45 protein-coding genes (1 of these 45 only partly in view) are annotated in these 57671 nt (G+C 64.5%); 15 read left to right on the top strand and 30 right to left on the bottom strand.

Annotation, left to right across the window (positions count from 1 at the left end; genetic code table 11):
- Positions 1 to 124: 124 nt before the first annotated feature.
- From E8F06_RS12400 to E8F06_RS12415, 4 genes are all read right to left on the bottom strand, one after another.
- A complete protein-coding gene (locus E8F06_RS12400; protein WP_280367590.1) occupies positions 125 to 1582 on the bottom strand; it encodes an efflux transporter outer membrane subunit in 1458 nt (485 codons plus the stop codon).
- Positions 1583 to 1620: 38 nt separating this feature from the next.
- Entirely contained in the window at positions 1621 to 4728 is a 3108-nt protein-coding gene (locus E8F06_RS12405; RefSeq protein WP_280367501.1) for a multidrug efflux RND transporter permease subunit, read from the bottom strand.
- A 223-nt stretch (positions 4729 to 4951) separates the two neighbouring features.
- The gene (locus E8F06_RS12410; RefSeq protein WP_280367503.1) at positions 4952 to 8044 is read right to left on the bottom strand and encodes an MdtB/MuxB family multidrug efflux RND transporter permease subunit; all 3093 of its coding nucleotides are present in this window, start codon (positions 8042 to 8044) and stop codon (positions 4952 to 4954) included.
- Entirely contained in the window at positions 8041 to 9309 is a 1269-nt protein-coding gene (locus tag E8F06_RS12415) for an MdtA/MuxA family multidrug efflux RND transporter periplasmic adaptor subunit (protein ID WP_280367505.1), read from the bottom strand. Before E8F06_RS12415 ends, E8F06_RS12410 begins: the two co-directional genes overlap by 4 nt.
- Positions 9310 to 9477: 168 nt before the next feature.
- On the opposite strand from E8F06_RS12415, the gene E8F06_RS12420 reads away from it, so the two are divergent.
- Together E8F06_RS12420 and E8F06_RS12425 are read left to right on the top strand one after the other, a co-directional pair.
- Positions 9478 to 10911, top strand: a complete 1434-nt coding sequence (locus E8F06_RS12420; protein WP_280367507.1) for a TldD/PmbA family protein — start codon at positions 9478 to 9480, stop codon at positions 10909 to 10911.
- The gene (locus E8F06_RS12425; protein WP_280367509.1) at positions 10911 to 12239 is read left to right on the top strand and encodes a TldD/PmbA family protein; all 1329 of its coding nucleotides are present in this window, start codon (positions 10911 to 10913) and stop codon (positions 12237 to 12239) included. The genes E8F06_RS12420 and E8F06_RS12425 overlap by 1 nt, the downstream gene beginning before the upstream one ends.
- Before the next feature lie 148 nt (positions 12240 to 12387).
- Here the strand turns inward: E8F06_RS12425 and tpx are convergent, their stop codons facing one another.
- The 3 genes from tpx to E8F06_RS12440 form a co-directional block, all read right to left on the bottom strand.
- Positions 12388 to 12885 carry a thiol peroxidase gene (gene tpx / locus E8F06_RS12430; RefSeq protein ID WP_280367511.1) on the bottom strand — a complete coding sequence of 166 codons (498 nt, stop codon included), beginning with the start codon at positions 12883 to 12885 and terminating at the stop codon, positions 12388 to 12390.
- A 115-nt stretch (positions 12886 to 13000) separates the two neighbouring features.
- The gene (gene lspA / locus E8F06_RS12435) at positions 13001 to 13489 is read right to left on the bottom strand and encodes a signal peptidase II (RefSeq protein ID WP_280367513.1); all 489 of its coding nucleotides are present in this window, start codon (positions 13487 to 13489) and stop codon (positions 13001 to 13003) included.
- Positions 13490 to 13780: 291 nt separating this feature from the next.
- The gene (locus tag E8F06_RS12440) at positions 13781 to 14278 is read right to left on the bottom strand and encodes a hypothetical protein (protein ID WP_280367592.1); all 498 of its coding nucleotides are present in this window, start codon (positions 14276 to 14278) and stop codon (positions 13781 to 13783) included.
- 246 nt (positions 14279 to 14524) lie between these two features.
- On the opposite strand from E8F06_RS12440, the gene E8F06_RS12445 reads away from it, so the two are divergent.
- From E8F06_RS12445 to E8F06_RS12465, 5 genes are all read left to right on the top strand, one after another.
- Positions 14525 to 15178, top strand: a complete 654-nt coding sequence (locus tag E8F06_RS12445; RefSeq protein WP_280367515.1) for a dihydrofolate reductase family protein — start codon at positions 14525 to 14527, stop codon at positions 15176 to 15178.
- Positions 15179 to 15477: 299 nt separating this feature from the next.
- Positions 15478 to 16122 (top strand): hypothetical protein, encoded by a 645-nt coding sequence (locus E8F06_RS12450; protein WP_280367517.1) that lies wholly within the window; start codon positions 15478 to 15480, stop codon positions 16120 to 16122.
- A 238-nt stretch (positions 16123 to 16360) separates the two neighbouring features.
- Positions 16361 to 16732 (top strand): cytochrome c5 family protein, encoded by a 372-nt coding sequence (locus tag E8F06_RS12455; RefSeq protein ID WP_280367520.1) that lies wholly within the window; start codon positions 16361 to 16363, stop codon positions 16730 to 16732.
- 99 nt (positions 16733 to 16831) lie between these two features.
- Positions 16832 to 18142, top strand: a complete 1311-nt coding sequence (locus tag E8F06_RS12460; RefSeq protein WP_280367594.1) for a D-arabinono-1,4-lactone oxidase — start codon at positions 16832 to 16834, stop codon at positions 18140 to 18142.
- A gap of 84 nt (positions 18143 to 18226) precedes the next feature.
- Positions 18227 to 19435: a DSD1 family PLP-dependent enzyme gene (locus E8F06_RS12465; protein ID WP_280367596.1), complete on the top strand. Its 1209-nt coding sequence runs from the start codon at positions 18227 to 18229 to the stop codon at positions 19433 to 19435.
- A gap of 142 nt (positions 19436 to 19577) precedes the next feature.
- On the opposite strand, the gene E8F06_RS12470 is transcribed toward E8F06_RS12465, so the two are convergent.
- Positions 19578 to 20528 carry a transporter gene (locus E8F06_RS12470; protein WP_280367521.1) on the bottom strand — a complete coding sequence of 317 codons (951 nt, stop codon included), beginning with the start codon at positions 20526 to 20528 and terminating at the stop codon, positions 19578 to 19580.
- A gap of 259 nt (positions 20529 to 20787) precedes the next feature.
- On the opposite strand from E8F06_RS12470, the gene E8F06_RS12475 reads away from it, so the two are divergent.
- On the top strand, positions 20788 to 21831 hold the full coding sequence (locus tag E8F06_RS12475) for an AraC family transcriptional regulator (RefSeq protein ID WP_280367523.1): 1044 nt from the start codon (positions 20788 to 20790) through the stop codon (positions 21829 to 21831).
- A 7-nt stretch (positions 21832 to 21838) separates the two neighbouring features.
- Here the strand turns inward: E8F06_RS12475 and E8F06_RS12480 are convergent, their stop codons facing one another.
- The gene (locus tag E8F06_RS12480; protein WP_280367525.1) at positions 21839 to 22270 is read right to left on the bottom strand and encodes a PaaI family thioesterase; all 432 of its coding nucleotides are present in this window, start codon (positions 22268 to 22270) and stop codon (positions 21839 to 21841) included.
- 104 nt (positions 22271 to 22374) lie between these two features.
- On the bottom strand, positions 22375 to 23595 hold the full coding sequence (locus E8F06_RS12485; RefSeq protein ID WP_280367527.1) for an acyl-CoA dehydrogenase family protein: 1221 nt from the start codon (positions 23593 to 23595) through the stop codon (positions 22375 to 22377).
- 184 nt (positions 23596 to 23779) lie between these two features.
- Between E8F06_RS12485 and E8F06_RS12490 the strand changes: the two genes are divergently transcribed.
- Complete coding sequence (locus E8F06_RS12490; protein WP_280367529.1) at positions 23780 to 24709, top strand: helix-turn-helix domain-containing protein; 930 nt, start codon at positions 23780 to 23782, stop codon at positions 24707 to 24709.
- Here the strand turns inward: E8F06_RS12490 and E8F06_RS12495 are convergent.
- The 11 genes from E8F06_RS12495 to E8F06_RS12545 all read right to left on the bottom strand — a co-directional run bounded on the left by E8F06_RS12495 (position 24706) and on the right by E8F06_RS12545 (position 36122).
- Positions 24706 to 25290 (bottom strand): hypothetical protein, encoded by a 585-nt coding sequence (locus E8F06_RS12495; protein WP_280367531.1) that lies wholly within the window; start codon positions 25288 to 25290, stop codon positions 24706 to 24708. The two genes, E8F06_RS12490 and E8F06_RS12495, sit on opposite strands and share 4 nt — an antisense overlap.
- 33 nt (positions 25291 to 25323) lie before the next feature.
- Positions 25324 to 25947, bottom strand: a complete 624-nt coding sequence (locus E8F06_RS12500; RefSeq protein ID WP_280367532.1) for a c-type cytochrome — start codon at positions 25945 to 25947, stop codon at positions 25324 to 25326.
- A gap of 4 nt (positions 25948 to 25951) precedes the next feature.
- Positions 25952 to 26401 carry a hypothetical protein gene (locus tag E8F06_RS12505; protein ID WP_280367534.1) on the bottom strand — a complete coding sequence of 150 codons (450 nt, stop codon included), beginning with the start codon at positions 26399 to 26401 and terminating at the stop codon, positions 25952 to 25954.
- A 3-nt stretch (positions 26402 to 26404) separates the two neighbouring features.
- Positions 26405 to 26929 carry a methylamine dehydrogenase light chain gene (locus tag E8F06_RS12510; RefSeq protein WP_280367536.1) on the bottom strand — a complete coding sequence of 175 codons (525 nt, stop codon included), beginning with the start codon at positions 26927 to 26929 and terminating at the stop codon, positions 26405 to 26407.
- Positions 26930 to 26931: 2 nt separating this feature from the next.
- Positions 26932 to 27561, bottom strand: coding sequence for a redoxin domain-containing protein (locus tag E8F06_RS12515; RefSeq protein ID WP_280367538.1), 630 nt, complete (start codon positions 27559 to 27561; stop codon positions 26932 to 26934).
- Complete coding sequence (locus E8F06_RS12520) at positions 27558 to 28127, bottom strand: MauE/DoxX family redox-associated membrane protein (protein ID WP_280367540.1); 570 nt, start codon at positions 28125 to 28127, stop codon at positions 27558 to 27560. The genes E8F06_RS12515 and E8F06_RS12520 overlap by 4 nt, the downstream gene beginning before the upstream one ends.
- Positions 28121 to 29341, bottom strand: a complete 1221-nt coding sequence (locus tag E8F06_RS12525; protein ID WP_280367543.1) for an amine dehydrogenase large subunit — start codon at positions 29339 to 29341, stop codon at positions 28121 to 28123. Before E8F06_RS12525 ends, E8F06_RS12520 begins: the two co-directional genes overlap by 7 nt.
- A 116-nt stretch (positions 29342 to 29457) precedes the next feature.
- Positions 29458 to 30423: a YCF48-related protein gene (locus E8F06_RS12530; protein WP_280367545.1), complete on the bottom strand. Its 966-nt coding sequence runs from the start codon at positions 30421 to 30423 to the stop codon at positions 29458 to 29460.
- A 15-nt stretch (positions 30424 to 30438) separates the two neighbouring features.
- The gene (locus tag E8F06_RS12535) at positions 30439 to 32799 is read right to left on the bottom strand and encodes an efflux RND transporter permease subunit (protein ID WP_280367548.1); all 2361 of its coding nucleotides are present in this window, start codon (positions 32797 to 32799) and stop codon (positions 30439 to 30441) included.
- 87 nt (positions 32800 to 32886) lie between these two features.
- Positions 32887 to 34740 (bottom strand): DUF1302 domain-containing protein, encoded by a 1854-nt coding sequence (locus tag E8F06_RS12540; protein WP_280367550.1) that lies wholly within the window; start codon positions 34738 to 34740, stop codon positions 32887 to 32889.
- A gap of 20 nt (positions 34741 to 34760) precedes the next feature.
- On the bottom strand, positions 34761 to 36122 hold the full coding sequence (locus E8F06_RS12545; RefSeq protein ID WP_280367552.1) for a DUF1329 domain-containing protein: 1362 nt from the start codon (positions 36120 to 36122) through the stop codon (positions 34761 to 34763).
- Between the two features lie 555 nt (positions 36123 to 36677).
- Between E8F06_RS12545 and E8F06_RS12550 the strand changes: the two genes are divergently transcribed.
- Both E8F06_RS12550 and E8F06_RS12555 read left to right on the top strand, forming a co-directional pair.
- The gene (locus E8F06_RS12550; protein WP_280367554.1) at positions 36678 to 37673 is read left to right on the top strand and encodes an AraC family transcriptional regulator; all 996 of its coding nucleotides are present in this window, start codon (positions 36678 to 36680) and stop codon (positions 37671 to 37673) included.
- A gap of 236 nt (positions 37674 to 37909) precedes the next feature.
- Positions 37910 to 39274, top strand: a complete 1365-nt coding sequence (locus tag E8F06_RS12555; protein ID WP_280367556.1) for an FAD-binding oxidoreductase — start codon at positions 37910 to 37912, stop codon at positions 39272 to 39274.
- Positions 39275 to 39815: 541 nt separating this feature from the next.
- Here the strand turns inward: E8F06_RS12555 and E8F06_RS12560 are convergent.
- Genes E8F06_RS12560 through E8F06_RS12570 form a run of 3 tightly spaced genes read right to left on the bottom strand, consistent with a single transcriptional unit; the run spans position 39816 to position 45892 of the window.
- The gene (locus tag E8F06_RS12560) at positions 39816 to 43463 is read right to left on the bottom strand and encodes a translocation/assembly module TamB domain-containing protein (RefSeq protein WP_280367558.1); all 3648 of its coding nucleotides are present in this window, start codon (positions 43461 to 43463) and stop codon (positions 39816 to 39818) included.
- Entirely contained in the window at positions 43460 to 45190 is a 1731-nt protein-coding gene (locus tag E8F06_RS12565; protein WP_280367560.1) for an autotransporter assembly complex family protein, read from the bottom strand. Before E8F06_RS12565 ends, E8F06_RS12560 begins: the two co-directional genes overlap by 4 nt.
- A 48-nt stretch (positions 45191 to 45238) precedes the next feature.
- Positions 45239 to 45892 carry a GNAT family N-acetyltransferase gene (locus tag E8F06_RS12570; protein WP_190827927.1) on the bottom strand — a complete coding sequence of 218 codons (654 nt, stop codon included), beginning with the start codon at positions 45890 to 45892 and terminating at the stop codon, positions 45239 to 45241.
- Between the two features lie 132 nt (positions 45893 to 46024).
- On the opposite strand from E8F06_RS12570, the gene xthA reads away from it, so the two are divergent.
- Positions 46025 to 46837 (top strand): exodeoxyribonuclease III, encoded by an 813-nt coding sequence (gene xthA / locus E8F06_RS12575; RefSeq protein ID WP_280367563.1) that lies wholly within the window; start codon positions 46025 to 46027, stop codon positions 46835 to 46837.
- Positions 46838 to 47020: 183 nt separating this feature from the next.
- Here the strand turns inward: xthA and E8F06_RS12580 are convergent, their stop codons facing one another.
- The gene (locus E8F06_RS12580) at positions 47021 to 47350 is read right to left on the bottom strand and encodes a YegP family protein (RefSeq protein ID WP_280367566.1); all 330 of its coding nucleotides are present in this window, start codon (positions 47348 to 47350) and stop codon (positions 47021 to 47023) included.
- Positions 47351 to 47600: 250 nt separating this feature from the next.
- On the opposite strand from E8F06_RS12580, the gene E8F06_RS12585 reads away from it, so the two are divergent.
- Positions 47601 to 48968: a phosphate ABC transporter substrate-binding/OmpA family protein gene (locus tag E8F06_RS12585; protein WP_280367568.1), complete on the top strand. Its 1368-nt coding sequence runs from the start codon at positions 47601 to 47603 to the stop codon at positions 48966 to 48968.
- 171 nt (positions 48969 to 49139) lie between these two features.
- Here the strand turns inward: E8F06_RS12585 and E8F06_RS12590 are convergent, their stop codons facing one another.
- The gene (locus tag E8F06_RS12590) at positions 49140 to 51365 is read right to left on the bottom strand and encodes a TonB-dependent siderophore receptor (protein WP_280367570.1); all 2226 of its coding nucleotides are present in this window, start codon (positions 51363 to 51365) and stop codon (positions 49140 to 49142) included.
- 347 nt (positions 51366 to 51712) lie between these two features.
- Here E8F06_RS12590 and E8F06_RS12595 point away from each other — a divergent pair, with 347 nt between their 5' ends.
- Complete coding sequence (locus E8F06_RS12595; protein ID WP_280367573.1) at positions 51713 to 52723, top strand: TerC family protein; 1011 nt, start codon at positions 51713 to 51715, stop codon at positions 52721 to 52723.
- Positions 52716 to 52892, top strand: a complete 177-nt coding sequence (locus tag E8F06_RS12600; protein ID WP_280367575.1) for a hypothetical protein — start codon at positions 52716 to 52718, stop codon at positions 52890 to 52892. Before E8F06_RS12595 ends, E8F06_RS12600 begins: the two co-directional genes overlap by 8 nt.
- Positions 52893 to 53479: 587 nt before the next feature.
- Here the strand turns inward: E8F06_RS12600 and E8F06_RS12605 are convergent.
- The 4 genes from E8F06_RS12605 to E8F06_RS12620 form a co-directional block, all read right to left on the bottom strand.
- A complete protein-coding gene (locus tag E8F06_RS12605; protein WP_280367577.1) occupies positions 53480 to 53638 on the bottom strand; it encodes a hypothetical protein in 159 nt (52 codons plus the stop codon).
- The gene (locus E8F06_RS12610; protein WP_280367578.1) at positions 53626 to 56130 is read right to left on the bottom strand and encodes a fimbria/pilus outer membrane usher protein; all 2505 of its coding nucleotides are present in this window, start codon (positions 56128 to 56130) and stop codon (positions 53626 to 53628) included. The genes E8F06_RS12605 and E8F06_RS12610 overlap by 13 nt, the downstream gene beginning before the upstream one ends.
- 15 nt (positions 56131 to 56145) lie before the next feature.
- A complete protein-coding gene (locus E8F06_RS12615) occupies positions 56146 to 56883 on the bottom strand; it encodes a fimbria/pilus periplasmic chaperone (protein WP_280367581.1) in 738 nt (245 codons plus the stop codon).
- Positions 56884 to 57576: 693 nt separating this feature from the next.
- Positions 57577 to 57671, bottom strand: the end of a protein-coding gene (locus E8F06_RS12620) for a type II toxin-antitoxin system RelE/ParE family toxin (RefSeq protein WP_280367583.1). The gene runs 181 nt beyond the window's last position; 95 of the gene's 276 nt are visible here — the last part of the coding sequence; its start codon lies beyond the right edge, outside the window; it ends in the stop codon at positions 57577 to 57579.

Here is a 57671-nt window from a genome sequence, read left to right on the forward strand (position 1 = left end):
AGCCCCGACTTCAGCCTGCCACTCGGAGCATTTCGATCGTCACAGGCAGAGCCGATGACTCATGACCACGCCCTAAGGACGTGGTTTCCCAAGTTCAAATGAATTCGCCCCCACAGAAAAGCGATTACGGAGTCTCTTCTGAATCCGAATCCACCTGTTCCAGCTGCCCCTGCTCCCAGCCCCCGCCCAGCGCTGCAATGAGCTGGACGCTGGTGGTCAGGCGAGTACCCATGAGGGTCAGGACGGTGCGTTCGTTGTTCAGCGCGGTGGCCTGGTTGGTGACCACGCTGTTGTAGTCCACCGTGCCGGCCTTGTACTGGTTGGTGATCAGGCGCAGGGCTTCGCGCGCCGCGTCCAGGGCTTCCTGCTGTACCCCACTCTCCTCCTCCAGCACGTCGAGCTGGACCATGTAGTCCTCGGTTTCGCGGAAGCTGTCCAGCACGGTCTGGCGGTAGGCGGCGACGGTCTGGTCGTAGCTGGCTTCGGCCTGGGCTACCTGGGAGCGGATCAGGCCACCGTCGAACAGGGTCATGGCGAATTCCGGCCCGATGGACCAGAAGCGGTTCGGCGTGGTGATCCAGTCGTGCAGGCTGCCGCTGCGGTAGCCGCCGGCGGCACTGAGGCTGAGGCTGGGGAAGTAGGCCGACTTGGCGACGCCTATCTGGGCGTTGGCGGACATCATGTCGCGTTCGGCCGAGGCCACATCCGGACGGCGTTCCAGCAGTTGCGACGGCAGCAGGGCCGGCACGCTCGGCAGTGCCGGGACGCTGTCCACCTCGGCCAGGCTGAACTCCGCCGGCGGCACGCCGACCAGTACGGCGATGGCGTTCTCCAGTTGCGCGCGCTGGAACTTGAGGTCGATGGCCTGGGCCTCGGTGCTCTTGAGCTGGGTGGTGGCCTGGGCCACGTCGGCGCGGGTGACGATCCCGGCCTTGTACTGGTTCTGGGTCAAGGTCAGGGCGCGCTGATAACCGGCGATGGTCGCTTCCAGCAGGCGCTTCTGGGCGTCCAGCACGCGCAGCTGCAGGTAGTTCTGCGCCAGCTCCGATTGCAGGCTGAGGCGCGCGGCAGCGAGGTCGGCGGCGCTGGCCTGCATGTTCGCAGTGTCGGACTCCAGTTGGCGGCGCAGCTTGCCCCACAGGTCGATTTCCCAGTTCACGCCAAGGCTGGCGTCATAGCTCTTGGACACGCCACCGCCGCCGGAGCTGGTGACCGTGGAGCCATCGGACAGGCGCACGGTGCTGTCGCCACCGCCCTGCCCCGAGCGGGTCTTGGCCACATTGCCGGTGACCGAGGGGAAGAACGAAGCGCGGGCGCCACGGGCCAATGCCTGGGCCTGGCGGTACTGGGCGACCGACTGGGCCAGGGTCTGGTTGGACTGTTCCAGGCGCAGTTGCAGGTCGTTGAGGGTGGCGTCGCCGTAAAGCTCCCACCAGCGGCCACGGTGCTCCAGGTCCGCCGGGGTGGCCAGGGTCCAGCCTTCGGCATGCTTGAACTGCGCGGGCACGCTCTGTTCCGGACGCTTGTAGTCCGGGCCGATGGCGCAGCCACCGAGCAACAGGCCGGCAAGCGCCAGGACCATCGCACGACGCAGGGGTTTCAGGGAATGAGCGGCGGTGTTCATAGCGGTGTTTCCAGAGCGGCGTCAGTGCGCACGCCACGCCAGCGATTGAAGCGATGGCGCAGACGGTCGAGGTAGAGGTAGACCACGGGGGTCGTGTAGAGGGTCAGCAACTGGCTCAGCACCAGGCCGCCAATGATGGCCACACCCAGCGGCTGGCGCATTTCCGCGCCTTCCGTGCCGCCGATCAGCAGCGGCACGGCGCCAAGGATGGCGGCGATGGTGGTCATCAGGATCGGCCGCAGGCGCAGCAGGCAGGCCTGGCGGATGGAATCCTCCGGACCCATGCCTTCCTGGCGTTCGAGTTGCAGGGCGAGGTCGATCATCATGATGGCGTTCTTCTTCACCACGCCGATCAGCAGGAACAGCCCCAACAGCGAGATCAGGCTGAACTCCCCGCCGGTGAGCAGGATCGCCAGCAGCGCGCCAACCCCCGCCGACGGCAACGTCGAGAGGATGGTCAGCGGATGGACATAGCTCTCGTAGAGGATGCCGAGCACCAGGTACACCAGCACCAGGGCGGCGAGGATCATCCACGGCTGGTTCTGCTGGGTGCTCTGGAAGGCGTCGGCACTGCCGCCCATGCGGGCGATCACCGAGCTGGGCAGGCCGATGGCGGCCACTGCCTTCTCGATGGCCACGGTGGCCTTGTCCAGGCTGACGCCGGGCGCCAGGTCGAAGGCGATGCTCTCCGAGGCGAACTGGCCTTCGTGGTTGACCCGGTCTTCCTCCAGACTGCGCTCGTAGCGGGCGAAGCTGGACAGCGGCACGCGCTGACCGTCGGCGGTGACCAGTTGGACCTGCTTGAGGGTTTCCGGGTCCTGGGCGTACTTCGGGTTGACCTCCATCACCACCTGGTACTGGTTCAGGGTGTCGTAGATGGTGGAGATCTGCCGCTGGCTGTAGGCGTTGTTCAGGGCGGTGGTGACCATGGACATGTCGATGCCCAGACGCTTGGCGGTGTCGCGGTCCACTTGCAGGGTGACCTGCTGGGCACCCTCGCCTTCGTTGGCATCGATGGCCGTGAGTTCCGGCAATGCCTTGAGCGCGGCGGTGACCTTCGGCCCCCAGGTGCGAAGGTCGGATAGCTCGCCGCTCTGCAGCACGTACTCGTACTGCGAGCTGCGCTGCTCGCGCCCGCCACCGAACTGCAGGTCCTGGTCGGCCATCAGCATCAATCGGCCGCCGGGCACCTTGGGCAGGTCGGCGCGCAGGCGTTCGATCACTTTCTGCGCCGATGCCTTGCGCTCGGCAATGGGCTTCAGGCGCACGATCATGAACGCGTTGTTGATGCCGCCGCTGCCACCGATGAAGCCGGCGACGCTTTCCACCGCCGGGTCCTTGAGGACGGCGCGGCGGAAGATTTCCATCTTCGGCTGCATCACGGTGAAGGACAGGCCGTCGTCGCCACGGATGAAGCCGATCAACTGGCCGGTGTCCTGCTGCGGCAGGAAGGTCTTGGGCACCAGCACGTAGAGGGCGATGTTGCAGCCGATGGTGAGCAACAGGCTGGCCAGGGTCAGGCGCGGATGGCGCAGGGCCACGCCCAAGGTCCGGTCGTAGACGCCGACCATGCGCGTATGCAAGGCCTCGCTCCAGCGTTGCAGGCGGCTGTCCTTGTCGGGCACGTGGGGTTTCAGCCAGCGCGCGCAGAGCATCGGCGTCAGGGTCAGGGACACCAGCAGCGAAACGAGGATGGCCACCGCCAGGGTCAACGAGAACTCGCGGAACAGCCGGTCGATGATGCCGCCCATGAACAGGATGGAGACGAACACCGCCACCAGCGAGAGGTTCATCGACAACAGGGTGAAACCGACTTCGCGGGTACCCTGCAGCGCCGCCTTGAACGGCGCCATGCCCTCGTTGATGTGCCGTGAGATGTTTTCCAGCACCACGATGGCGTCGTCCACCACCAGGCCGGCGGCAAGGATCAGCGCCATCAGCGACAGCACATTGAGCGAGAAGCCCATCAGGTACATCACGGCGAAGGTGCCCACCAGGGACACCGGCACCGCCAGCGCCGGGATCAGCGAGGCACGCAGGTTGCCCAGGAACAGGTAGACCACCAGTATCACCAGGCCGACGGCGATCAGCAGGGTGCGTTCGGCTTCGTGCAGGGTGGCGCGGATCACCGGCGAGCGGTCCATGGCCAGGTCCAGCTTGACGCTGGCCGGCAGCACCGCCTGCAGCGCGGGGAGCTGCTGCTTGATGCTTTCGATGGTCTCGATGATGTTGGCGCCGGCCTGGCGGTTGATCACCAGCAGCACCGCCGAGTCGTCGTTGAAGAAGCCACTGTTGTAGCGGTCTTCCACCGCGTCCCGGACCTTGGCCACGTCGCCCAGTCGCAGGGCGGCGCCGTCCTGGTAGCGGATGATCAGCGGCGCGTAGTCGGCGGCCTTCTCCAGTTGGTCGTTTGCGCCCACCTGCCAGTGGCGCTCGGCGTCTTCCACCGCGCCCTTGGGCCGGCGCTGGTTGGCAGCGGCAATGGTGCTGCGCACGTCGTCCAGGGCGATGCCGTACTGAGTCAGCAGTTGCGGTTCCAGCTCCACCCGCACGGCCGGCAGGGAGCTGCCGCCGATCTGTACCTCGCCCACGCCCTTAACCTGGGACAGGCTCTGGGCAAGGATGGTGGACGCCAGGTCGTAGAGCTCGCCTTTCTCCTTCACGTCGGAGGTCAGCGACAGGACCATGATCGGCGCCTGGGACGGGTTGACCTTCTTGTAGGTGGGCATGCTGCGCATACCGCTGGGCAGCAGGTTGCGCGAGGCGTTGATGGCCGCCTGCACGTCGCGGGCGGCGCCATTGATGTCCCGGTCCAGGTCGAACTGCACGATGATCCGCGTCGAGCCCTGGCTGGTGCGGCTGGTCATCTGGTTGATGCCGGCAATGGTGCCCAGCGAGCGTTCCAGCGGCGTGGTGACGCTGGACGCCATGATCTCCGGGCTGGCACCGGGCAGGCTGGCCTGCACGGTGATCACCGGGAAGTCCATCTGCGGCAGCGGCGATACTGGCAGCAGGCCGAAGCTGACGCTACCCAGCAGCAGGATCGCCAGGCTCAGCAGCATGGTGGCGACCGGGCGATGGATGAAGGGGGCGGAGAGGTTCATTTCCCTTCTCCCTCTGGGAGAAGGTGGCCCGAAGGGTCGGATGAGGGATGGCGGTCGTTGCTGGAGGCCGAGCGGGGCTTGGCTACCCTCACCCCAACCCCGCCCTGCGCCCCGGCCAGAACGCTGCGCGTACTGGCGCTCACAGGCACAGGAAGCAGTGCTTCCAAAAGCGTGCCTGATTCGCCCCAGAGGGAGAGGGGGCAGTTCGTGCCATGACCATTACTCATACCGCCACCCCCGCCGCGCTGCGGCCGGTGAAGCGGCGGGCCAGGCGGTCGAAGGCCAGGTAGATCACCGGGGTGGTGAACAGGGTCAGTACCTGGGAAAGCAGCAGGCCGCCGACCATCACCAGGCCCAGCGGCTGGCGCAGCTCGGCCCCGGAGCCGGTGGCGAGCATCAGCGGCACGGCGCCGAACAGGGCCGCCAGGGTGGTCATCAGGATCGGCCGGAAGCGCAGCAGCGCAGCCTGGTAGATGGCCGCCTCGGGTGACATGCCCTGGTGCCGCTCCGCCTCCAGGGCGAAGTCGATCATCATGATGGCGTTCTTCTTCACGATGCCGATCAACAGGATGATGCCGATGATGGCGATCAGGCCCAGGTCGTTGCCGGTCAGCAGCAACGCCAGCAAGGCACCGACGCCCGCCGAGGGCAGCGTGGAGAGGATGGTCACTGGATGGATGTAGCTCTCGTAGAGCACACCCAGCACGATGTACATGGTCACCACCGCCGCCAGGATCAGCAGCAGGGTGCTGGACAGGGATGCCTGGAAGGCCGCCGCCGCACCCTGGAAGCGGGTCTGGATGCCTTCGGGCATGCCGATGTCCTGCTGCACCCGCTCGATCACCGCCACCGCCTCGCCCAAGGCAACGCCCGGAGCCAGGTTGAAGGACAGGGTCACCGCCGGGAACTGGCCGATGTGGTTGATGGCCAGTTGGGTCTGGCGCTCCTCGACGTGCGCCAGGGCCGACAGCGGCACCTGCCCGCCGTCACGGTTGGCGACGTGGATCTGCTGCAGCGCCTGCGGGCCGATCGCCTGGCCGGCGGAGGACTCCAGCACCACGCGGTACTGGCTGGCCTGGGTGAAGATGGTGGAGATCTGCCGCTGGCCGAAGGCGTCGTAGAGCGCATCGGTGATGGCGGAGATTTCCACGCCCAGGCGCCCGGCCATGTCGCGGTCGATGTTCAGGTACACCTGCAGGCCCTTGTCCTGAAGGTCGCTGGCCACGTCCGAGAGTTCCGGCTGCTGGCGCAGGGCGTCCACCAGCTTGACCGTCCACTCGTTGAGCAGATCGGCGTCCGGGGACTCCAGGCTGAACTGGAACTGGGTGCGGCTGACCCGGTCCTCGATGGTCAGGTCCTGCACCGGCTGCAGGTAAAGGCGGATGTCGCTCTGTTTGTCCAGCTCGGGCTGCAGGCGCGCAATCACCTCACTGGCGGTTACCTCGCGCTCGCCGTGGGGCTTGAGGTTGATCAGCATGCGGCCGCTGTTGAGGGTGACGTTGTCGCCGTCCACACCGATGTAGGAGGTCAGGCTGGCCACGGCCGGGTCCTTGAGGATCAGCGCAGCAATCTTTTGCTGGCGTTCGCTCATCGAGCGGAAGGACACCGACTGCGGCGCTTCGGTAATACCCTGGATGACGCCGGTGTCCTGCACCGGGAAGAAGCCCTTGGGCACGGCCAGGTAGAGCACCACGGTGAGCACCAGGGTGCCGACAGCCACCAGCAGGGTCAGCCCCTGGTGCCGCAGGACCCACTGCAGACCGCGGCCGTAGCGCTCGATCATGCCGTCGATGAAATCGCCGCTGGCCTTGTAGAAGCCGCCCTCCTCCTCTTTCTTCTCCCGCTTGAGCAGGCGCGCGCACATCATCGGCGTCAGGGTCAGGGACACCACCAGCGAGATCAGGATGGCCACCGCGAGAGTGATGGCGAACTCGCGGAACAGCCGGCCCACCACGTCTGCCATGAAGAGCAGCGGGATCAGTACCGCGATCAGCGAGAAGGTCAGGGAAATCAGGGTGAAGCCGATCTGCTTCGCGCCCTTGAGCGCGGCGTTGAGCGGCGTTTCGCCCTCCTCCAGGTGGCGGGCGATGTTCTCCAGCATGACGATGGCGTCATCCACCACGAAGCCGGTGGCGATGGTCAGGGCCATCAGCGTCAGGTTGTTGATGGAGAAGCCGGCCAGGTACATCACCGCGAAGGTGCCCACCAGGGACAGCGGTACGGCGATGGAGGGGATGATGGTGGCGCTCATCCGGCGCAGGAACAGGAAGGTCACCATCACCACCAGGGCGATGGCGAGGAACAGTTCGTGCCGCACGTCGGTGATGGCGGCGCGGATAGTCTGGGTGCGGTCGGTGAGCACGACGACATCGATACCCGCCGGCAGGTTGGCGGTGATCGACGGCAGCAGCGCCTGGATGCGATCCACCACTTCGATCACGTTGGCGCCCGGCTGGCGCTGAATGTTCAGCAGCACCGCCTCGTTCTGGTTGGCCCAGGCAGCGAGGCGTTCGTTCTCGGCGCCGTCGACGATCTCCGCCACGTCCTTCAGTCGCAGAGCGGCGCCATTGTTGTAGGCGACGATGAGGTTGGCGTATTCCTCGGCGGACTTGAGCTGGTCGTTGGCGTCCAGCATGGACACGCGGGTGGGGCCGTCGAAGTTGCCCTTGGGCTGGTTGACGTTGGAGGCGCTGACCAGGCTGCGCACGTCCGACAGGTTCAGGCCATTGGCCGCCAGGGCTTCGGGATTGACGCGAATGCGCACCGCCTGGCGCTGGCCGCCGGCGATGCTGACCATGCCCACGCCGCTGATCTGCGCCAGTTTCTGCGCCATGCGGGTGTCCACCAGGCTATGCAACTTGGGCAGCGGCATGGTCTTCGAGCTGATGGCGAGGGTCAGTACCGGGGTATCGGCCGGGTTGACCTTGTTGTAGACCGGCGGCGCCGGCAGGTCGTTGGGCAACAGGTTGGTGGCCGCGTTGATGGCCGCCTGCACCTCCTGCTCGGCCACGTCCAGCTCCACTTCCAGGCTGAAGCGCAGGGTGATGACCGAAGCCCCGCCGGAGCTGGTGGAGGACATCTGGGTCAGCCCCGGCATCTGCCCGAACTGGCGCTCCAGCGGCGCGGTGACGGCGCTGGTCATCACGTCCGGGCTAGCGCCCGGATAAAGGGTGAGGACGCGGATGGTCGGGTAATCCACCTCCGGCAGCGCGGAAACCGGCAGCAGGCGGTAGGCGATCAGGCCGGCGAGGAGGATCGCCAGCATGCTCAGGGTGGTGGCGACCGGTCGCAGAATGAACAGGCGAGAGAGGTTCATACGCCGCCTTTCGCGTCCTGGCCTTCAGGCTTGGCGCCCTGCAGCTGTTCAGTGGGCTGGCTGGGGATTTCGTCGGCGTCGTGCACCACTTCCACGTCGCTGCCGTCGCGCAGGCGGTCGGTACCTTCCAGTACCACGCGCTCACCCGGTTGCAGGCCGCTCTTGACCACGGTGCGCTCGCCGTCGTCCGGGCCGGTTTCCAGCTTGCGAACCTTCACCTTCTTCTCGCCGTCCATCACGTAGGCGAAGGTGCCCTGGCTGCCGAACTGCACGGCGGCGGACGGAATCAACACGGCTTGCGGCAGCATCTCGGCACGCAGGCGGATGTTCACGAACTGGTTGGGGAAGAGCATCTCGTCATCGTTGGCGAAACGCGCCTTGAGCTTCAGGGTGCCGGTGGTGGTGTCGATCTGGTTGTCCAGGCTTTGCAGCACCCCTTCGGCTTGCAGGCGTTTGTCGTTGCGGTCCCAGGCCTCGACCGCCAGGGGCTGGCCGGCGCGGAAGCGGCTGACCACTTCAGGCAGCTGGCCTTCGGGCAGGGTGAAGGCAACGCTGATGGGCCGGGTCTGGGTGATCACCACCAGCGGCGTGGTGTCGCCGCTGCTCACCAGGTTGCCCAGGTCCACCTGGCGCAGGCCCAGGCGGCCGGCGATAGGTGCACGCACCTGCGTGAAGTCGAGGTTCAGCTTGGCTTCGGCCACCGCTGCCTCGTTGGTCTTGATGGTGCCGCGATACTGCGCCACCAGCGCTTCCTGGGTGTCCAGGGTCTGCTTGGCAATGCTGTCTTCGGCGTACAGGCCCTTGTAGCGGGCCAGGTCGATTTCGGCGTTCTTCAGCTGCGCGCGGTTCTGCGCCAGGGTCCCTTCGGCTTGTTGCAGGGCAACCTGATAAGGACGCGGATCGATCACCGCCAGCAAATCACCGGCCTTGACCTGTTGGCCCTCCTCGAACTGCAGCTTGACCAGCTCACCGTCGACGCGGCCGCGCACATTCACCGTGTTCAGCGCGGTAACGGTGCCCAGGGCCTTGAGATAGACCGGGAAATCGCCCTGAGTGATGGTGGCGACGCGCACCGGCACCGGTCCCGAGAAGGCGCCGAAGCCGGGACGCCCCGGCCCTCCCCGGCCTCCCTGATGATTGGACTTGGCGGCGGTTTCCGGCCAGAGCCACCAGATCAGGAGCACGAGCGCCAGCAAGGCGACGGCGATGACCAGCCAGTTACGGAAGGAACGGGAGTTCGGGGATTTCTCAGTGATCGGGGACATGATTCAGGTCGAGATAGGCGAGAGCGTGAACGATAAGCAGTTGAAAGCAGAAGGCAAAGTCAATTTACCGGCTATTTACCTAGGCCTGACGCAGCGAACTATCCTTAATGACCTGCAATCGCCCTGCTTTGTGGGCACAACTGATTTCACCGGACCAGGGAGAGCTCCGTGTTCGAACGTTTCAGGCAGCGCTTCGCCGCCCTTGCCACCCGCGCCGAGTTCCATTCCCTGCGCGTCGTCCGCCAGACCAGCGAGCAGGCCCTGCTGCGCCGGGGCGTCGCCGAGCCGCCGTCCCTCAGCCAGGACATGGGCGCAATGCTCAGCGTACGCCTGGCTGGCGTGGAGGCCTACGCGGCCACCGCCGACCTCAGCCAGGCCGGCCTGCAGCGGGCGCTGGACCAGGCCGAGACGCTGGCCCGGCAGATCGCCCGCTATGCCCTGGTCGACCAGAGCCGGCTGGAGCCGCCGCCTTTCAGCGCCCAGTACCGTTCGCCGGGGCTGGACCAGCCCTACCCCAGCCTTGCCGAGCGCTTCGAGTTGCTCGCCGAGGAGTCGGCGCACATTCCCGACGACCCACGCCTGGTCAACTGGAACCTCTATCTGGACGCCCAGCGCCATGAGCAGCTCTACCTCAACAGCGCCGGCGCCGAGCAATGGCAGGACCTGCGCTTCACCTATCCGGGCATCAGCGTCACCGCCTTCGACGGCAGCGACAGCCAGACCCGCAGCTTCGGCGGCTACGGCAGCGGCCAGCAGGGCGGCATGGAAGTCCTGCAGCGCCTGGGCTTTGCCGGAGCCGCAGCCAGGGTGGCGGACGAAGCCCTGCAATTGCTGCTGGCGCCCAATGCGCCCAGCGGCACCACCGACCTGCTGCTGATGCCGGACCAGATGATGCTGCAGATCCACGAATCCATCGGCCATCCGCTGGAGCTGGACCGCATCCTCGGCGACGAACGCAACTACGCCGGCACCAGCTTCATCGGCCTGGAGGACTTTGGCCGCTACCAGTACGGATCGACGCTGCTGAACATCAGCTTTGACCCCGGCGTGCCGGAAGAGTTGGCCAGCTACGACTTTGATGACGACGGCCAGCCGGCGCGCAAGGAAATGCTCATCAGCAACGGCCTGCTGCTGCGTCCCCTGGGCGGTGCGCTTTCCCAGCAGCGCAGCGGCCTGCCGGGCGTGGCCAACAGCCGCGCCAGCAACTGGAACCGTGCCCCCATCGACCGCATGGCCAACCTCAACCTTGAGCCGGGCGACCAGAGCCTGGCCCAGCTCATCGCCGGCATCGAGCACGGCGTGCTGATGAGCACCAACCGGTCCTGGTCCATCGACGACGCCCGCAACAAGTTCCAGTTCGGTTGCGAATGGGGCCGGATCATTGAAAATGGCGAGCTCGGGGGCGTTGTGAAGAACCCCAACTACCGAGGCGTATCCGCCCACTTCTGGCGAAGCCTTGCTGCCGTAGGTGATGCCAGTACCTTCGAGGTGCACGGCACGCCCTACTGCGGCAAGGGTGAGCCCAATCAGGTGGTGCGTGTGGGCCACGCCTCGCCCGCATGCGTCTTCAGACAAGTGGAAGTCTTTGGAGGAGCCCAGTGATGGCCGACGCAGAATCCCGCTTCACAGCCCTGGCCGAGAGCCTGCGCACCAACCTGCAGGCAGGTGAGGACTTCAGCCTCTGGTACAGCGCCGAGGAATCCGAATTCATCCGGTTCAACCGGGCCCAGGTGCGCCAGGCCGGTCATGTGATTCAGGCCATCGGACGTTTGCGCCTGATCCGCGACGACCGCAGCGCAGAAATCGCCATCACCCTGTCCGGCGACCTGGAAAGCGACCGCCAGCGCCTGGCCGAAGGTCTGGTGCAACTGCGCCTGGTGATCTGCCAGCTGCCGCCGGACCCGTACCTGCAAGTGGAACGCTCCGCCTGGCACCGCCGCACGGTGGACGACGCTGCCCTCCCCGACTGCACCAGCGTGCTGGCCGAGATCGACAAGGCGGCCAACGGCCTCGACCTCGTGGGCATCTACGCCGCAGGACCGCTGTACCGGGGCTTCGCCAACAGCTTCGGCGCCCTTGGCTGGCACGCGGCCCACTGCTTCAGCTTCGATTGGAGCCTGTTCCACGCCAACCACCAGGCGGTGAAGGCCGACTACGCCGGCGCGCGCTGGGACGCTGCCGATTTCGTCAGCCGCTTCACCAATGCCCGCCAGCAACTGGAACACCTGGGCAAGCCGGTGCGCCACCTGCAGCCCGGCGACTATCGTGCCTACCTGGCACCGGCCGCCCTGGACGAAGTGCTGGGCATGCTGTCCTGGACCGGCTTCTCGGCCCGCGCCCTGGCCAACAAGGAAAGCCCCCTGCAGCGCCTGCAGGACGGCAGCGCTTCTTTCAGTCCCCTGCTGAACCTGGACGAACAGGTGGCCGGCGCCCTCGCCCCGGCCTTCGGCCCCGAAGGCGCGCCGCGCAGCGACGTGGCCCTGGTGCGCGACGGCAAGCTGGCCGGGCAACTGGTCTATCCCCGCAGTGCTCGCGAGTACGGCCTGGAAGCCAACTGTGCGGATGCCAATGAAGCCACCCAGTCGTTGGTGATGGGCCCTGGCACCCTGCCGGCGGACAAGGCGCTGGAGCAACTGGACCACGGCCTCTATATCGGCAACCTCTGGTACCTGAACTGGTCCGACCTGCCCGCCGCGCGCATGACCGGCATGACCCGCTTCGCCACCTTCTGGGTGGAAGACGGCAAGATCCAGGCGCCGGTGGACACCATGCGCTTCGATGACAGCCTGTTCAGCCTGCTCGGCGACCAGCTGGAAGCCCTGACCCAGGAACGCCAGCTGCGGCTGTCCAGCAGCACCTACGGCGAACGCCAGACCTGGTCGGCGCTGCTGCCGGGGGCACTGGTCAGAAATTTGAAGCTGACCCTGTAAATCAGTCCGTAGGATGGGTTGAGGTACGAAACCCATCGATCAACAGCATGGGTATCGCTCCGCTCCACCCATCCTACGCAGCTACAAATCTGCTGGCTCATAAACAAAAAGGGAGGCCTCAGGCCTCCCTTCTTCATTCCCGCATCCCTTACAGGACGGCGATGGCAGCCGCGTAGTTCGGCTCGTCGGCGATCTCGCCAACCAGCTCGCTGTGCAGGACTTTGTCGTTCTCATCCAGCACCACGACGGCACGGGCGGCAACGCCGACCAGCGGGCCGTTGGCGATGGCAACGCCGTAGTCCTTGAGGAAGTTGGCGCCGCGCATGGTGGACAGGTTCACCACGTTCTCCAGGCCTTCAGCACCGCAGAAGCGCTTCTGGGCGAACGGCAGGTCGGCGGAGATGCACAGCACCACAGTGTTCGGCAGCTTGCTGGCTTCGACGTTGAACTTGCGCACGGAAGTGGCGCAGGTCGGGGTGTCGATGCTCGGGAAGATGTTCAGCACCTTGCGCTTGCCGCTCAGGCTGGCCAGGGTCACGTCGGCCAGGTCGCCGCCGACCAGGCTGAATGCCGGGGCCTGCTGGCCTTTCTGCGGCAGCTGGCCATCGACGTTGATCGGGTTGCCCTTCAGGGTTACTTGAGCCATTGCAATAGTCCTTGTTTGAGGTGGTGTTGTAGGAAAACGCTGAGTTAACCACGAGCCAGAAGGATTGTCCTGACTTTCGAGTCAGCCAGCGTCGGAAATCCGTCTGGATGCTAGCTCATTCGGGCGTTTCCTTGCTCTTCAAGGACCCCAGGACCACCATCACGGCGCCGACATTGATCGCGACATCGGCAATGTTGAAATTGGGAAAGCCTCGCCCCTGCCAATGGAGCAGAACGAAATCGATGACATGCCCGAAGGCGACTCGATCTATCAGATTGCCGGCAGCGCCGCCAAGCACCAGGGCCAGGCCGAGCACATGGACAAAGCGGTCATTGGACTGCCGGATGATCCACACCAGGATTGCCACGATGACGCCCAAGGCGATGGCGGCGAACAGGATGCGCTGCCAGCCACCTGCATCACCAAGCATTCCAAAGGCTGCACCTGTGTTGTAGGAGAGCTGCAGATCGAAGAAAGGAAGAACAGCTACCGCGCGACCGAACTCCAATGACGCATCGGCCATGTACTTCGTCAACTGATCGACGACGATCACGATCAGGGAAACCAACAGAAAACCCGACTTCGACCACACCCTGGAATCCAACTTGACATCTCCCTTCTCGCCCCGCTCCAGCAGGGCCTTTCCAAAAAATGAATCCTTCCTCAGCGCCTATCCGCCGGCAACCACGTAGAGCGCGAAACCGAGCCTGCGGGGCACTCAATCGCTGGCGTACACGGCGCTTCTCACCCGACTGACAAGCAGTCCTGCAGGTGCGAAATCCGCATCTGGGACGTCCGGTTCGACTGCATGAAATCGAGGCTACTCAGCGACCTGCTGCGATTATCAAGACGCAAAGACCGATAACAACTGGTCGTGGTCTCCCCCCTTCCTCTTTCAAACACGGGTGTTTGGGGTGCCGCGAGCGTTCTTCTTCTCCAGGATCATCGAGGCTTCGTTGTAGGCCTTCTGGAAAGCGTCGCTACCGACCCAGTTCACTGCCGTGTCTTCGTCTTCATCGTGGAAGATCCCGCGGTAGACAATCAGCAGCCCCATCATGAAGTCGATCGCCGACTCTTGCGATTCCTCCGCGACCACCAGCTCCAATACCGGGTATTGCAGGAATACCAAACACATCGCCAGTAGGCTGATGCCTTCGCCGACCTTCATCGCTTGGAACAGGTCATCAAAGTGTGCCGGGTCGAAACCGTGCTCTTCGATGTCTTTGAAATCGAAGGTGCTCAGGTCGATTTCGACATCATCGAATGGCTCGTTGACCAGCGGATTGGCTAGCAGCGGATGTACGACATTGGCCTTGGCTTTGCCCGAGCGGTTCTGTTTGGCCTTCGCTTTGGCACGCTGGGCACGTTTTTGCTGTTTATTTGGGGAAGCCATCGAGGCGAGTTCCTTGTTCGATGCAGCCATGTTCATGGCCCAGGGTAATCAGGCACGAATTGTATTCAGTCTTGGCCAGGTTCGTGAGCCAAGGGGGAGATTTTTCACGCTCTGCGCGTTTGCTTTCGACCACCAGTAGTCATTGAGCGTTGTTTCTGGCCGTTTTCTAAACTGGCATTGATGCGGATGTACTGCCTTCACCGGCGTCCGTTGATTACCTGCCAAGCGTCCAAACGGAGGCAAACGATGACACGGGTTCGCGTTGAGGGCTTCACCATTTCGCTCGACGGATACGGAGCAGGCCCGGAGCAAAGCATCGACAATCCGCTCGGCGTTGGCGGGACAGAGCTGCACCAATGGCTGGTCCCAACACGCACATTCCAGCGGGCGTTGTTCGGCAAGGACGACGGTACGACCGGAGTTGACGATGATTTCGCCGCCCGTGGCTTTCAAAATGTCGGGGCCTGGATTCTTGGGAGAAACATGTTCGGACCCATTCGTGGGAATTGGCCGGACACCAACTGGAAAGGCTGGTGGGGAGATAATCCGCCGTATCACGTTCCAGCCTTCATCTTGACCCACCATGCTCGTCCCCCTATCGAGATGGAAGGCGGCACGACGTTCCACTTCATAACAGGGGGCATTCGTGAGGCGCTCGACCGGGCGCGCGAGGCCGCTGCCGGAATGGACGTACGGATCGGCGGTGGGCCGGACACCATCCGGCAGTACCTTCGGGAAGGCCTCATTGATGAACTGCACATTGCGATCGCGCCGGTCCTCCTCGGCCGGGGAGAAGCGCTGTTCGAAGGCGTTGACTTGCGGGCCCTGGGATACGAATGCGTAGCCTCGGAGAAGGCCACGCATGTCGTCCTTCGGCGCCAAGGGGACACGGACGCCTAACCACTCGCTGAAGATCGACATCCCCGGTAATCGTGAGCGTCCAGCCACGTCACCTTCCGCGCCCCAGCATTCAGGGCGATGGTGTCCGCGTATTTCCAAGCGGACGCGGTCGTCCTTGACGTCGCGCCCTTCCCCGCTGGCGGTAAAACGAATACCGGAGATCGCTCGGCTAAGCTCAGGTGAACTGGGTCTGCTTCGAACGCATCGCGCAGATCAGTTGTGGGTTGCCCGTGATGTCCCTGTAACGGGCGCGTGGCAACCTCCCAACCATTCCAGATGCTTGTCGGATGGTGGTCGTCTTGCGCAGCCTGCAATCGCTCGAAGCATTCTTCCGGAAGGTCGCGGCCTGGCCCATTTCCTTTCCGCGAACGCTCTGGCGAGTGCTGCGCAACCCCATCGCCGTTTCGCTCTATACCCGGCAACAACTCGCGCAGCAGCCTGATCGGCGCTTCAGCGGCATGCTCAGCCCACCGCTGATGCTGATCCTTTCCATCGTCCTCGCCCATCTCCTCGGCTTTGCCATAGCGGATCGACCTTCGCCATGGATCTCCGGCGAGTGGCTGACGCTGCTGGTGCTCAGCCTCAGCTACGGCCTGTACGCGCTGATGCCCGCCATGGCCATGCTGCGGGTGCGGCGCGTCCGCGTCAGCCCCACGACCCTGCGTGAACCCTTCTACATCCAGTGCTACCTGGCCTCCCCTCTGTCCATCCTGCTGATCGCGGCCAACCTGCTGGCAGGTATCCAGGTAGTGCTGGCGATGGTTCTGACGATCCTCGCTTGCATCTGGTACGTGTTCTCGCAGATCGCCCTGCTGCGACGGTTGCTCTACTTGCCGCTGCTACCGGCCACCTTCATCGCCATTTCCAGGTTCATAGTCGCCACCCTGATCATCCTGGCCCTGATGGATCTGCTGCGGTCCACATCCCTTGCGCATATCGGTTAACCAACAGCAGTCCAGATCTCGGTGCACAAGCGAGTTCCTGATGATGGCTTGCCGGGGATATGGGCGACTTGCGCCGCCCCCATCGAATCAGCCAGTAGCCAATGCGCTGGCCTTATAAGCCCCCCTTGTTGGCCGCCAATACCCTCAGGCGCGGACAGCGCCTGCCTTAGTGTTTCCCTCTGCCTGTCACAACAAGAACCCGTGCCCCACTGGCGGCACGGCACAAGAGAGGAACGCCATGCAGAAACCCAGATCGAGGCCGCTCCGCATCGCTGCCTTGCTGGCCCTGGCCGGATTGCTCGCCGGCTGCGGTGAAGCCCCCGAATCCGCCACGCCACGCACCGCTACAACGCTGACGCCCGCTGACAAGGAGCTGGCGCAGGTCTACGACAACAGCTGCAAGATGTGCCACGCCAACCCGGCCTCCGGGGCACCGCAGACCGGTGATGTGGCGGCCTGGAGCCCACGCGTCGCCCAGGGGGTGGACAGCCTGCTGGATCACAGCATCAACGGCTACAACGGCATGCCGCCAATGGGCATGTGCATGCAGTGCTCGGAAGAGGAGTTCCTGGCGCTGATTTCCTTCATGTCCGGTCAGCCCGTCCACTAAGCACAAGGTCCCCCCATGGCTATACACCTCACCAGACGTCAGCTGCTGCAGCGGGCCGGCGTCGCCGGCGCGTTCACGGCACTTTCCAGTACCCCGGTGATGGCGCAGCTGGTTCGCGCGCCACGCCTGATTCCCTGGCGCAACTGGTCCGGCGGGCAGAGCTGCCTGCCGCAGGCGCGAGTGGCACCGAAGAGCCTGGATGAATTGGTCCAGATCATCCGCCAGGCCGAGGGCAAGGTCCGCCCGGTGGGCTCGGCGCACTCCTTCAGCGCCCTGGTGCCCACCGACGGTACCCTGCTTTCGCTCAGCTACTTCAACGGCCTCCTCGCGCACGACGCGGCTACCCTGCAGGCCGAGTTCGCCGCCGGTACACCGATGTCGCTCATGGGCCCGGCGCTGAAGGAGATCGGCCAGGCACTGCGCAACATGGCCGACATCGATTACCAGACCCTGGCCGGGGCGATCTCCACGTCGACTCACGGTACCGGCGTCGGCTTCGGCTCCTACTCATCCCATGTCACGGGCATGCAACTGGTGACCGCCAGCGGCGACGTGCTGGACTGCGACGCTCAGCGCAATCCCGAGGTCTTCAACGCCGCACGCGTATCCCTCGGCGCCCTCGGCGTGGCGACCCGGATACGCATGCAGAACCGCGAGGCCTATCGCCTGCGCGAGCGGCAATGGATCGCCAGCACCGAGGAACTGCTTGAAGACGTGGAGAAGAACACCCGCGAGAACCAGCACTGGGAAATGCTGGTGATCACCCATTCCGACTACGCGCTGTCCATTGCCCTGAACGAGACCACCGACCCGGCGACGCCGCCGCTGGACCCGGCCGAGGAGGGCGGCAACGAATTCGTCAGCATCATCGAGGGCCTCGACAAGTACGGCAGCGACTTTCCCGCCGCGCGCCGGGCGCTGCTCAACAGCCTGCGCCACATCGCAAGTTTCGATGACCGGGTCGGCGAGTCCTACGAGATCTACGCCAACGTGCGCAATGTGCGCTTCAACGAGATGGAGTACTCGGTCCCTGCCGAGCATGGCCCGGCCTGCCTGCGGGAGATTCTCAAGCTGATCCACGACAAGGACCTGCGCACCTGGTTCCCCATCGAGTACCGCTACGTGAAGGCTGACGACATCCCCCTGAGCATGTTCGAAGGACGCGACAGCTGCTCGATCTCCGTGCACCAGCACTACAGCATGGACCACCACAACTTCTTCGCCGCCATCGAGCCGATCTTCTGGAAGTACGCCGGCCGGCCGCACTGGGGCAAGTTGCACACGCTGAACGCACGCACCTTGCAACCGCTCTATCCGCGCTGGAAGGAGTTCACCGAGGTGCGCCGGGAGCTGGACCCCCACGGCAAGTTCCTCAATGCCCATCTGTCATCGATCCTGGGCGTGGCCTGACAACAAGGAGAACTCATGAATCGCCGCAACTTCATCGCCGCTACGGCCGGTGCGGGCGTACTGCTCGCCGGGGTTGGCGCCTGGCTGCGACCAGCCGACAAGGGCGCCCCGTACAGCGAGTACTTCGCCAGGTTGAATCGCGAGCTCAAGGCCTTCGGGCCTATGAGGCCGGTGATGCTGATCGACCTCGACCGTCTGGATCACAACATCGACGTGGTGATGCAGTCGGTCCGTCGCGCCTGCAAGGCACTGCGCCTGGTGGAGAAGTCCCTGCCGTCGCCGCAGCTGCTCGACTACATCGCCAAACGCGCCGGCACCCGCCGGCTGATGTCGTTCCACCAGCCGTTCCTCAACCACGATGCCGAGCGTTTTCCCGACGCCGACCTGCTGCTCGGCAAGCCGCTGCCCGTGCGCTCGGCGCAGGAGTTCTACCAGAACCATCGCGGCCCCTTCGACCCGGCGACCCAGCTGCAATGGTTACTCGACACGCCCGAGCGCCTGCAGCAGTACCTCGCGCTGGCGCAAGGCCTGAACACGCGACTGCGGATTAACATCGAGCTGGATGTCGGACTGCACCGCGGCGGGGTGCAGGACAAGTCGACCCTGGGGCGGATGCTCACCTTGATCGGTGCCAACCCGCAGCATCTGGAGTTCGCCGGTTTCATGGGCTACGACCCCTTCGTCGGAATGGGCGTACCCGGCATCCTCGGTTCGCCGGAAGAACTCTTCACCAAGGTCATGACGCTCTACGACGGCTTCGTCGATTACGCCCGCACGCAACATGCAGCGCTATGGAAGCCGGGTCTGACGCTCAACACCGCCGGCAGCCCGAGCTACCGCATGCATGAAAACGAACGCACCAGCAGCGAGGTGTCGGTGGGTTCGGCGCTGGTCAAGCCGACTCACTACGACCTGCCGTCGCTGGTGGATCACCAGCCAGCGGCCTTCATCGCCACGCCGGTGCTCAAGAGCACCGGGGCGGTGAAGATTCCGGCGCTGGACGGCAAGTCGGCCCTGTTCTCCTGGTGGGACCCCAACCAGCGCGAAACCTACTTCATCTACGGCGGCAACTGGATGGCCGAACTCGAGTCGCCCAGCGGCCTGCGGTTCAACGGCCTCTACGGCCGGAGCTCCAACCAGGAGATGGTCAACGGCTCCAGTGCAATTGGCCTGGGTGTGGACGATCAGGTATTCCTGCGGCCGACCCAGTCCGAATCGGTGCTGCTGCAGTTCGGCGACCTGTTGGCGGTGCGCGATGGCCGTATCGTCGAGACCTGGCCGGTGTACAGCTGAGGCCAGCGCCGTCGCCCGATGGCGGGTTTCGCTCCGCTCTACCCACCCTACGAAGAGCCGAAGCCTGTTGAGGCAAGACTTCCGGCACTCAACCGGAAACCTCAGGTCACCGACCTGAGGTTTTCTTGTGTCCGGGGAATGATCAGAGGGTGAACGGCAGGTTCAGCTTGGCCCAGAACATTTCGCCCTCGGGGCGATTCTCCACGGCGTATTCCTTGGCCCAGCGCATCTCGAAACTGGCGTACTTGAAGAAGGTCAGGTACGCGGCCGGGCCAATGGCGAACACCTGGCCACGCACGCCGTCGTCGACGTCCTCGCCCATGAAGGTCACGGTCCGGCCGAACTGCTCGTCGTCGGTGGTCTGCTTCAGGTAGTAGCCGTTCAGACCCAGCCTGAGGTTGTCGGTCACCCTGTAGCTGGCGGAATAGTCGAAGTGGAACAACTGCCCGGAGCGGTAGTCGGTGTCGTGGTTTTCCTCGTTGAAGCTGTAGGTGGCCTTGACTGACAGTTCGGTGCGCTCGGTGGGCAGCCAGGTCGCGGAAACCAGCGGCTTGTAGGTGTAGAAGTTGTTGCTAGTGTTGGCCAGGCGCGTGGCGTCGTAGTCGCCGGTGGGCAGCGTGATCTCCAGCGCGGCACCCAGGGTCAGGTCCTTGCCCATGTCCCAGAGGATGATCGGAGCGACCGTGGTGTCGCCCTGGCTCTCACGGCGATCATCCAGGCCGAACAGCGAGACCTGCTGGCGCATGTAGGGTTGCGCGACATAGCCACCCAGGCGGCCGCCGAAGACCCGCAGCGGGCTCAGGTAGTCCAGGCGCGGGATGATCGCATCGGACGTGATCTTCACGTCCGGCACCTTGCCGCCGAGGGAGCTGATGTCCAGCTTCTTAGCCTCGTAGTGGTTGTAGTAGAGGTTGAAGGCGAACATGTGGTCCGGCAGGTTGTTCACGTCCAGCGGCAGGACGAAGAAGCCATCGGTACCGGGACCGATGTTGTCGACACCGTTTTCGGTGGCGTGGGCCTGTAGCGCGAGGGACGACGCAATGGCGAGGGAGGCTGCCAGCAATGGCAGTTGGGGAACACGGATCGGGTTCATGGTTGGGCTCATTCTTATTGTTGGCGGACGACGCCCGGGCATGGCCCTGGGCACAGCATAGAAATAAGCGCTCAACGCCAGATGATGCAGGGCATTGCCGGCCAATCAGGGGGGCTTTCGGGGACAGGCCGCAATCTTTTGTTACATCCACCCATGGTCCGCCCACGAACGCGATAAGATGGCTCCGCCGCTGCGCCCAGGCTGCACACTGCAATCCAGAACAAGAACCGAAGGCGCCCCAGCTCGGGAGCAGCTCTCCATGCCCATGAAAACCATCGATTCCCCATTCGAACTGGCCCTGGTTTCGCCCTTCCTGCTGCAAACCCTGGCGGAAGTCGCGAGCGACAAAGGTGTCAGCAGCGAGCGCCTGTGCCGGGGCCTGGGGTTCACCCCGGACGACCTGCAGGACCCTGCCCAGCGCATCTCCTATCGGCAGGCGACAACGATGATCCAGCGCGCGCTCACGGCGCTCCCCGATCGGGGTCTCGGCCTCTGGGTCGGGCACCGCAACGTGCTCGGTACCCTCGGCCTGCTAGGCCATGTGCTGTCCCTGTGCAGGACCCTGCGCGATGCCTTCGAGATCGGCGTGCGCTTCCAGCACACGTCCGGCGGCATGGCGGTGTCCAGCCTGCAGGAAGGCGCCGAGGAGAGTTTCCTCGAGGTGGAATGCCGACTGCCTTACGCCGACGTCCAGGTATTTGCGGTGGAGGAGTTCTTCGCCAGCGTCATGGTCTACAACCGCGCGCTGATCAGTGCCGACTTCCAGCCCCTGCGTTTCGAGTTCACCCACGCCGCCCCGACCTACGAAGCCGAGTACCTCCGCCTGCTGGGGCCGAACGTGCATTTCGGCTGCCTGCACAACCGCATGGTGATCGCCAGCCATTGGCTGGACACTCAACTGCCCACCCACCACCCTGTCGCCCTGCGCCAGGCGCTCAATCTGCTGGAACTGGAGAGCGCCCAGGTGCAGCAGAAAATAGACCTGCTGCAGACCGTGGAACGCGCCATCGCCCGCGACCTGCCCCATGGCAGCCAGATCGAGAAAGTCGCCGGCGACCTCAACATGAGCAGCCGCACCCTGCGCCGACGACTGGCCGAGCACGCCGTGACCTTCGACGCCTTGCTGGAGCAGGTGCGCCGCGCACGCGCCTTGAGCCTGCTGAACAACCCGGACATGCCCATCGAGCGAATTGCCGAAGAACTCGGCTACAGCGACGTGCGAGGCTTCCGCCGGGCCTTCAAGCGCTGGACCGGGCTAAGTCCTTCGGCCTGCCGCGACGAGGGAGTGGCCTCGGCCAACTGAGCCGCGTTCAAGGCTTCGGCCAAAGCACCATCTGGGTACAACGGAACAAGGCAAGCTTCTGGCCGGAGGCTTCGTCCGTCACGACCGCATCCCAGACCTGAGTGGTTCTCCCGAGATGCTGCGCGCGCGCCTCACAGCGCAGCGCACCCTGCCTGAGCGTCCCCAGATGATTGCTCTTCAGCTCGATCGTGGTGAAGGAAAGCGCACCATCAGGCAGGTGGGCCATGGTGGCGTAGCCGCAGGTCGTGTCCGCGAGGGCGACGATGGTTGCGGCGTGCAGATAGCCATTCGGTGCGAGATGCGCGGGCTGGATCGTCATTCGACTGTTCATCGCCCCCTCGGCCAGCTCAGTCATTTCCACGCCGAACAAACCGGGAAGACAGTCGTTGCCAAGACGATTGAGTTGCTCGATGGATGCATCACTGCGGAGTCTGGTCATTTTCTTCGCTTCTCTGGAATTCAAAACAACTGGAGCACGCAGATAGCACAGGTTGTCGGCACTCCGCACCTCGCGAAACAGAGTGCCAACCGTTTCCTCGGGGACTAGCCCACTAGCTCCTTCCCGAAGATCTGCCGTGCAATGACCATGCGCTGGATCTCGTTGGTGCCTTCGTAGATCTCGCTGATCTTGTTGTCCCGGTAGATCTCTTCCACCTTGTAGTGGCTGCCGTCTTCGGAAAGCTCCCGCAGGAAGCCATAGCCGCCGAAGATCTGCACGCCATCACGCGCCATGTCCCCGGCCGCCTCGGTGGCGTAGAACTTGGCCATTCCCGCTTCCGGCTCAGGAAACTCGACGCCCTGGTCCATCCGCAAGGCGGCCTTGATGTAGAGGTTGCGCGCGTTCTCGATCTGCGTGGCGCGCTCGGCCATGCGGAACTGCCAATGCTGGAACGCACCAAGCTTCTTGCCGAACGCCTCTCGGCTAACGAGATGCGCGGTCGAATGGTCGAACGCCGATTGCGCCATGCCGACACCTGTCGCGGCAATGCCAATCCGCCCGAAGGTCAGGGTCGCCAGGGCCAGTCGCAACCCTTGGTTCGGCTCACCGATCCGCCGCTCGACCGGCACCTCCACGTCGCTGAAATGCACATCGGCGGTCAGCTGCCCGCGGTTTCCCATTTTCCGGTCGGGCTTGCCGATCCGCACGCCCGGCTGGTTGGTCTCCACCACCAGTTCGACCATGCCGTCTTCCTCGCTGCGGCAGAGCACGACGATGAAATCGGCAACCGGCGAATTGCTGATGAAGCGCTTCTGTCCATTGATGATGTAGCGGTCCCCGTCACGCCGGGCGAAGGTCGAAACCGCCTTGGGCGACAGGTCGGTGCTGGCCAGCGGCTCGGTCGTGGCGAAGGCGCCGATCTTGTCGCCATTGATCAGCGGCTTGAGATAGCGGTCGCGGATGAAGTCACTCCCTCTTTCCAGGGTCCGGCCGGCGAGGATGCAGTGCACGTCGAACACCGCGGCAATCGAGTTGCTGTGGTAGGCCAGTTCCTCACAGACGGTGGCCGTCGCCAGCACCCGGTGCTCCAGACCACGGCCGCCATCACGGGAGGCAAACGGAATCCTGAAGATGCCCTGGCGGGCCATCGCATCGAACACATCACGGGGGAAGCTCTCCACGCTCTCATCTCGATGAGCGATCTCATAGGCACGGGGCGCAACGAACTCGTCGGCAAATGCGCGGACCTCTCTGCGGATTTCACGCACCGCTTCGGAGGACATCAAGTCGTGATAAAGCTCATCGGCCATTCGCTTGGGATGCATTGCCATCATTCACCTGTCTGGGCTGGGTTGATCGATGGCGACGAGTCTAAGGAGCGCTTTTGCTCTAGTGGATTGGCGAATTTGACAGTTACTATGCGAAAGCAGACATACGTGAGATTCAGCCATGCCCAGCGTCGCATTGATCACTCTCGAAGGTTGCTATGCCTCCAGCCTGACTGGGCTGATGGACCTCTTCCAGGTCGCCAACGCCCATGCCCGCAAGCAGTTCGGCGAGCACATGAAGCCCTTCGAATGGAAGTTCGTCTCGCTGGCAGGCGGCCCGGTCAATGTCAGCGGTGGCCTGAGCCTGGCCACGGAATCAATAGCCAGCCACGACCAGGCATTCGACCTGGTGTATATCCCCGGCGTCTTCTACAGCGGCCAGGAAGCGTTCGAACGCTTCCTCGAATCCCAGGCAAACCTCTGTAACTGGGTCGCTCGCCAATGGCAACGAGGCGCGATCATTGCCGCCAATTGCACCGGCACATTCCTGCTGGCCGAGGTGGGTCTGCTGGACAAACGCAATGCCACGACCACCTGGTGGCTGGAGCGGCGTTTCCGTCAGCGCTATCCGCGCGTGCACCTCGATGTCAGGCACCTGCTCACCGAGGATGAGCGGTTGATCTGCGCAGGCGGGATACCCACCTACCAGCATCTGGCGCTGCGGATGATCGAGCATTTCTTCTCGCAATCCATTGCCTCGCTCTGCGCCAAGACCCTGTTGGTGGATGTGGGTCAAACCGCACAGGCAGCCTACCTCCCGCTATCGGGCACCGAGGATCACGGCGACAGCCTGGTCGCCAAAGCCCAGTATCGATTGCAGCAGGACATGCGAAAGCCCGTGAGCATAAAGACGCTGGCGGACGAGCTGTCCGTCAGCCAGCGCACCCTCACCCGGCGCTTCAATACCGCGCTCGGCATGCAGCCCATTACCTATCTGCAGAATCTCCGGATTGAAGCCGCCAAACAGCTTCTGGAGATCACCGACATGAACATCGAAACCATCATCAATGAGATCGGATATTCGGACGCCAGTTCGTTCTCCCGCCTGTTCCTGGCTCGAACGGAACTGACGCCTACGACCTATCGCGACCGTTTCAGGCGCACACGCTAGTGCGGAGAGCTCTCCATCGAAGTGCGCGACTCACCGTCATTGAAAAGCCGCACCCGGCCGTTGTACTTCAGGAAGAAATCATCGGCACTGCCCGTGATCTCCGAATAGTGGCCGGTCAAGGCGATCCGCATCATCTCGATCTGCACTTCCTCCTGATGAACCATGTAGTCGAGGAACGCCCTGGCATCTGCCGGTCCCTGTCGTCGCAGGTCTTTCAGCCACTCGAGATACTTCAGCGTTTCGCGGTAGACGACCTTCAGCAACAGCCCATGGAACGCGTTCGGCACTGAGGAAACCGCCCAGGCCTTGAGCCTGCTCCCTATTCCCGGCGTCACGCCAAGTCCCCATCTCCTGGCGGCGACCTCGTAGCGCGGGCCGTTGAATACCTCCAGCTCCAGATAGGTTTTCCAGAACAGGCCGCGCGCGTCTCCCTCAAGGCGCTCCGCCATCCGCCCCACAGCCAGAAAAGCAAAAGCACGATTGGCCAGTTCGTGGCGAAACCCTTTGATGAACTCTTTGGAAGGCATTCTGATTGGAACCTCATTGAAGAAATCAGGCAGAGCCGGCCCTTTCGCGAGCAAGCTCGCTCCTACAAAAAACCGCAGGTGAAGGGATTAGTGACCGGCCGCCAGGGTGCCGATGTAGTCGACGATCGCCTTGCGCTCGGCATCTCCGCCAATCTGCAGGGCGATGCCGCGCATCCAGATGCCGTGCTGGTCAGCGTGACCGTCGGCGCCGCGCAGGCCCTGGGCGTAATGGCTGAGCTGGCGTTCCAGGTAGGCCGGGTCGAGGATGCGCAGGTTCGCGGTCTTGAGATGGGCATAGCCTTCCGCCTCCGGGCCGTGGCAGGCGGCGCAGGTGCCCTGGTAGGCGACCTTGCCGCTGGTGTCGGGCTGGGTGGACGCGCTGTTTGGGCCTGCATCCTGGTCAGCGTAGTGACGGGCCAGTGGCGCGAAGTCGGCTTCATCGAGGCTCGCTACCACCGCGCGCATCTGGGCGCCGTGGCTGTCGCGGTCGTCATAGCCTCGTCGCCCGTCCTTGAAACCCTGCAACTGCTGGAGCAGGTAATCCGCCTGCTGTCCGGCCAGCCGGGGGGCGCCGAGCGCCGGGTTGCCCTGCCCCCGGTCGCCATGGCAGGCGGCGCAGGTTTGCACTCGGGTGAGGTCGAGAGCCGATTCGGCCTGGGCGTGCAGGCTCGCGGCGAGCAGGAGCGCGCCGATGTATATGGGGTGCTTCATGTGTTCAGATTCCCTCGCGTCGTTGTTCTTCTTGCTGGGCAATGCGCTCCAGCAGTTCACGGCGGACACGCTCGATATCCGCGGGGGGAGACTGGCGCCAGAGGTGAAGTTCGGCGCCGGTATAGGGCTTGAAGCCAGCCGGCAGCTCGGCTGCGCTGAAGCTTTCCAGCATCCAGTTGAGGACCCCGGCCAGCGCTTCGTCGGAGAGCCCCGACAGCGCCGAGCCCGGCACCTGCACCAGGTACTCGCGCCCGCCCGGCACGCTAAGAAACTTGCCCAGCTGACCCGGGAAGGCCGGCACCTGCCGCGCAGGGTTGCCGCTGCCGTCCGGCAGGTGGCAGCCCTGGCAATTGAGCATGTAGTCGAACTGGCGCGGCTCGGTGGCCGTCGCGAACGGCGCCGCAGTCACCAACGACACGGTAAGGGCCAGGGCGGCGAGCACGCGAAGTGCCATGGCCTACTCCTTCATCCCGATCACTACCGACAGGGAGCAGTGATAGGGCATGTCGGCATGGCTGCCGGAGCACCAATTGAGGTCGTTGGAGCTTTGCGGGCGATAGAGCGGCGTGTCGCCTTCGTCGCGCTGGCAAACGCAGCGGCCGCAGCTGCTCTTGCCACAGCAGTCGTTGTAGGAGATGACGTAGTCCTTGCCGTCCGCCGGATTACGGCAGGTGCCGATCCAGGTGATGTCCGAGCGCACGGTGCCGGGCGGGCAGCTGGTCGGCGAGCCGCCGCAGCAGCCGCAGAGGAACCCGTCGATGGCGCAGTAGCGCCAGTAGTCGCAGCTGTTGGGGTCGCCCTCCTCCACCAGGCCACCGCCGGACTGGGCGAAGGCGTTGCTGCGGTACACCGGCAGCAGTGTCGCCGCGCCGGCACCGATCATCAGCGTGCCCAGTCCACCGAGAAACCCTCGACGGGAAGTGCCCCGCACGGTTCGCCGGGTGAAAAGTTCGGTGGCTTCGTCAAACCATCGGATCGCCATGCTCAGTGCACCTGCTGATAAAGGGAATGTTCGGCCGCCTGGCGCGACGCCTGCCAGGCCTGGATCGAGGGAACGCCCAGGGCCTGGGCTTCGAACAGGCTTTCCAAGTGTTCACGGGTATTGATCAGGCCGTGGGTGACCACGGTGCCGGCCGCGTCGATCAGCACGGCATAGGGCAGCTTGCTGATCTGGTAGGCCAGGCCCACCTCACGGGACAGCAGGTAGGGGAAATCCTGCAGACGCTGGGCGGCGATGAAGGCCTCGTGGGCCGCTGTCTCACCGTCGCTGGCCAGCACGATGCGCAGCCGGGAACCCTCCTGATCGCGCACCGAGCGGAGCACTGGCAGCAGCGTCTTGCACACCGGGCAGGTCTCGGAGAGGAAGAACAGCAGGGTCGACTGGCCCCGCTCGCTGGCTCCGCCGAGGTTGATCGAGCCACCGGTGAGGCTGGGCAAGGTGAAGCGCGGCGCCGTCTCCCCGGCCTTGATGGACTTGCCGAGGGACAGGGCTCCCACCGGGCGGATGCGTTCGTGCAGCAGGCCGATCTGGCGTGCCAGGGCCCAGACGGCAACGGCCAGGCCGAGGGTGGTCAGCCAGGAGAAAAGGCTGGAGATCATCAGTGCATGTGTCATGGCTCGATCAACTCTTGCAGGGAAGTACGATTGGCAATCAGCAGGTTCGCCAGCAGATAGAAAGCCAGGCCGCTGAGAACGGCGCCGGCCAAGGTGATGGCGTCGAACCACACCAGGGGACGGCTCTGCGCCGGCAGCAGCAGGTTGAGGGCAGGCAGCAGCAGTACCAGGTTGCGCCACACCAGGCCCCGGCTCGGCGCCTGGGGCCGGCCGCCCCAATGGCAGCCGCAATCCTCGATGGCCGCTCCGCGCCGCGCGCCCAGGGCGAGCACCACGGCATAGAGCGCCAGCAACAACACGGCAGGCAGCACCATCAGGGGCAACCAGGGGCTCATCAGCACGCCGGCGGCTGCAAGCAGCTCGAGGGTCGGCGCCAGCACCCTGAGCAGGCCTTGTGCACGCCCCATCAGATGCCCGCCAAAAGCGGTTCCGTAGCCCTCAAGCACCCGAGCGAAACCCTGGCCATCGCGCAACTTGTGCAGTCCCGCAGAGCCCAGCAGCAACGCCAGGCCGCCTGCGCAGGCGAAGTGGACCAAGGGGTCCTGGAGAAAGGCCGCGATCACCATGGCGCCACCACGTTCATGAATCCCAGGGGAATGTCGCCGACGCTGCGCAGGTGCTTGCCGCTGTCGGCGTCGTAGAGGTTGATGCCCTGGCGCAGCAACGGTCCCAGCCCGGTCTCGCCCTCGGTCAGGTAGATCCAGGTGGTGAACAGCGACGGCATGGGCACCAGCCAGTCGAGGCTGTAGAGACGCGGCTGCTCGCCCTGGCTGACGCCGATGGCGGTGCTCTGCTCCTTCAACTCGACGCGCGCCAACCGCTGTTGCGTGGCGATGTCGAAGACCCAGACCTCGGTGCCCGGCTTCTGGTAGTTCTCCGGCTTGTCCTGGTGCATCAGCACGAACAGCCGCCCGCTGCGTTCGTGCAGCGCGGTGCCGTGGTTGCCCGCCACGCCCCAGCCATCGGCACGCTCCTGGTCGCTGACCAGGGACCACTGCCGGGTGGTCTCGACGCCCTCGGCGTTCATGCGGATGCCATAGGCGTGGTTCTGTTGGGAGACGAAGTACCAGGTATCGCCCTGGCGCACCCCGGTGGTGAGGATCAGGTCCTTGAGCGGATCGAAGGCCGGCGTGGTGCGGGATTGCACGCGGACCTGTCCGGCATCGTCGAGGCTGAGGTGGAAGAAGCCGCCGTTGCCGCAGATGGCGTAGAAGTCGCGCGGTCCCGCCGGGTAGATGGACGCGCAGCCCGGCGTCGCGACTTCGCCGACGAAGCGGTGGGACTCCAGGTCGACGATGGAAATGGATTGGGCCGGGGTGAAGTTGAGCACCAGCAGGAAGCGCTCGTCGTCCGACAGGACGCTGATTCCCGTGGAGATCAGCGCCGTCATGCGCTTGGCGGGAATGCCGATCTCCTGCTTAGGGCTCAGGGTGTGGGCGTCATACACCGTCACCACGTCCGAGCGGGTACCGCGTACGCCCCGGCTGAAGAAGATCTCGGTGGCATAGAGCTCGTCGCGCTTGCGGGAGAAGACCAGGCCGTTGGACCACATGCCGGTGTTCAGCACGCCGAGATTGCGGCCGTCGTCGGCGAACAGATAGGCGCGCCCGTCCACCATATTGGGAGCGTTGCTGCCCCAGATCCAGAACCAGTCCTGCTCCTTGTGGTCACCCAGCACTTGCACATGGGCCTGTTCCGGTTGGAACGTCGCCACGGCGGGTAGCGCCAGGACGGCCAGCGACAGGCCGCACAGCAGGTTTCGTAATGAAGGCTTCAGCATAGGGTTGTTCCGATGGCTTGGATTGAGGGCCCGGCAAGCAGCGCCGAGCCTGCAGTCTAGGGATGGCGCCACGGCGCAGGCTTGGCTGGCCGCGTCACCCCGTTTGGCATCTGGCGTCAGGGCTGCGGACGTGTGCCGCTCTCCTGGGGCAGCACACCCGAAGGACCGAACAGCAGCAGGCTGCCGCTGGCCAAGGGCGCCAGCGCTGCCAGGTTCAGGCGATCTTCCCGGATCGTCGCGGTGAACCGTCCTACCCCGGGGTCTGACAGGCCCACCAACCCGCCATTGCCGGCCAGCGCCACACGGCCATCGGGCAGTTGTGCAATGGCGGTGATGGCTTCCTCGCTGCCACTGTCCAGTTCGTGCCAGCTCTCACCCAGGTCGTCGCTTCGCAGCACCCGGCCGCTCATGCCGGCCAGCAGCAGCCGGCCATCGCGCAGGCCAAGCCCGGTCCACAGCGAGCCGCTGGCGCCGGTATCGAGAAGCTGCCAGGTGGCACCGCCATCCAGGGAGCGGTAGGCGTTGCCCATCTCGGCAGCGATGAACAGACTGCCTTTCGGTCCGGGAAAGAGGTGGTTGAGGTGATAGTCGTCACCGTCGGCGCTGACCGTCAGGCGCTGCCAACTGCGGCCGCCATCACGAGTCTCGGCCGCGTAGCCGTAGGCGCCGGTGACAATGCCGTGCAGGGCGTTTTCGAACCACACCGAGAGCAATACCGGCTGGCCTTCCAGGCGCGCCTGCAGGTCCCAGGTTTCGCCAGCGTCAGCGGTGTGCAACACCAGGCCACCATGGCCCACCGCCCAGCCCTGCCGGGCATCGGCGAAGCTCAGCGCGGTGAGCAGACCGTCCACCGGCACGCTCCTGGCCTGGCGCCAGGCCTGGCCGTCATCGGACAGCACCACCACACCGTGGTCACCCAAGGCTGCCAGCCGCTGACCGGCCTGGGCCACCGCCACCAAGGGCGCTCGTTGCGGTTCGGCCAACTGCATGGCCGGCGCGCTGTCCTCGGCGGCGTGCAGCATGCCGGTGGCGGCCAGGAGCAGAACCGCCAACGGCAGGCGCAGGGAATGGATTGCGGACATCGGGCGTCCTCCTCTTCAGTGCGCGACCAGGGGCGCGCGCACCGGCCCCCGTCGCGGAATCAGGGTGTCCAGCATCACGGCAATGGCCGGCAGCAGGGTGATGGCCATGATCATGTTGACCATGAACATGAAGGTGAGCAGCAGGCCCATGTCGGCCTGGAACTTCAGCGCCGAGAAGGACCAGGTGGCGACCCCCACCGACAGGGTGAGCGCGGTGAACACCGTGGCCACACCCACTTCGCGAAGCGCCTGCTTGAAGGCGCTGACGATGTCCTGGCCCTCGGCGAGATGCATCTGCAGGCGGTTATAGATGTAGAACGCGTAATCCACGCCAATGCCCACGGCGAGCACCATCACCGGCAGGGTTGCGACGGTCAGGCCGATGTCCAGCTCCTTCATGAACCAGTAGCCGAGGAAGGTGGCCAGGGTCAGCGGCAGGCAGCAGGCAACCATTGCTCGCCAGTCGCGGTACACCAGGAACACCAGCAGCAGGATGGTCAGGTACACGTAGAGCATCATCGGCAGCTCGGAGCTTTCCACCACCTCATTGGTGGCGGCCTGCACGCCCGCATTGCCGCTGGCCAGGCGCACCGTCACGCCCTCAAGCCCATGCTCGGCGCGGTAGCGCTCCACCGCCTGCACCACCCGCTTCAGGGTGCTGGCCTTGTGGTCGGCCAGGTACAGGTTGACCGGCAGCAGGGTGCAGTTGGCGTTGTACAGGCGCAGGGCCTCGGGCACCTGGCGCACCGCTTCGCCCAGGGACAATTCGTCCATCGGCAATGCCGCCCACTTGGGGTTGCCCTCGTTGACGCCGGAAGCCGAGAGCTTGGTCAGGGCCGGCAAGGACTGGGCCGAGAGCACGCCCGGCACGTTGCCGAGGTACCAGGTCAGGCGGTCCACATAGCGCATCACATCGTGCCGGTAGCAACCGCCCTCGGGGGTTTCCACGGCCACTGTGAACAGATCCAGCCCCAGGGCGAAATGGTTGACCACGCTTTCCACGTCCTGGTTGTAGCGCGAATCGGCGTGCAGTTCCGGGGCTCCGGGAAGCACATGGCCAACATGGCGCCCCTGGCTCTGCCACACGGCCAGCGCCATGAGCACCAGGCACAGCGCGCCGCCGATTGCAGCATTGCGTGGTTCGGCGATACGGCCGAGGCGGACCATGGCGTTGTCGCGCCAGTGGCGCAGGCGTTCCACGCGCGCCACATAAGCGGCATCGAAGCGGAAGTAGCTAGCCAGCACCGGCAGCATGATCAGGTTGGTGACGATCTTGTAGGCCACACCCACCGAGGCGGTGATAGCCAGCTCGCGGATCATCGGGATGGGCACCAGCACCAGGGTGGCGAAACCGACGAAGGCAGTGATCAGTGCCAGGGTGCCTGGAATCAGCAGACCACCAAAACTGCGCCGGGCCGCCGTCATGCCATCGGCACCGGCGCAGACTTCCCTGGAGATGAAGTTGACCTGCTGCACGCCGTGGGACACGCCGATGGCGAACACCAGGAACGGCACCAGGATCGCCAGGGGGTCCAGGCCGTAGCCCAGCAAGGTCAGGGTGCCGAACTGCCAGACCACCGATACCAGGGAGCAGAACAGCGGCAGGAAGGTCAGCACCCAGGAGCGCGTGTACCAGTAGACGGCCAGTGCCGTGAGTACGAACGCCAGCGCGAAGAAGCCCACCACACTCTTGGCGCCAGCGCCGATGTCCCCCATCTGCTTGGCGAAGCCGATGATCTGCACCTCGTAGTCGGCGTCGGAGTACTTGGCGCGCACCTCGTCTTCGAGCCGCTGGCTGAACGCCAGATAATTCAGGCGCTGGCCAGTCTGAGGGTCCGGGTCCGCCAGCTCGGCCACCACCATCGCGCCGGAATGATCGTTGGCCACCAGGCTACCGACGAAGCCGCCGATGATGGTGCGTTCGCGGATTCCCGCGATGGCCTGGTCATTGAGGGTGCCGACGGTGACATCGCCGCCGACCACATCCTCGGCCTTCATGCCCTCCTCGGTGATCTGCACCGCACGGGTGTTCGGCGTCCAGAGCGACGTCACGCTACGACGGTCGATGCCGGGCAGGAAGAACAGGGTCTGGGTCAGGTCGTACAGGCGGGTCATCGCCTGCTTGTTCCAGATGTCGCCCTGCTTGGCGTGCAGCACCACGATGACGCGGTTGGCGCCGAACAGGACGTCGCGGTACTGGTTGAAGGTCTTGATGAATGCATGCTGCTGCGGCAGCTGCTTGTCGAAACCAGCCGACATTTCCAGGCGCATGGCGAACAGGCCCATGACCAGGGTGATCATGGCCAGTACGCCAAGGGTCGCCAGGCGATGGCGGAAGAAAAAGCGCTCGAGCGCCCACACGAGTGAAGCCAACATGGAATGCCTCGATTCAACGCAAGCCACAGGTGACGGACCGGGTCCGGAACGGCTCCGGCCGGCTCGCCACTTGCAGCCACCGCTGGGTTAGAACGAGTAGGAAAGGTTGCCGCTGAGGAAGTCGCGGTCAGCCATCAGGTTGTTGCCGCCGCCACCCCAGTACTGCACCCACTGCAAACCGCCCTTCCAGCGGTCGCGGTAGTTGAACAGCAAGGAGGTGGTGAGCGACTTGCGCCCCTCGACGAAGGGCATCGCGTTGGGCGTGGTGCCGTTCACGTCGTGGCTGAAATCCAGCTGGGGCGTGACGGTGATGCCGGTGCCGAACAGGTCGGGGTAGTTGATGCCGATCTCGGCGACGTAGCCCCAGGAGGTCTTGTCCGGCAGCGAGTAGTCCGGCAGGAAGTACGGTGTCCTGCCCGAGGTATCCAGGTCCGGGTAATGGGCAACCACCGCTTCGGCCAGGATTAAACCGTCGGAGGCGCCCAGCGCACTCGGGATGAAACCCAGCGGGTCGTTGGCGGAGAAGGTGTAGGTGGCGTTGAGATCGGCCTGCCACTTCTTCTCCTCGACGAAGCCATTGTGTACGCCGGTGTCGAACACGCTGAACTTGTTGAAGGCGCCTGTGAAGGCCTGGCCGAAGGGCACGGTGGGGTCGATGCCGACGCTGTCGTTGGGCCGATAGGACAGCTCGCCCGCCACGGCCACCGGGCCCACCATGGTGTTCATCGACAGGCCGAAGAGGTCCTTGTCTTCGCCGTAGTTGATGAAGAAGTTGTCCACCACCAGGTTGTCCGGGTTGGACAGCGCGGTGTAGCCGACGAAGGGCAACTTGTCGTGGTAGCGCTGGTAGTAGAACCCGAACTCGGTCTCGATGGATTCTGCGGTCCAGCGCAGCGCCACGCCGTACTGGCCGCTGTTCTTCGCCTCACGCTCGCCGCCATAGGGAATAGCCAGGCCGTTGGCCACCAGGGTGGCCTCGTCCAGGCCGCTGATCAGCGGATCGCCGCAATGCCCGGTGGGCGTGGCGGCGGCGCAGGTCCCCGCGCCGAGGATGCCGTCCACATAGCCGCTGGGGTAGAAGATGGGCCGGCGCCCCTCCCCCACCACATCCGCGGTGGAGAAGTAGGTGCCGACCGGGTCCACGCTGTAGGCATTCCACTTGAACTGGTAGTACGCCTCCAGGCTCAGGGTGTCGGTCAGCCCCAGGTTGAATGAGGCCATCGGGGCGGGAATGAAGACTTCCTTCAGCTGGGTGCCGGGGGTGTGGTACTTGGGCAGGCTGAGGGCGTTGATCTGGTTGATGCCGCCCTGCATGAAGATTTCTTCGCCCCAACTGATCACCTGGTTGCCCACCTTGACCTTGGCCGGCATGTCGCCGACGTCGAAGCTCTTGGCCACCCACAGGTCCAGCAGATCGAGGCGTTCGGTCGCGTCGCGCTCGGCCTGGTCATCCAGTTCGGTTCGGCGCGTGTCGTCCATCTTGAAATCCTTGGCCCAGGCGACCCGGCCCAGGGCGCTCCAGCCATTGCCGAACTTCAGGCTCAGCTCATGGGTGCCCTTCACCACATGGGAAAACACGTCGTGCTTGTGGTAGTTCAGGTTGCCGTCATCGGCGTTGCTGTAGTTGATATCGGCATTGGCATAACCGTTACCCCGCGACAGGTTGTAGAAGCGGCCGAGCTCATTGCTGGTGCCATTGTTGCAACCCCCACTGTCACCGCCGAGCAGGTGGCAGTCCGGCGACTCCAGGCGTGTGGCGAAGCCATAGCTGAGGGTGGAGTCGAAGCTGCCCGAGACGCCATCGTCCGAGCCGAACGTGAAGGCATGGCCTTGTGGCGTCCACAGCAGGCCCGAGGCGGTCATCACGGCCAACGTCAGCAGATTGCGGGCGCACGGAGTTCCCTGCAGTGCCGGGGCACCGCACTTCTTGTTGTTGTTCATCGAGAGTGTCTCCGGGCCGATCAACGCTCGCCGCGGCGGCGCAGTTCATTGGGATTGAACAGCTTGTCGTCGATCCGCCCCTGCAGGCCGGCGGTCAGGTCAAGCACCTCGCCTTCCTGGGTGAAGCTGTCGGCGATGTAGCGACGGGCAATCAGGTCGTAGGCGACGTACTCCATGCTGGTACAGGCCTGGATCTCGGGGTCGGCCCACAGCGTGCCCTCCTGCACGCGCCAGAGATTGCCCTTGGCGTCGTACATGTCGACATGCATCAGGTTCCAGCTGTCCTCGTCGAAGAAGAACACGCGCTTGGCGAAGGAGTGGCGCTTGTCCGACTTCACGGTCGCCTCCACGACCCAGACGCGGTGCTTCTCGTAGCGCTGCACGTCTCGGTTCAGGTAGTCCGGGCCGATCAGGTCCTGATACTTGTTGGCCTTGTCCACCAGCTTGTAGGAGTTGTACGGCACCACCATTTCCTTCTTGCCGACCAGCTTGAAGTCGTAGCGGTCCAGGGCACCGGTGTACATGTTGATCTGGTCGACGAAGTACAGGCCGTCGGAGCCGGCGATCGGGTTGTCATAGGCGAACGACGGGGCCCGTCGCACGCGGCGCTGGCCGGGGAAATAGATCCAGGCATCCTGCGGCCGGTCCAACTGGGCATGCAGCAGATAGATCTCGCCCGCACGCGACGACGGCGAGACCACGTCGTACAGCAACTTGGCCTCGATACCGCCGGTGTCGGCCGGCGACTTCACCGCCGGATCGTTATAGGGGTAGTACTCGTTCGCCCACTGCTTGACCTCGAACAGCGCACCGCCCTTTTCCCGCATCAGCAGGGAAATCTGCGCACGGCGTGCCTTGGCCATGTAGCGCAGCTTGTAGTTCCACAACACCTCGACGCCGTTCTGCGGCTGCGGGAACGGAACCGCCGCCCCCCCGGCCTGCTCCAGCCGCCAACCGTCGCTGCCGATCCGGCTCTGCCCCGCGTACGCCTTGGTGCGCTCGGCCACTTCAGAGGGAACGGCGCAGCTGCGGCGGGTTGGGTAGACATCCAGGCGATAGCCCGGATAGGTCTTGATCAGCGCGGCCTGCCCTTCCGGCAGCAGCGCCTGGTACTGGGCCAGGTTGCTGGAGTCGATGGAGTACAGCGGCTTGTCTGCGGCGAAGGGATCACCGTGTCCCGGTTTCCACCCGGCCGGGGCCTGGGTCAGGCCGCCGTCCCAGGCGGGAATGCTGCCATCGGCGTTGCCGGCCTTCTCGGCACCAATGGGAGTCAGTTCATTGCCGAGCTTGCCGGGATCGGCGGCGGAAGCGGCGTGCAGGTGGCTGGCGCCGAGCAGCGCGCACAGTGCGCCGCCCAGCATGGAACGCGGGAAGAATCTCATGGGGTTCTCCTGAGGTTTTTGTTGTGATCTTTCAGGAACGCGGCACTCCGCGGACACGAAGGGTCAGCGGGAGGGCGAGGCCCGAGGCATGGAAAGGAGGTGCTGCGTGAATACCGGCGCTATGTCGGAATTGGGTGTCGTTGCGGTCATCGAACTGGCCCCGCTAATCTTGTTCTTGTTTGGATGAGCAACCTGCTCGCGCAGGGAAAACGTGGCCAGTCATCACGACCTGGCCAAAATCTTCAGGCTCACCTTGGGCACAAAATTATTGGAAGGCGGGCGCCAAGGATTGCCCGCTTGCGCCAGCCCATTTGGCATCTGGTGCCATCGTTTTTACGGCGAGTCAGGAACGGGCAAGTTGCGACTGCGGCAACGGCCGCAACCCATTGCCCTTCTGCAGGAAGGAGCGGAAGATCCGCGCCGGTTCGCTGATCCGACGAACGTCCACAGGCAGGGAATGGGCGCATTTCCAGCACCGACCTGGTCGAGGCCCCCAAGTGGCACGCCCGGCAACGCGAGATCGGCGACGACATAACCAGCAAGGCTGTGGAACCCATGAGACCAGTGCGTACAGTCCTCTCCGAAAACTTCTTCCGCCGCTTCAGAGAAGTCTTCGCGCCCCATCTCGATGCGGTCGGATTGGATACCCGGTTACTGGAAAGGCCGGACGTCGAGATACCCGGCGAGCAGTACGTCGCGCTCTGGGAAGCCGCCGGAAGGTCGAACCCCAGCATCGGGCTCGTGCTTGGCAACCAGACGGAAGCCGATGATTTCGGCGCGCTCGGACATGCCCTGCACTGCGCCCCCAGCGTCGAAAAATGCCTGAGGACACTTCACCAGTTCATCGTTGTCTTCGCACAGGAGTCGACCTTCAAGTACGAGACGGACGCCCGCTTCGTCTACGTCGATTACCAGGTCTCCGATCCAACCGTCATTCATCGAAGGCAGGACGCCGAGTTCGCCATCGCATCCGTCCTCCGACAGCTCAACCTGATCACGAACAGCCAGATAAGGCCTTCTCGCGTCGACTTCGAGCATGACCGGCCAGGCGACCTGTCGGAGCACAAACACATCTTCCAGTGCCCGCTCTATTTCAATCAGCCCACGAATCGACTTTACCTGCCCATCGAGACGCTGAATCTGCCGGTGTCACATGGCAACGAGCGCCTGTACAAGGCACTGGAGCCCTACCTCGAAAAGGAACGCCAGGAACGCTACATACCGGACGAACTTCTGCTGCAGATCACCCGCCTGATCGCAGCGGACATGAGCAGCGGCGCGCCCTCCCTGGTCGATATCTGCGAGCAGCTTGGGGTCAGTCGACGTACGCTGCAGCGTCGTCTCAAAGACCAGGGAATAGAGTTTTCGGCGCTGGTGGAAGATGTGCGCCGAGAGTTGGCCCTTGCCTACATGAAGGACTCGGAATACTCCATGACGGAGATTTCCCTGCTGGTGGGCTATTCCGAATCAGGCTCCTTCACTCGCGCGTTCCGGCGCTGGACCGGACAGTCTCCGCAGCAATACCGCGCCGCCAACCGTTCCCGGCACTGACCCTCCCCCTGTCAGGTGCTTGCTCCTGTATCCAGCAAGCACCGCCCCCCCTCCATGGCGCGCACTGCTGAAAGTTCTGGCACTCCCTGCCAATTCATCACTTGAGCAGCCCGCTACCCTGAGTACCGCCTCAATCACGCACGTGCCCTCCACGTCCCGCGAGCCAACTGGACTCTGACGACGTTGCTTTCCCAATAACGTGGCGAAGCCATGCACTAACAAAAGAGATCGAAAGCATGACCGACAAGACAGCCTCACCGTCAGACGACAAATCCTTTTGGCAGCATGACTACGGCCATTACTCGCCCAACTCGCCCCTGACAGAAAACCTGAAGGTGGACGTGGCGATCATCGGCGGCGGCTACACCGGGCTGAATACCGCCTGGCAGTTCAAGAAGGACAACCCCAACGCTCGCGTCGTCGTGCTGGAAGCTGCGGTCATAGGCTTCGGCGCAAGCGGCCGCAATGCGGGTTTCAGCACGAAGCTCTTCGGCCTGGAACCGGAGATGGTGTTACTCCGCTGGGGCAAGCAGAAAATGATCGATGCGCACCACTATCTGAAAATGGCGGTGGCCCATACCAGGAACCTGATCGAGGAAAACGGTTTTCAATCGGATTACCGCCATACAGGCCTGGTTCGCATCAGCTACTCCGAGAAGCAACTGGGTCGCTTGAAAAAGACCTATCAATTGCTCCAGGAACTCGGCATCGATGGCGACCTGAAGTGGCAGGACAAGCCCCAGGTTCAGCAGGACTTCCGTTCCGAGCGTTTTATCGGCGGAATCTATGAATCCGACACCGGGTACCTGAACCCCTGCAAACAGGTCCGCGAACTCAAGCGTCTGGCAGAGTCGGCCGGCGTTTCAATTTACGAAACCAGCCCGGTCACCCATATCGAAAGGACTGCGTCGGCAATCATCGTCAAAACCCCCGGCGGCCAAGTCATTGCCGACAAGATCGTGGTTGCGACCAATGCCTACTCACGGCAGGTTCCAGACACCCGCAGACTCAAGACTCGGCAATTCCCGCTCTGGACCTATCAGGTCGTCACCGAGCCCCTCAGCGCCGAGCAGTGGAAGAGCATCGGCTGGAAGGAACGGCAGTCGTTTGGCGATAACCGGCAGATGCTCCATTACTATCGCCCCACTGTGGATGGCCGCATCGTCATGGGTGGCGGTGACGCGGTCGTCTACCGGACGGACCCCATGGACGAAGTGCCCTCGCCCATGAGCTGGCAGCACTGCGAAGCCCATTTGAAGTGGATATACCCGCAATTGAAAGACGTGCGTATCGCCTATCGATGGGGCGGCCCTGTCTCGGTGAACACCGACATGGTCCCCGAGATCAGCTTCATCGATGACGAACGCATCATCTATTCAGGCGGTTGCTTTGGCCACGGCGTAGCGCTGACACACCTCAACGGCCGAACCATCGCAGATCTGCTCAATGGCAGGAAAACCGAACTGACGGACTTCTGGATCGTGAACCGAAAATCCGTCTCCATGCCGAATGACACGCTTTCCTTCCTGGGTGGCAGGGCCGCCCGTGGAGCACTCAAGGCCTGGGATTGGTGGGAAGAGCGAAGCTTGAGGAGCCGGTGATGGAAGCGCCTCGGCGTCGACTCATTCCCTACACGGTTGCTCGCGGCCCATTCGTGAATGAACTCGCTACATGGCAGGACTGCGTCCTGCTTCGCGATTGAAATCGCCCCCACAGGATAAGCAGACAATGTCCGATTGGCACAGGATGCTCCCTCTCCCTTTGGGAGAGGGTTGGGGTGAGGGCTGTGTCAGGCTGGCTCGAGACCAGACCGTAGCGTGAGCCACGCTTCATCGGTCCACCATCGGAGGCTCGACTGGACACCGATGGTGGATGAAAAGAGCGTCATCCACCCTACGGCAGGACTGCGTCCTGCATTCGCGAATGAATTCGCCCCCACAATGCGTGCGCGCTTAGAAGTCCCGCTTGTAGACCAGCAACGTAGGATGGGTGGAGCGAAGCGATACCCATGCTGTTCGTTGGAGCCGATGGGTATCGCTTCGCTCCAGCGGAACGCCGCCCGCCACATCCTACGAACTCATTCCCTACACCGTTGCTCGCGGCCCGTTCGCGAATGAATTCGCCCCCACAATGCATGCGCGCTTAGAAATCCCGCTTGTAGAACAGGTCCAGGGAGCTGGCCAGGCCGCTCGCGGCTTCCAGGTAGAGGCGCTTGGTCAGTTCGTAGCGCAGCGCGACGACGCTGGTGGAGTCCACCACGCCGAGGCCATAGCGGATGCTCAGGCGCTCGGTGATCTGGCCCATCGCGCCGTCATCGTCGAGCTGCAGGTCCTTGAGACCGAGGCGCTGGGCCAGTTCGCTGGTCAACGGCGCGCTGCCAGACAGTCCCATGGCCAGCGCCGCGCGGCCCACGGCATTGCCGTCGCCTTCGCTGCTGTTCAACGGCCGGCCGAGGATCAGGTAGGACAGCGCCTGTTCCTGGCTCATGGCCGGGTTGGAGAAGACTTCGGTGCTCGGCTCGTCGGCGCGGCCATTCAGGCGTAGGCCGGCGGTGACGTCACCCACGTTGCGCACGGCTTCCACGTCCAGGTACGGCTGGTCCAGCGGGCCGGCGAACAGCAGGCGCGCGCGGCGCAGGTCGAGGCGCTGGCCATAGGCGCGGTAGCGACCGTTCTTCAGCACCAACTCGCCGTTGCCGGTGAGGTTGTCGCCTACCTTGAGGTGACCCTGGAGGTCGGCGGTCAGGCCGAAACCGGAGAACTGCAGGCGGTCCTGGCCGACTTCCACGTCGACGTTCATGGCCATCTGCAGGGGCTGCTGTTTTTCGTCCTGTTCGCCCACCACGCGGGCATCCGGGGAGACCTTGACTGCCTGGGGCGGTAGCTGGCGGACCTTGATCTTGCCGCGCGGCACCTGCACTTTGCCGGTCACCGCAAGGCGCTCGCCAGCAAGACCAATGTGCAGATCAGGCTCTACTTGGAGGTTGGCGTAGGGCTCCACCACCAGCGGCAGGCGCGATCCACGCAGTTCCAGGTCCACATCCAGCCCCTTGGCCCACGCCAGGTTACCAGACAGGCTGCCCTGCCCCTGTTCGCCACTGCGCCATTGCCCGGACAGCTCCAGGCTTTCCCCGGCAATGCGCGCGTCCAGGCCCAATGCGTCGAAGCTCACCGGCAAGTCACCGCCACCGATGCGGCCATCGGCGAGGTGCAGGTTCCCCAGCACGTAAGGTGCCTGCAGGGTGCCGCTCAAGCTGCCGGCGCCCTGCAGGCGGCCGTCCAGGGTTTCCACCTTGGGCACGAAGGGGCGCAGCACGGCGAGGTCCAGGCCATCCAAGCGGAACTGCCCGGACAGCGGCTTGTTCGCCGGGCGCGGATCGATTCGCGCGTCCAGTTGCAGCTCGCCCAGTCCCTGCCCCTGGAAGCTCAACTGGCTGTCGATGCGTTGCGGACGCAGGGTGCTGTCCAGCAACAGGCGCTGGTAGGGAAAGTCGAGCCAGCGGTCTTCTTCCTTCAGGCGCAGTACGCCACTGCCAGCGTCTACGGTGATGCGGCCATTGGGGCCGCTGGCCGGCAGGTCCAGCTTGAGGTCGGCATTCAGTTCACCCTGCCAGGCGAAGTCTTCCGGCAGCCAACGCGCCAGGCTGGCCAGGGGGAAGTCGCGCAGACGGTAGTCCAGTTTCGGTTCAGGCATCAGGCGCTGCTCGCCGCCGCAAAGGCTCGCCTGCCCGGCACGCCAGCAATGGGCACCAAAATTGAGTTTTCCGTCGGCCAACCGCTCCAGCCGTGCCGGCGCTTCCAGGCGCCAGTCCTGACCGCCGGCCTGGACTTCGCCTTGCGCCAACCGGCCGCGCCAGTTACCGGCGTCCAGCTTGCCGTCCAGCGCCAGCAACAGCTCGACCATCGGCCCCTTGAGATTGAGTTCCAGCTGCTGGCGCACACGGTCGCCGGAGCCCTCGGCAGTCAGCGTGCCGAATTCGTTGTCGCCGGCAGCCAGGCCATCCACCTGCACCTGCACACGGCCGCGCTGGGCAGCATCGAGCTGGGCATCCAGCTTCAGGTGGTCGAGACGGTTGTCACCCTGCCCCATGCGCTCGCCGGTCAGCACCAGCTTGCCTTGCGGTGCCTGCAGCGTGCCGGCGAGGTCGAGCCGTCCCTGGGCCTTGCCGAACAGTTTTGGCCAGAGCTGGCCCAGGCGGTTCAGGGCCAGGTCGAGATGGCCGCTGAGCTTCTGGTCCAGCTGCCCCTGCCCTTCGATCCGGTTGTCCCCCAGGCGCACGTGCAGGGCATTGAGCAGCCAGCGCTCGCCTGCACCCTCGGCCTTGGCCTGGAGCAGGGCGGGCTGGCCACGCATCTGGCCCTTGAGGTCGAGATCGGCGTTCAGCTCCAGACGCTGGTCCCGCCAGGCGCCCCGGGATTGCAGCTTGCCGGCCAGGGTTCCTGGCAGTTCAGCGAGCCAGAAGGAAGGGTCCAGTTCGCTCAGGGCCAGTTGGCTGTCCCAGCCGACACCGTTGGCGAAGTCGATCTTCACCTGGCCTTCGACCTTGCCCTGCCCGGCCTTGAGCTGCAGGTCGGCCAGGGTGACGCTGGCCAGGTCGCCCGCCACCGGGCTGCCCAGGCTGAAATCACCAGCCGGCCCCTTGAGCCGGGCGTCGAAGCGGCCTTCGTAGCGGGACTCGACGTAGCGCACTTCGGCATCCAGTTGCTGCATGTCCACTGGCGGCGGCTGCTCCTGGGGGAACAGCCGTTGCCAGGGGAAATCGCGCCATTGCAGGTGGCTGTCGATGGCGAGCGCCTGTTGCCAGTCGACGCGCCCCTGCAACGCCAGGGTCTGCTGCGGATCGCCGGTGAGCAGAAGCTGCTGGATGTCCGCACCATGGGCATCGACGCGACCCGCCAGGTCCAGCGTTACCGCACCGCCCTCCCCCGGCAGGCTGGCCTTGCCCTGTACCGCGTAGCCGTCCTTGAGGTCGCCCTTGGCGCTCAGTTCCACCTGATTGAGGGTCAGCGTTTCCGGCAGGTCGGGGCTGGCCTTGAAGCCGTCGACCCGCAGCGTGGCGTTGGCCGGCAGGTTCTCCGCCAAGGGGCGCAGTTCGCCATCCAGGCGGCCGTTGAGGTAGCCGCTGCTGTCGGCCTGGAGCTTGAGCACGCCTTGCAGGTCCCCGTCGGCCTTCAGCGCCAGCTTCCAGGGCGTCTCGCCGGGAGCCGGCAGCTGCAGGCTGCCTTCCACCGTCAGCGGCCAGTCGCCTTCAGGGCGCAGGGTGCCGTGCAGCTCTACCGCCAGTTCATCGCGACGCAGGCTGAGGCGCTCCAGCTGCAGGCCGTCAGCCTGCCAGCGGGCCACCAGGTCCAGTTGCTGCAACTGATCGTCGCCATCGAGCACGAAGCGCCCGACGCGCACCTGTCCAATTTCCAGCGCCAGGGGCAAGCGCAACTCAGGCAGGCTGACGGGACCGGAGTCTTCGTCGGAAGCCGATGGCGGGAGGTCCAGCTGAATGCCGTCGCTGGCCAGCTCGTCGATGCAAAGGGTGCGACGCAGCAGGCAACCGGGGGACCACTCCAGCAGCGGCGCCTCTACCTTCAAGGCTGTGCCGTCTTGCTGCCATATCAGGCTCTTGGCGCTCCAGCGTCCGCCCAATGTGCCGTCGAACTCCTCGACCGCCAGCCCCGGTACCTGGTCCAGCAGCCAGCGGCCACCGGTTTCCGTGAACAGCAGGACGGCCGGAATCGCCACCACGCCCGCCAGGAGGACGACCAGCCCCGCGAGGCCGACTTTCAGTGCGCGCCTCACAGTTCTGGCCCCATGGAGAAGTGGATGCGGTAGCCGCCCGGATCATCCAGGGCCTTGGCCAGGTCGAGGCGGATCGGCCCGACCGGCGAGACCCAGCGCACGCCCAAGCCGGCGCCGGTCTTCATCGCCGCGCTGAGGGAATCCATGGCATTGCCGCGGTCGACGAAGGCTGCCAGGCGCCACTTCTCGGTGATCGGGAACTGGTATTCCGCGCTGCCCACCAACAGGTAGCGGCCGCCCACCTTTTTGCCGTTGCTGTCTTCCGGCGAGAGGGTCTGGTAGTCGTAGCCACGCACGCTCTGGTCACCACCGGCGAAGAAGCGCAGGGACGGCGGAATTGCGTCGAAGTCAGTGGTGGCGATGCCGCCGGCCTGCACCCGGCCCAGCACGCGATGGCCACCGGGCAAGGTGTAGAGCCCCTTGGCCATGGCACTGGCGTAGGTGAAGTCGGTGTCGGAGAGGATGCCCTCCTTGGCGCCGCGCACGTCGAACTGCAGCGAATAGCCGCGATTGGGATCGAGCTTGTTGTCGCTGCGGGTCACGCCGTAGCTGATGCCGGGGATGAGGAAGCTGCTGCGGCCATCGTCGCTGCCATCGCCGAAGTCGAAGGTTTCCTGCTCCCAGCGCAGAGAGACCACCCGTTGCCAGTCACTGGGCAATTTGGACTGCCACTGCCCACCGATGGTGAAGCGACGGCTATCCACGTCCACCAGGTTCTCGCGCTGCAGGCCGGTGGAAAAACGCAAGGTGTCGGTCAGCGGCGGATCGAGGGGAATCTCGTACCAGGTGCCGACGTTCTGCCGCACCGGGGAAACCTCGGTTTCCGCGCCCAGGCGATGGCCCTGGGGGTTGATCCAATGGCGGGTCCAGTTGGCACGGGCGCGCGGGCCCACGTCGGTGGAGAAGCCAACGCCCAGACCGACGGTACGTGGCTTCACCGCCGCCAGCTTGACCTTGACCGGTATCACCAGGCCGCCGCCCTTGACCGGGCTGGCGTCCACCCGCACTTCATCGAAATAGCCACTGGCCTGCAGGTTCTGGCTGAGCTTGGCGACCTGGTCGGAGTCGTACAGCGTATTGGCCGGGAACGGCACCAGCCGCGCCAGCAGATCCGGGTCGAAGGGGGTATCGCCGTCGAAAGTCACCGCCCCCAGGCTGTAGCGCGGGCCGCTGTCGTAGACCAGTTCGATATCGGCGAAGCCGGCGCGCGGGTCGATGTCCAGGCGCTGGCGCGTGAAGCGGCCATCGAAGAAGCCGAAGCGCAGGGCCTGGTTCTGGATCAGTTTCTTGGCGTCTTCGTAGACGCCCTGGTTGAGCTGGGCGCCCTGGGTCAGCGCCTTGCTTTGCGGTACGCGGAAGCCCTTGTGGGCACTGGCTTCGCCGTCAATCCGTACCACGACATTGCGCAGGCGCACCGGCTCGCCGGGAACCACCAACAGGTGCAGGGAGGGGTCCTTGCCGCCGTCGATGCGGCTGTCGATCTTGGCCTGGTAATAGCCAAGCGCCTTCGCGGCCTGGAGCGCCTGGTCCTCGGCGGAGCGCCGGAAACGTCGCAGGGCTTCTTCGTTGCGATCGCCAAGGGCGCCGATGTAGGCCTCGATATTGGCCTTCAGCGCCGCGTTGGCGGGATCGATCTTCACATCCAGCGTGGCCTTGGCCAGCGCCAGACTACTTGTGCAAAGCAGGCCCAGCAGCAGCGGCCCGCGCAATCCTTGGCGGTATTTCATGCGCGGCATGCTAGCACGGCAGTCCGGCGTTTCCGTGAGAAAGCTCTGTCAGAGGTTGGCACGCATCAGAGGTCGTGGATTGGGATGGAAGAACACGTGCTCGACCACCGGCCCCAGCGCCACTTCCCCCACTTCCTCGTACCCCTGGCGCTTGTAGAACTCCAGGTAGCGGACGTTGCCAGTATCCAGCACCACCCCCTGTGAGCCGTCGTCCTCGGCGCACCAGTTATGCAGGGCCTCCAGCAGTTTTTCGCCGAGGTGGCGCCCCTGGAACTCCGGATGGATGCCCAGCAGCGGCAGTACGTGGTAAGGCCCCGGCGGCAGGCAGGCGAGCACCGCATCGTGGTAGTCGAGGTAGCGGCGCGTGCAGCGGAAGCCGGTGGTGAGCAGCATGCGCAAGCGCCATCCCCAGCTCTCGGTGATGTCCAGGCGGCGCTGCGGTGGCGCAATCAGGGCGATACCCACCAGACGCTCCTCGATCAGCAAGCCAACGGCCGGCAGGTCCTCCAGGAAATGCTGCTGCACCAGTTCGCGCACCGTGGCGCGCACCCGCTGCTCGTAGCCGGGTCTTTCAGCATCGAACAGGTAGGCGAAGGTGGGTTCATGACGATAGGCGTGATACAGCAGCGACCGTGCTTCGCGAGCGTAACCGCCGTCCAGCATGCGCACCTCGACCGGCGCGGTAGGGATGTAACCGGGCATTCACGGCACCTCTTTTGTTATGGGTTCTATCGGGCCACAAGGGAACTTAGCACCAGTTCTCCCACCCAGCCACGCGGCTGGCCGGCCAGTCATCCATGGGCTAGCATCGCCTTTTTGCCAGGATGCCTCGCGATGAAGATCGTTTCTTTCAATATCAACGGCCTGCGGGCACGTCCCCACCAGCTCGAAGCGCTGATCGCCAAGCACCAGCCGGACGTCATCGGCCTGCAGGAAACCAAGGTCTCCGACGAGCAGTTCCCGGAAGCCGAAATCCGCCAGCTCGGCTACCACGTGCACTACCACGGCCAGAAAGGCCACTACGGCGTCGCCCTGCTCTCCCGCCAGGAACCGCTGGCGCTGTCGAAGGGCTTCCCCGGTGACGCCGAAGACGCCCAGCGCCGCTTCATCTATGGCACCTTCGCCGATGCCCAGGGCAACCCAGTGACGGTGATGAACGGCTACTTCCCCCAGGGCGAAAGCCGCGATCACCCCATCAAGTTCCCGGCCAAGGAACGCTTCTACGCCGACCTGCAGGTCCTGCTGGAGCAGCAGTTCCAGCCCAGCCAGCCACTGGTGGTGATGGGCGACATCAATATCTCGCCGGAAGACTGCGACATCGGCATCGGCGAAGAGAACCGCAAGCGCTGGCTGAAGACCGGCAAATGCAGCTTCCTGCCGGAAGAGCGCGAATGGCTGGCACGCCTGAAGAGCTGGGGCCTGGTGGACAGCTTCCGCCAGCTCAATCCGGAAGTGAACGACCGTTTCAGCTGGTTCGATTACCGCAGCCGCGGCTTCGAGGACGAGCCCAAGCGTGGCCTGCGCATCGACGTGATCCTTGCCAGCCAACCGCTGCAGGCGCGTATCAAGGATGCCGGTATCGACTACGAACTGCGCGGAATGGAAAAGCCTTCGGACCATGCGCCGATCTGGCTGGAACTGGGCTGATATTGCTACCGGGTGGATGTAGGAGCCAGCTTGCTGGCGAACCTGCTGAGCTCGGTCTTTCGCGAGCAAGAACTGGGTGTCCCCCTCGCTCCTACACAAGCGCCGAACCATCGCAGCGTGATTCACTCTACGCTCAACGAAAAAGGCCCATCGATGATGGGCCTTTTTCGTTCAGTGCCTGCCTCAGGCTTCCTTCACCTGCTGGGTCGTACCTACCCGCATGATGGTTTCAATGGCGTGCTGCAGGGCGATCTCGGAATCGTAGAGATGGCTGCGCACGATCACGTCCTGGTTGGCGGCACGCAGCTTGAAGTAGTTCTTGCCGCTCGAATCGATGCGCCGCACGAAGCGCTCCTCACGCGCGCAGTTCTCGCGCATCAGGGCCATGGCGTCCTCCGCAGCGGCCCTATCCTGGTACACGCCACTGTCCAGCAGGGTCCGAGCATCAGCCGCTTTCAATCGCAGGCGCCAGGTGCCGCTGCTGTTCTTGCGCAGCTCATACCAACCACTCATGTCACAAAACTCCTTCAGGTTTCGGGGAATTCGCTGCAAGACGCCGTTGGGGGCGCTCGCAGAAGCCGGCCACCCTACAGGCGAAGGTGATGAGCCGGGGCTCGGTTCCATGAAGGCAACGGGCCCTTCGGTGCAGAGAAATTTCCTAGGCCGGTGGAAAACCGCAGAACAGAGCAGTCCTGTCATATCTCCGTCACCCGACTGACTTAATCTCGCGGCTCCCTCCAAACCCAGAACAAGGTGTCTGCCCATGCCGCGCGCCATGACCGCCAGCGACAAGGATCTGTGGGGTCGTACCCTCAGCATGTTGCTGCTCGGTTTCATCTGCTACGCACTCCCCTGGTCGGTGTTCGCCGCCCAGCCCGAAACCGTCCTGCGCATCCAGGGCTCCAACACCATAGGCGCCAAGCTTGGGCCGGCCCTGGTCAAGGGGATGCTGGAAGAAGAAGGGATGCGCGCCGTTCACCAGACGCCGGGTGATCGCGAGAACGAGGTGCACATCCTCGCCCACGATGCCAATGGCAAAGAGGTCCGCGTGGAACTCGCGGCCCACGGCTCGTCCACCGGTTTCATCGCGCTCAAGGACAGCAGCGCCGACCTGGCTGCCTCCTCGCGCCCGATCAAGGACGCGGAAGCCCAGGACCTGTCCTCCTTCGGCGACCTGCGCGGCCATCAGGCCGAACAGGTGATCGCCATCGACGGCCTGGCCATCATCCTGCACCCGGACAACCCGCTGCGTGCCCTGACCACCGCGCAGCTGGCCGCGGTCTTCGCCGGCGAGGTGAAGACCTGGGAAGAACTCGGCGGCAAAGGCGGCGCCATTCATGTTTATGCCCGTGATGACCAGTCCGGCACCTACGACACCTTCAAGGAACTGGTGCTGGCCCGCCAGGGCAAGACCCTGGCCGGCACCGCCCAGCGCTTCGAGTCCAACGACAAACTCTCCGCCGCCGTCAGCGGCGACCCGCAGGGCATCGGCTTCGTCGGCCTGGCCTCGATCAACCAGGCCCGCGCCCTGGCCATCGCCGACGGCGACTCGCAAGCCATGCCGCCCAGCGCCGAACTGATCGCCACCGAGGACTACCCACTGTCGCGCCGGCTGTTCTTCTACATCAAGCCGGGTGAGGAGAACCGCTGGGCCAAGGCCCTGGTGCACTTCGCCCAGAGCCCGCGCGGCCAGGCGATCGTCGACCAGACCGGCTTCGTCGCCCAGCAGGTGCAGTCGATCAAGGTCCAGGTGCAGAAGGACATGCCGGAGAGCTATCGCGAACTGGCCACCAATGCCCAGCGACTGTCGGTGAACTTCCGCTTCCAGGAAGGCAACGCCAACCTCGACAACAAGGCCCTGCGCGACGTGCAGCGGGTGCTGGACTACCTGAAGCAGACCGACAAGCTGCAACAGAAGGTGGTGCTGGTGGGCTTCGGCGATCCGAAAGCGGACCCGCAACGTGCCGAACTCCTGTCCAAGCTCCGGGCCATGGCCGTCCGCCGCGAACTGGCCAAGGGCGGCGTCACCCTGAAGGAAGTGACCGGTCTGGGTGACGAACTGCCGGTTGCGGCCAACACGGCCGAAGAAGGACGGATTCGTAACCGTCGAGTGGAAGTCTGGGTGTATTGAGAACAGGAAATCAGACGTAGGGTGGACCACGCTTCACCGGCCCACCACTCGCGGCCCTGTGTAGGAGCGAGCTCTGCTCGCGAACAGTCCGAGCACGGCCCTTCGCGAGCAAGCTCGCTCCTACAAGACGTCAGAGGCCCCTTTCCCCGTCGGGAAAGGGGCCTCGCCGCATCAGAAGTCGAAGCGGGTGGTCAGGGTGAAGTTGCGCGGATCGCCATAGAAACCACCGTTGTAGAAGCCCAGATTGCTGAAGTACTTCTCGTCGGTGAGGTTGTTGCCGTTCAAGGTGACGGAAACCTGCTCGGTCACCTGGTACTTGGCCATGGCATCCAGCACCCAGTAGCTGCCCTGGGTGTAGCGCTGCGGGTTCACGTCCGTCCAGATCTTGCTCTGCCAGCTGGCCGAACCGCCGATGCTCAGCTTGTTGAACTGGCCCGGCAGGCGGTAGTTGGTGGAAAGACGGAACATGTCTTCCGGCTCGGTGGTGGAGATCTTGTTGTCGTCGCCATCACGGGTGATGCGGTGGGTGTAGCCGCCCTGCACCTGCCAGTCCGGCATCAGTTCACCGGCGACTTCAAGCTCGAAGCCCTTGGTCTTGGCGCCCTGCACCGCCCGGAACACGCTCCTGTTGGTGACCGGATCGATGACACCGGTGTCCACCGCCAGGTTGTCCTGCTTGACCTCGAACAGCGCCAGGCTGGCATTCAGGCGGCCATCGAAGAACTCACCCTTCAGGCCCGTCTCGTAGGCGTCGCCCTCTTCTGGCTCGATGGCCTTGCCGCTGGCGTCCGTTTCGCTTTCGTGGGGTTTGAAGATGCTGGTGTAGCTGGCGTAGACCGACCAGGTGTCGTCGAGGTCGTAGACCACGCCGGCATAGGGCACCACCACACCGTTTTCCTGCAGGTCCTGCAGCTTGCCGCTCTGGCCGGTCACCAGGTTGGTCCCGGTACTGTCCATCTCCCAGTTGGAAACACGGCTGCCCAGGATGACCGACAGGTCTTCGGTGGGTTTGAAGCGTCCGGTCAGGTAGGCCGCGGATTCCTTCAGCTCGTCATCCTGTTTGGAAGTCGGGTTGCCCCAGGCGGGCTCGGGGAAGTCGCCGGTCCAGCCGTTGATGGTGGACACGCTGTCGAAGAAGAACGGCCAGTTGGTGGACTTGGACTCGATGTCACGGTGCGACAGGCCGACCACCAACTCATGCTCCCGGCCCAGCAGCTGGAAAGGTCCGCTGGCGTAGAGGTCGTAGGCATTCTGGCTGGTCTCGTAGCGGTATTTGCCACGCCAGATGGACATGCCGCTGCCATCCACCGGATTCGGGTTGCCGCTGGCCGCCGAACCCAGGGTGATGGGCGCATCGGTCTCGGTGCGGGTGATCGACGCCTTCACCGTCCAGTCGTACGCTAAACGCTGTTCCAGGGTCACGAATGCGTTGTCGTTGGTGTTGTCCCACTGGCTCCACTTGGTGCCGGGGTTGAACGAGCGGGAGAAGCGGAACTTGTTGCCATTGCTGTCGAACAGCGGCGTCGAGGGGCCCCAGGAGGAACCTTCCGGACGGTTGGTCTGGCGGCTCAGGCCTGCGCTCAGCAGGGTGTCCTCGGTGATGTCGGATTCGAGGATGCCGTAGAACACCTGCTTCTTCTCGGACAGGTGGTCCATGAAGGACTGGCCATCCTCGTAGGCGGTGACGAAGCGGCCACGCACGTTGCCTTCAGGGGTCAGCGCGCCGCCGATGTCGAATTCGCTGCGGTAGGTATCCCAGCTGCCCGCGCTGGCGGAGACGTAGCCGGAGAGCTCGCGGGTCGGGCGCTTGCGCACCAGGTTGACGGTCGCCGACGGGCTGCCGAAACCGCTGAGCAGGCCGGTGGAACCCTTCAGCACTTCCACGCGGTCGTAGATGACCATGTCGGTCTGGTCGATGCCGTTACCGAAGCGGAAGGCTGCCGGCATGCCATCGACCTGGAAGTTGTCGATCTCGAAGCCGCGGGACTTGAAGCTGGCGCGGCTGCTGTCGAGCTTGTTGACGGTGATGCCGGGGGTCTTCGACAGCACTTCGCCGATGTTGGTCAGGCCCTGGTCATCCATCTGCTGGCGGGTGATGACGCTGACCGATTGCGGGGTCTCGCGGGGCGAAAGCGCCAGCTTGGTGGCGGTGCGCGTCGAACCGGTGGTGTAGGAACCCGTGCCTTCGGTGGTCTCCCCCAGGCGGTTGTCGGTAATGGATGTAGCCCCGATTTCCAGCGTTCCTTCGCCGTTCTGCTGCTCCTCGGCCAGCACCATTCCGGTCTGCAATGCCAGGGTCACCCCCAGAATCGCCATGGATAACGGATGGCGCGTGAGCCGCGCGGCAACGGCATCCCCAGCCGTCCCTGCCGCGTTGAACGCATACTGCTGTTGCACTCTCAATCCCCTTGGATGGTCTGTCTGCTTGTTGGCCGGCTAACCAACGGACTTGTTCTTCTGTGCGGCGCTCTTGGCTGGCGCCTGGGGACCGCGCAGACGGGATCGCATCCGGCGGCGGATGCGAAAATTACCATCCAATGATAATTATTTACAAATGTAAAATTTACGCATTCGCAAACATGACTTAGGAGATTTCCTACAACGGGCAAAGAATTGTTACAGCGGGTCCGTTCCTCCTTTCCCCGACCAACGGTTAGGCTTCCCTCTGTGACGCCGGGCCCCTCTGACGGCTTGCCAGCCGCCATGTCGGAGTCACGTTTTATCAACGACAGAAGGAGGGGCTCATGGCAGCTCTACATGCATTTCTCACCGCCGACTTCCTCGGCACCGCCACCTGGTTGTGGCTCGTCTTCCTCACAATCGTCCTCGCCCTGCTGATCTTCGACCTCGGCGTGCTGCACCGTGACCAGCACGAAATCGAGATGCGCGAAAGCCTGCTGCTCTACGGCGGCTACTTCAGCGTCGGCGTGCTGTTCGGTGTCTGGGTGTGGTTCGAGCTGGGTGCGCAGAGCGCCCTGGAGTTCTACACCGGCTTCCTGGTCGAGCAGTCGTTGTCCATGGACAACGTCTTCGTCATGGCCATGATCTTCGGCTTCTTCGCCATCCCCCGCCGCTACCAGCACCGCGTGCTGTTCTGGGGCATCCTCGGCGTGGTGGTGCTGCGCGCCATCATGATCGGCCTGGGCAGCGCCCTGGTGAAGGAGTTCGACTGGATCCTCTACGTGTTCGGCGCCTTCCTGCTATTTACCGGGGTGAAGATGCTCGTTTCGAAAGAGGAAGCTCACCCGGACCTGGCCAACAACCCGGTACTGAAGTTCGTCCGCCGCCATATCCGCGTGACCGACGACCTGCACGGCTCGCACTTCTTCGTGCGCCTGAAGCAGGCGGGTGAAAGCAAGGCCCTGCTCTACGCCACCCCGCTGTTCCTGGCCCTGGTGCTGATCGAGCTGGCTGACCTGGTGTTCGCGGTGGACAGCGTCCCGGCGATCTTCGCCATCACCCAGGACCCGTTCATCGTCTACACCTCGAACATCTTCGCCATCCTCGGCCTGCGTGCCCTGTACTTCGCCCTGGCGGCGCTGATGCACCGCTTCGTGTATCTGAAGTACGCCCTGGCCCTGGTGCTGATCTTCATCGGCGGCAAGATTTTCCTGCACGGATTCATCGGCAAGATTCCCCCGCTGCTGTCCCTTGGCGTAACCTTCGGTCTACTTGCCGGTGGTGTGCTGCTGTCGCTGCTGAAGACCCGCGACCGCCCGGCCAAACGCACGGGAGACCTGGAGAAACATGGATGAAGTGCGGATTGAGCCCTTCGAGAAAAGCGGTCGTATCTTCTGGCGTGTACGCCTTGGGCATCGCAGTCTGACGTTCCAGGAGGAACTCGCCGCGCGTGCCTTCGCCGCGCAACTGCACCTGCGCATGGGCTGGTTGAAGGCCAGGAACCCGGCGCCCGGGAAAGACTAGGTCCAGGGGCTCGATGAGGTCGTTCTCCTGCCGGAAATAACGCGCCCGCATGGGGAGGCTGTATTCGGTCTTGCGGTCATCGGGGGAGACACCCCCAAAGAGCTTCCAGTTGTAGTACGCGTCCCGCATTTGCAATTGGATCAAGAGAGGGTCCAACCGAAAAGACGATGCTTTTGCGTCATCCAGCCGCACGCGGACGGCACCGCCATCCCCTACCCAACTCATGAACTCGTCCTGCGCACGGACCGAAATCCAGTTGGGAAATTTTTCCTGATCGATCATGTCGCCATTGAAGAGATCGCCGGCTCCTAGCGCCCCGTAAAAAGGCTGGCGGTTGCTGTACCGCAGGGCGAATTCGACCCAGGGAGTGGCGTCTCCTCCATGCTTCAAGCTGCTCGCCGGATGCTCCCCCAGGCCCACCCCTTGGTCCTGCTGCACAAGGCCAGGGGGATCGGCTCCGGCGCATCGTCGGGAACCCTCACATTGGGAAGACTGATAGTGTGATAGCTGATCTGCGTCCTCCAGTTTAAGGCGCCAGCCGTAACGACCGTCATGGGGACGGCTGCCGTGATATTCCGCCCCTGCGGTTACTCCGCCCGGGCGAGAATGCTGGCGCAGATCTTGGCCCGGGCCTGCTGCTGCATGCCCAGCAGGCAAAGGCACTGGGCGGCAATCAAGCGGTAGGGCAACGGGTTCTCTTTGCGGGTCCGGCGGCGGGCCTCGTTGGTCAGGTTCAGCGGGCGCACAGGACCTCCTGCATGTCCAGGTCGTTGGCGGCATCGGGCAGGGTCACCCGGCATTGCTGTTCGCCGCCCTGCCCCCAGCGCACCTCGGCGTAGGTCGCGTCTTCCTGGACGCGGGCGTAGAGCTGGCCGTCCTGGCCGACCAGGCCCAGGTCCTTCCCGGCGGAGTCCAGCACGTTGGCGCCGAAGGGCACCGGCGTGCCGTCGCCCAGGGTGGCGCGCAGCAGCACGGCGCGGCCGCGGCTGGTCTCGTATTCCAACAGCACCACGGCGCCGGCACGGGGCGCCACCTGGCGGCTGGTTTCGGCCAGTTCCACGTTCAGCGAGCTGCCACGAGGGTCGATGCCGACGGTGTTCATCTCGTAGGGCTGCAGGTAGGGCAGCAGCGCCTGGCCGGAGCGGTCCAGGCGCAGGTTGGAGCGGCCCGACAGCCGCGCGCCGCCGGCTCCTGGGGCCACTACCACGGCCATGGTCTCGCCGCTCTGCTGGCCGAAAGTCACACCCATGGGGTGGGCGACGATGCTGCCGTTCAGGCCGAGGGAAGCGCTCTTGTAACCCTTGCCCTGGCTCATGCTGCCACTGGCACTGGCATAGGGGCCGGCGTAGCGGCCGCTGACCGAGGGGCTGACGGTGCGAGTGCTGCTGTCGCGCGAGGCCGAGACGCTATAGCTGTACTCGCTGTCCTCGCCGGCGATGCCGCTGAGGGAGGCGCGCTCGTTGTGGCGGCCGTCGCTGCCGCGGCTGTAGCCGGCGGAGAGGTATTGGCGGCTGCTGCTCCTGCCGAAGTCCAGGGGCATGCTCAGGCTGATCAGCAGGTTGTTGTCGGCGGCCTGGCCCTTGCTCTCGCTGCGGGTGCCAGAGACGGCCAGGCCTATGCTACGCACCTGGCGGGCGTAACTGAACTGGTACTGCAGGTCGTTGCCGGAGCGGTTCCAGTAGTTCTGGGAGATGCCGTTGAAGGTCACCCGTCCCCAGTCGCCGAGTTCCTGGCTGACCGTGGCGGACAGGCGGCTGCGCAGCCGGCCGGCACTCCTGTCGAGAGAGCCATGCTGCTCCGCATCGCGCAGTTGGGCGGCGGTGTTCAGGTCCATGTAGTTCTCGGTGGAGAAACGGTAGGCGGCGATGGCGATGTTGGTACCGCTCTGCACCAGGTTCTTGTTGTAGGTCAGGCGCAGGCTCTGGCCGTTGTGATCACCGCTGGGCAGACGCGCCTGGGCCTCTGTCAGGTCGATGGCCAGCGCCCCCACGCTGGTGCTGTAGGCCGAGCCGGCCATCACCGCCATGTAGTCTTCGCTGGCCTGGGCGCCGCCGTATGCAGTGACCAGGTTGCTGAGGCCCTGCTGCAGGGTGCCCTGGAGGAAGTAGGGTTCGTCCTTGAGGCTGTCGTTGCGCAGCCTGCCGGCGGCGAGGTTGTAGCGACGCGCACCGGGGCGCAGCAGCTGGGCTACCGAGGCGTAGGGCACGGAGAAGTGCTGTTCGCTGCCGTCGGCCTCGATGACGGTGACGTCCAGGTCGCCGCCGTAGCCCATGGCGTTGAGGTCATCGATGATGAAAGCGCCGGGCGCCACGGTGGTTTCCAGCAGCAGGTTGCCGAACTGGCGCACCTGCACCCGCGCGTTGGTGCGGGCGATGCCCTGGATCATCGGCGCATAGCCGCGCTGGGTGTGGGGCTTCATGCGGTCGTCGCTGGCCAGTTGCACGCCGGTGAACGGGATGCTGTCGAAGAGCTCGCCGCTGCTGGAAGTCTCGCCCAGGGTCAGCTGGCTTTCCAGCGCGGTGATGTCGCGCTGCAGGTAGGTATTCAGCGCCTGGTACTCGCGCGACCTGCCGTCCTGCCAGCTCAGCGAGCCGTTGTGGCGCAGGCGCCAGTCGCCCAGGTTGATGCCGGCGTCGAGCCCGGTGTAGAGCGAGTCGGAATTGCCGGAGCGGGTCTGCGAGCGGGTAGCGCTGAGGTTGTAGCCGAGCACCCCGGCGGTGACGCCACGGTCCCACAGCTCCGGGCTCACGTAGCCGCGCGCGTTGCGCCGCAGGCTGGCCTGGGGAACGCTCAATTCCAGGCGAAGGGCCGCCATGTCGAAGCTGGCCCTGGCGTTCTCGATCAGGGCCGCCAGGTCGGTGCAGGGGCTGGTTTCCTCCAGGAGCCGGCGCGCCGCGTCATCCAGCAGGTCGAGGTCCACGCCGACCAGGTCGAGCATCTCGCGGTCGACGCAGACGATGGGCGCGCCCTGGGCATTGCGGGCGACGCGCACATCACGTCGCAGCGTCAGTTGGCCGTTGAGGGTGATGTCGGCGCGATAGTCGCCGGGGACCAGCGGATTCTCCTCCTCGAACAGACTGACATCGAAGGTGCGCTCGTCCGGGGCCAGGAAGACGTCGTTGAAGATGACCCTGGCCGGGGTCTTGCCTTCAGCCAGGGAAACATTGCCCGGCAGCAGGGCCAGGCCGCCCAGCACCGCTGCGCTGAGTGGGGCCAGGGGGAAGCGGCGACCATCCATGATCGGCTCCAGAGGTCAGCGTCCGAGCGGCAGGGTGATCGGCACGCCGCCTCCGAAATCGTTGATGATCGTGTACTCGACCTTGGCGTCGGCCGCCGGGCGCGGCGCACCGGCCGGCAAGGGAAAACGCTGGGTTTCGCCGGGCGCCAGCATGCCGCCGCCCAAGGCGGTGCGTGCCTGGCCGGCCAGCGCCACCTCGCTGAAGGAAACGTGGAAGCGCGAGGGGTTGTGCCCTTCCAGGGCCAAGCCCCTGCCCCCGTCGGCCTCGACCAGCCGCCAGCTCACCTGTTTGGGCGCCTCCTCCACGCCGCTCAGCCCCGCAGGGCGGTAGAACAGCTTGATGCGGGTACGGAAGGCCAGTTGCAGCATGTTCCGACCGTCCAGCTCTTCCTCGCTGGGCTTGGGCGGCAGTTCCAGCACGTTGAACCAGTAGAGGGACTCACGGTCCTGCGGCAGGGCCTTGGCCAGCAGTCGCAGGCGCACGCTCTGGCCCTTGCCCGGGTTGACGCGGAACACCGGCGGGGTCAGCAGGAAGGGGCTCTTGGCCTTGGCCGCGGTGCTGTTCTCGTCACCCTCGTCGATCCAGGCCTGTGCCAGCACCGGGGTCGTGCTGTTGTTCTTGATCTGGACCGTGACCTCTTCCCGCTCGGCGGGGTAGATGATGCGGGTGCCGGTGATGACCAGAGCGGCCTCGGCAAGGGGGCCGAACAGTGCGGCGGCGAGCATGATCGACAGGACTGGAATGCGCAGCATGGGACCTCTGGATGAGTTCAACGCGGTGGATGACGACGGCTTGCCGGAACGACCCGGGAAGGTGGCCGCCCCCAAGGCATGGCTTGCGGGCGAGGTGCGTCAGGACGTGGGTGATCCATGGAAAGCCATCCTTGGCAGGAGTGCTGGAAAGTGGCGTCGTTTCCTGATTGCCACGGGGCGAAAACCTTATCCCAGGGGCAAATCGCAGTTCCATGGACCAGCGCCCCGGCAAGTCGTAGGACGCGTCTAACTGGCAAGCCGGAGAGTGCCGGCCAGGGCCGTTGCCGCGCGGATGCGGGGGTGAAGGGAGTCGGGGTGACCCGCCTTCCCGGATTGCATCCGGGCTACCAGGTCAGGCGGAAACCTTGTGGGGGCGATTTCAATCGCGATGCCGGCCGCAGGGCTGCCCTACTGAGCCTTGGGGGCAACTGCGTTGCCCTCAGCGAATGAATTCGCCCCCACATGAAAGAGTCGTAGCCCGGATCGAATCCAGGGACAGCGGCAGGGTTTTCCCGGATTGCATCCGGGCTACCAGGTCAGGCGGAAAACCTGTGGGGGCGATTTCAATCGCCAAGCAGGCCGAAGGGCTGCCCTGCGAGACATGAGGGGGCAACTGCGTTGCCCTCAGCGAATGAATTCGCCCCCACATGAAAGAGTCGTAGCCCATCAGATGCAATTCGGACCACCGGGATATCAGCGATCCTCGCGGGTGTGCCACAGGCGCAGCAGGTAGAGGGTGGAGTCCGCGATCTCGTAGCGCATCTCATAGTGCCCCACCAGAATCCGCC

The organism is Pseudomonas sp. BN411, assembly GCF_029871235.1.
Lineage (GTDB): Bacteria > Pseudomonadota > Gammaproteobacteria > Pseudomonadales > Pseudomonadaceae > Metapseudomonas.

Bases quoted from the DNA above. Each gene is read 5' to 3' on its own strand.
- E8F06_RS12400 (WP_280367590.1), bottom strand. From the start codon at position 1,582: ATGGTCCTGGCGCTTGCCGGCCTGTTGCTCGGTGGCTGCGCCATCGGC.
- E8F06_RS12405 (WP_280367501.1), bottom strand. From the start codon at position 4,728: ATGAACCTCTCCGCCCCCTTCATCCATCGCCCGGTCGCCACCATGCTG.
- E8F06_RS12410 (WP_280367503.1), bottom strand. From the start codon at position 8,044: ATGAACCTCTCTCGCCTGTTCATTCTGCGACCGGTCGCCACCACCCTG.
- E8F06_RS12415 (WP_280367505.1), bottom strand. From the start codon at position 9,309: ATGTCCCCGATCACTGAGAAATCCCCGAACTCCCGTTCCTTCCGTAAC.
- E8F06_RS12425 (WP_280367509.1), top strand. From the start codon at position 10,911: ATGGCCGACGCAGAATCCCGCTTCACAGCCCTGGCCGAGAGCCTGCGC.
- tpx (WP_280367511.1), bottom strand. From the start codon at position 12,885: ATGGCTCAAGTAACCCTGAAGGGCAACCCGATCAACGTCGATGGCCAG.
- E8F06_RS12440 (WP_280367592.1), bottom strand. From the start codon at position 14,278: ATGGCTTCCCCAAATAAACAGCAAAAACGTGCCCAGCGTGCCAAAGCG.
- E8F06_RS12445 (WP_280367515.1), top strand. From the start codon at position 14,525: ATGACACGGGTTCGCGTTGAGGGCTTCACCATTTCGCTCGACGGATAC.
- E8F06_RS12455 (WP_280367520.1), top strand. From the start codon at position 16,361: ATGCAGAAACCCAGATCGAGGCCGCTCCGCATCGCTGCCTTGCTGGCC.
- E8F06_RS12460 (WP_280367594.1), top strand. From the start codon at position 16,832: ATGGCGCAGCTGGTTCGCGCGCCACGCCTGATTCCCTGGCGCAACTGG.
- E8F06_RS12470 (WP_280367521.1), bottom strand. From the start codon at position 20,528: ATGAACCCGATCCGTGTTCCCCAACTGCCATTGCTGGCAGCCTCCCTC.
- E8F06_RS12475 (WP_280367523.1), top strand. From the start codon at position 20,788: ATGCCCATGAAAACCATCGATTCCCCATTCGAACTGGCCCTGGTTTCG.
- E8F06_RS12480 (WP_280367525.1), bottom strand. From the start codon at position 22,270: ATGACCAGACTCCGCAGTGATGCATCCATCGAGCAACTCAATCGTCTT.
- E8F06_RS12485 (WP_280367527.1), bottom strand. From the start codon at position 23,595: ATGCATCCCAAGCGAATGGCCGATGAGCTTTATCACGACTTGATGTCC.
- E8F06_RS12490 (WP_280367529.1), top strand. From the start codon at position 23,780: ATGGACCTCTTCCAGGTCGCCAACGCCCATGCCCGCAAGCAGTTCGGC.
- E8F06_RS12500 (WP_280367532.1), bottom strand. From the start codon at position 25,947: ATGAAGCACCCCATATACATCGGCGCGCTCCTGCTCGCCGCGAGCCTG.
- E8F06_RS12505 (WP_280367534.1), bottom strand. From the start codon at position 26,401: ATGGCACTTCGCGTGCTCGCCGCCCTGGCCCTTACCGTGTCGTTGGTG.
- E8F06_RS12510 (WP_280367536.1), bottom strand. From the start codon at position 26,929: ATGGCGATCCGATGGTTTGACGAAGCCACCGAACTTTTCACCCGGCGA.
- E8F06_RS12515 (WP_280367538.1), bottom strand. From the start codon at position 27,561: ATGACACATGCACTGATGATCTCCAGCCTTTTCTCCTGGCTGACCACC.
- E8F06_RS12520 (WP_280367540.1), bottom strand. From the start codon at position 28,127: ATGGTGATCGCGGCCTTTCTCCAGGACCCCTTGGTCCACTTCGCCTGC.
- E8F06_RS12525 (WP_280367543.1), bottom strand. From the start codon at position 29,341: ATGCTGAAGCCTTCATTACGAAACCTGCTGTGCGGCCTGTCGCTGGCC.
- E8F06_RS12530 (WP_280367545.1), bottom strand. From the start codon at position 30,423: ATGTCCGCAATCCATTCCCTGCGCCTGCCGTTGGCGGTTCTGCTCCTG.
- E8F06_RS12535 (WP_280367548.1), bottom strand. From the start codon at position 32,799: ATGTTGGCTTCACTCGTGTGGGCGCTCGAGCGCTTTTTCTTCCGCCAT.
- E8F06_RS12540 (WP_280367550.1), bottom strand. From the start codon at position 34,740: ATGAACAACAACAAGAAGTGCGGTGCCCCGGCACTGCAGGGAACTCCG.
- E8F06_RS12545 (WP_280367552.1), bottom strand. From the start codon at position 36,122: ATGAGATTCTTCCCGCGTTCCATGCTGGGCGGCGCACTGTGCGCGCTG.
- E8F06_RS12550 (WP_280367554.1), top strand. From the start codon at position 36,678: ATGAGACCAGTGCGTACAGTCCTCTCCGAAAACTTCTTCCGCCGCTTC.
- E8F06_RS12555 (WP_280367556.1), top strand. From the start codon at position 37,910: ATGACCGACAAGACAGCCTCACCGTCAGACGACAAATCCTTTTGGCAG.
- E8F06_RS12565 (WP_280367560.1), bottom strand. From the start codon at position 45,190: ATGAAATACCGCCAAGGATTGCGCGGGCCGCTGCTGCTGGGCCTGCTT.
- E8F06_RS12570 (WP_190827927.1), bottom strand. From the start codon at position 45,892: ATGCCCGGTTACATCCCTACCGCGCCGGTCGAGGTGCGCATGCTGGAC.
- xthA (WP_280367563.1), top strand. From the start codon at position 46,025: ATGAAGATCGTTTCTTTCAATATCAACGGCCTGCGGGCACGTCCCCAC.
- E8F06_RS12580 (WP_280367566.1), bottom strand. From the start codon at position 47,350: ATGAGTGGTTGGTATGAGCTGCGCAAGAACAGCAGCGGCACCTGGCGC.
- E8F06_RS12585 (WP_280367568.1), top strand. From the start codon at position 47,601: ATGCCGCGCGCCATGACCGCCAGCGACAAGGATCTGTGGGGTCGTACC.
- E8F06_RS12595 (WP_280367573.1), top strand. From the start codon at position 51,713: ATGGCAGCTCTACATGCATTTCTCACCGCCGACTTCCTCGGCACCGCC.
- E8F06_RS12600 (WP_280367575.1), top strand. From the start codon at position 52,716: ATGGATGAAGTGCGGATTGAGCCCTTCGAGAAAAGCGGTCGTATCTTC.
- E8F06_RS12610 (WP_280367578.1), bottom strand. From the start codon at position 56,130: ATGGATGGTCGCCGCTTCCCCCTGGCCCCACTCAGCGCAGCGGTGCTG.
- E8F06_RS12615 (WP_280367581.1), bottom strand. From the start codon at position 56,883: ATGCTGCGCATTCCAGTCCTGTCGATCATGCTCGCCGCCGCACTGTTC.